The organism is Algoriphagus sp. (genome assembly GCF_046296635.1).
In the GTDB taxonomy this organism is placed as follows: domain Bacteria; phylum Bacteroidota; class Bacteroidia; order Cytophagales; family Cyclobacteriaceae; genus Algoriphagus.
Window position 1 is genome coordinate 1 of record NZ_JBKBKZ010000038.1, and the last position, 46733, is coordinate 46733.

The 46733-nt window shown below is 41.4% G+C and carries 41 protein-coding genes and 1 pseudogene; 27 read left to right on the forward strand and 15 right to left on the reverse strand.

The genetic code is table 11. The features are described 5' to 3' along the window. Positions 1 to 225, forward strand: a pseudogene (locus ACK4HU_RS20475) (hypothetical protein); the annotation flags it as partial. 156 nt (positions 226 to 381) lie between these two features. On the opposite strand, the gene ACK4HU_RS20480 reads toward ACK4HU_RS20475, so the two are convergent. Then, complete coding sequence (locus tag ACK4HU_RS20480; protein ID WP_409809619.1) at positions 382 to 1317, reverse strand: GNAT family N-acetyltransferase; 936 nt, start codon at positions 1315 to 1317, stop codon at positions 382 to 384. 555 nt (positions 1318 to 1872) lie between these two features. Here ACK4HU_RS20480 and ACK4HU_RS20485 point away from each other — a divergent pair. The 13 genes from ACK4HU_RS20485 to ACK4HU_RS20545 all read left to right on the forward strand — a co-directional run bounded on the left by ACK4HU_RS20485 (position 1873) and on the right by ACK4HU_RS20545 (position 20221). After that, positions 1873 to 2697 carry a polysaccharide biosynthesis/export family protein gene (locus ACK4HU_RS20485; RefSeq protein ID WP_409809621.1) on the forward strand — a complete coding sequence of 275 codons (825 nt, stop codon included), beginning with the start codon at positions 1873 to 1875 and terminating at the stop codon, positions 2695 to 2697. 4 nt (positions 2698 to 2701) lie between these two features. Next, positions 2702 to 5164 carry a GumC family protein gene (locus ACK4HU_RS20490; protein ID WP_409809623.1) on the forward strand — a complete coding sequence of 821 codons (2463 nt, stop codon included), beginning with the start codon at positions 2702 to 2704 and terminating at the stop codon, positions 5162 to 5164. Positions 5165 to 5233: 69 nt separating this feature from the next. Continuing rightward, a complete protein-coding gene (kdsB, locus tag ACK4HU_RS20495) occupies positions 5234 to 5959 on the forward strand; it encodes a 3-deoxy-manno-octulosonate cytidylyltransferase (protein ID WP_409809625.1) in 726 nt (241 codons plus the stop codon). 592 nt (positions 5960 to 6551) lie between these two features. Then, positions 6552 to 7322, forward strand: coding sequence for a sensor histidine kinase (locus ACK4HU_RS20500; protein WP_409809627.1), 771 nt, complete (start codon positions 6552 to 6554; stop codon positions 7320 to 7322). Then, the gene (locus ACK4HU_RS20505) at positions 7319 to 8062 is read left to right on the forward strand and encodes a LytR/AlgR family response regulator transcription factor (protein WP_409809629.1); all 744 of its coding nucleotides are present in this window, start codon (positions 7319 to 7321) and stop codon (positions 8060 to 8062) included. Before ACK4HU_RS20500 ends, ACK4HU_RS20505 begins: the two co-directional genes overlap by 4 nt. Positions 8063 to 8604: 542 nt before the next feature. Further along, the gene (locus ACK4HU_RS20510) at positions 8605 to 9369 is read left to right on the forward strand and encodes a hypothetical protein (protein WP_409809631.1); all 765 of its coding nucleotides are present in this window, start codon (positions 8605 to 8607) and stop codon (positions 9367 to 9369) included. Next, on the forward strand, positions 9336 to 10010 hold the full coding sequence (locus tag ACK4HU_RS20515; RefSeq protein ID WP_409809633.1) for a hypothetical protein: 675 nt from the start codon (positions 9336 to 9338) through the stop codon (positions 10008 to 10010). The genes ACK4HU_RS20510 and ACK4HU_RS20515 overlap by 34 nt, the downstream gene beginning before the upstream one ends. Positions 10011 to 10264: 254 nt before the next feature. Continuing rightward, on the forward strand, positions 10265 to 10399 hold the full coding sequence (locus ACK4HU_RS20520; RefSeq protein ID WP_409809635.1) for a hypothetical protein: 135 nt from the start codon (positions 10265 to 10267) through the stop codon (positions 10397 to 10399). Between the two features lie 150 nt (positions 10400 to 10549). After that, complete coding sequence (locus tag ACK4HU_RS20525; RefSeq protein WP_409809637.1) at positions 10550 to 10855, forward strand: hypothetical protein; 306 nt, start codon at positions 10550 to 10552, stop codon at positions 10853 to 10855. Positions 10856 to 11072: 217 nt separating this feature from the next. Beyond that, positions 11073 to 11552: a hypothetical protein gene (locus tag ACK4HU_RS20530; RefSeq protein ID WP_409809639.1), complete on the forward strand. Its 480-nt coding sequence runs from the start codon at positions 11073 to 11075 to the stop codon at positions 11550 to 11552. Between the two features lie 143 nt (positions 11553 to 11695). Further along, a complete protein-coding gene (locus tag ACK4HU_RS20535; protein WP_409809641.1) occupies positions 11696 to 19093 on the forward strand; it encodes an HYR domain-containing protein in 7398 nt (2465 codons plus the stop codon). A gap of 238 nt (positions 19094 to 19331) precedes the next feature. Continuing rightward, a complete protein-coding gene (locus ACK4HU_RS20540) occupies positions 19332 to 19751 on the forward strand; it encodes a VOC family protein (protein ID WP_409809643.1) in 420 nt (139 codons plus the stop codon). A gap of 188 nt (positions 19752 to 19939) precedes the next feature. Beyond that, positions 19940 to 20221, forward strand: coding sequence for a GNAT family N-acetyltransferase (locus ACK4HU_RS20545; RefSeq protein WP_409809645.1), 282 nt, complete (start codon positions 19940 to 19942; stop codon positions 20219 to 20221). A 1-nt stretch (position 20222) separates the two neighbouring features. Here the strand turns inward: ACK4HU_RS20545 and ACK4HU_RS20550 are convergent, their stop codons facing one another. Next, positions 20223 to 20471, reverse strand: coding sequence for a hypothetical protein (locus tag ACK4HU_RS20550; RefSeq protein WP_409809647.1), 249 nt, complete (start codon positions 20469 to 20471; stop codon positions 20223 to 20225). 26 nt (positions 20472 to 20497) lie between these two features. On the opposite strand from ACK4HU_RS20550, the gene ACK4HU_RS20555 reads away from it, so the two are divergent. The 3 genes from ACK4HU_RS20555 (at position 20498) to ACK4HU_RS20565 (ending at position 25000) form a co-directional block, all read left to right on the forward strand. After that, on the forward strand, positions 20498 to 20905 hold the full coding sequence (locus ACK4HU_RS20555; RefSeq protein ID WP_409809649.1) for a GNAT family N-acetyltransferase: 408 nt from the start codon (positions 20498 to 20500) through the stop codon (positions 20903 to 20905). 894 nt (positions 20906 to 21799) lie between these two features. Next, positions 21800 to 23305: a S10 family peptidase gene (locus ACK4HU_RS20560; protein ID WP_409809651.1), complete on the forward strand. Its 1506-nt coding sequence runs from the start codon at positions 21800 to 21802 to the stop codon at positions 23303 to 23305. 582 nt (positions 23306 to 23887) lie between these two features. Continuing rightward, positions 23888 to 25000: a serine hydrolase domain-containing protein gene (locus ACK4HU_RS20565; protein ID WP_409809652.1), complete on the forward strand. Its 1113-nt coding sequence runs from the start codon at positions 23888 to 23890 to the stop codon at positions 24998 to 25000. 190 nt (positions 25001 to 25190) lie between these two features. Here ACK4HU_RS20565 and ACK4HU_RS20570 read toward each other — a convergent pair whose 3' ends face one another. The 3 genes from ACK4HU_RS20570 to groES all read right to left on the reverse strand — a co-directional run bounded on the left by ACK4HU_RS20570 (position 25191) and on the right by groES (position 27697). Further along, the gene (locus ACK4HU_RS20570) at positions 25191 to 25580 is read right to left on the reverse strand and encodes a response regulator (RefSeq protein WP_409809654.1); all 390 of its coding nucleotides are present in this window, start codon (positions 25578 to 25580) and stop codon (positions 25191 to 25193) included. 170 nt (positions 25581 to 25750) lie between these two features. Beyond that, positions 25751 to 27379, reverse strand: a complete 1629-nt coding sequence (gene groL / locus ACK4HU_RS20575; protein WP_409809656.1) for a chaperonin GroEL — start codon at positions 27377 to 27379, stop codon at positions 25751 to 25753. A gap of 39 nt (positions 27380 to 27418) precedes the next feature. Then, complete coding sequence (groES, locus tag ACK4HU_RS20580) at positions 27419 to 27697, reverse strand: co-chaperone GroES (RefSeq protein ID WP_409809658.1); 279 nt, start codon at positions 27695 to 27697, stop codon at positions 27419 to 27421. A gap of 224 nt (positions 27698 to 27921) precedes the next feature. Here groES and ACK4HU_RS20585 point away from each other — a divergent pair, with 224 nt between their 5' ends. Continuing rightward, positions 27922 to 28629 (forward strand): hypothetical protein, encoded by a 708-nt coding sequence (locus ACK4HU_RS20585; protein WP_409809659.1) that lies wholly within the window; start codon positions 27922 to 27924, stop codon positions 28627 to 28629. Between the two features lie 160 nt (positions 28630 to 28789). On the opposite strand, the gene ACK4HU_RS20590 is transcribed toward ACK4HU_RS20585, so the two are convergent. The 7 genes from ACK4HU_RS20590 to miaB form a co-directional block, all read right to left on the reverse strand. Then, on the reverse strand, positions 28790 to 29719 hold the full coding sequence (locus tag ACK4HU_RS20590; protein WP_409809661.1) for a sterol desaturase family protein: 930 nt from the start codon (positions 29717 to 29719) through the stop codon (positions 28790 to 28792). Positions 29720 to 30071: 352 nt separating this feature from the next. Beyond that, a complete protein-coding gene (locus ACK4HU_RS20595; RefSeq protein WP_409809663.1) occupies positions 30072 to 30317 on the reverse strand; it encodes a hypothetical protein in 246 nt (81 codons plus the stop codon). Positions 30318 to 30397: 80 nt separating this feature from the next. Further along, positions 30398 to 30751 (reverse strand): preprotein translocase subunit SecG, encoded by a 354-nt coding sequence (secG, locus tag ACK4HU_RS20600; protein ID WP_409809665.1) that lies wholly within the window; start codon positions 30749 to 30751, stop codon positions 30398 to 30400. Positions 30752 to 30761: 10 nt separating this feature from the next. After that, complete coding sequence (locus tag ACK4HU_RS20605) at positions 30762 to 31508, reverse strand: hypothetical protein (RefSeq protein WP_409809668.1); 747 nt, start codon at positions 31506 to 31508, stop codon at positions 30762 to 30764. 30 nt (positions 31509 to 31538) lie between these two features. Beyond that, positions 31539 to 32075, reverse strand: a complete 537-nt coding sequence (locus ACK4HU_RS20610) for an LptE family protein (RefSeq protein ID WP_409809670.1) — start codon at positions 32073 to 32075, stop codon at positions 31539 to 31541. An 87-nt stretch (positions 32076 to 32162) separates the two neighbouring features. After that, entirely contained in the window at positions 32163 to 33461 is a 1299-nt protein-coding gene (locus tag ACK4HU_RS20615) for a sigma-54 interaction domain-containing protein (protein ID WP_409809672.1), read from the reverse strand. Further along, on the reverse strand, positions 33458 to 34933 hold the full coding sequence (miaB, locus tag ACK4HU_RS20620) for a tRNA (N6-isopentenyl adenosine(37)-C2)-methylthiotransferase MiaB (protein WP_409809674.1): 1476 nt from the start codon (positions 34931 to 34933) through the stop codon (positions 33458 to 33460). Before miaB ends, ACK4HU_RS20615 begins: the two co-directional genes overlap by 4 nt. Positions 34934 to 35156: 223 nt before the next feature. Here miaB and ACK4HU_RS20625 point away from each other — a divergent pair, with 223 nt between their 5' ends. Both ACK4HU_RS20625 and ACK4HU_RS20630 read left to right on the forward strand, forming a co-directional pair. Continuing rightward, on the forward strand, positions 35157 to 35393 hold the full coding sequence (locus ACK4HU_RS20625; RefSeq protein WP_409809676.1) for a hypothetical protein: 237 nt from the start codon (positions 35157 to 35159) through the stop codon (positions 35391 to 35393). Between the two features lie 67 nt (positions 35394 to 35460). Then, positions 35461 to 35721 (forward strand): type II toxin-antitoxin system RelE/ParE family toxin, encoded by a 261-nt coding sequence (locus ACK4HU_RS20630; RefSeq protein ID WP_409809678.1) that lies wholly within the window; start codon positions 35461 to 35463, stop codon positions 35719 to 35721. Here the strand turns inward: ACK4HU_RS20630 and dinB are convergent. The 3 genes from dinB to ACK4HU_RS20645 all read right to left on the reverse strand — a co-directional run bounded on the left by dinB (position 35718) and on the right by ACK4HU_RS20645 (position 38836). Continuing rightward, entirely contained in the window at positions 35718 to 36818 is a 1101-nt protein-coding gene (gene dinB, locus ACK4HU_RS20635) for a DNA polymerase IV (RefSeq protein WP_409809680.1), read from the reverse strand. The genes ACK4HU_RS20630 and dinB overlap by 4 nt on opposite strands. After that, on the reverse strand, positions 36808 to 38052 hold the full coding sequence (locus tag ACK4HU_RS20640) for an anthranilate synthase component I family protein (RefSeq protein ID WP_409809682.1): 1245 nt from the start codon (positions 38050 to 38052) through the stop codon (positions 36808 to 36810). Before ACK4HU_RS20640 ends, dinB begins: the two co-directional genes overlap by 11 nt. 61 nt (positions 38053 to 38113) lie before the next feature. After that, positions 38114 to 38836, reverse strand: a complete 723-nt coding sequence (locus ACK4HU_RS20645) for a YceI family protein (protein ID WP_409809684.1) — start codon at positions 38834 to 38836, stop codon at positions 38114 to 38116. Positions 38837 to 38977: 141 nt separating this feature from the next. Between ACK4HU_RS20645 and ACK4HU_RS20650 the strand changes: the two genes are divergently transcribed. The 7 genes from ACK4HU_RS20650 (at position 38978) to ACK4HU_RS20680 (ending at position 45865) form a co-directional block, all read left to right on the forward strand. After that, positions 38978 to 39511 (forward strand): gamma carbonic anhydrase family protein, encoded by a 534-nt coding sequence (locus ACK4HU_RS20650; RefSeq protein WP_409809686.1) that lies wholly within the window; start codon positions 38978 to 38980, stop codon positions 39509 to 39511. Positions 39512 to 39769: 258 nt separating this feature from the next. Continuing rightward, positions 39770 to 40291 (forward strand): hypothetical protein, encoded by a 522-nt coding sequence (locus tag ACK4HU_RS20655; protein WP_409809688.1) that lies wholly within the window; start codon positions 39770 to 39772, stop codon positions 40289 to 40291. A gap of 674 nt (positions 40292 to 40965) precedes the next feature. Beyond that, the gene (locus ACK4HU_RS20660) at positions 40966 to 41679 is read left to right on the forward strand and encodes an esterase family protein (protein ID WP_409809690.1); all 714 of its coding nucleotides are present in this window, start codon (positions 40966 to 40968) and stop codon (positions 41677 to 41679) included. A gap of 29 nt (positions 41680 to 41708) precedes the next feature. Beyond that, entirely contained in the window at positions 41709 to 42665 is a 957-nt protein-coding gene (locus ACK4HU_RS20665; RefSeq protein ID WP_409809692.1) for a RimK family alpha-L-glutamate ligase, read from the forward strand. Between the two features lie 12 nt (positions 42666 to 42677). Then, positions 42678 to 43796, forward strand: a complete 1119-nt coding sequence (locus ACK4HU_RS20670) for a carboxylate-amine ligase (protein WP_409809694.1) — start codon at positions 42678 to 42680, stop codon at positions 43794 to 43796. A gap of 41 nt (positions 43797 to 43837) precedes the next feature. Further along, on the forward strand, positions 43838 to 44668 hold the full coding sequence (locus tag ACK4HU_RS20675; protein WP_409809696.1) for a type 1 glutamine amidotransferase: 831 nt from the start codon (positions 43838 to 43840) through the stop codon (positions 44666 to 44668). A 6-nt stretch (positions 44669 to 44674) separates the two neighbouring features. After that, a complete protein-coding gene (locus tag ACK4HU_RS20680) occupies positions 44675 to 45865 on the forward strand; it encodes a hypothetical protein (protein WP_409809698.1) in 1191 nt (396 codons plus the stop codon). Positions 45866 to 46733 lie beyond the last annotated feature (868 nt).

Below are 46733 nucleotides of genomic sequence, written 5' to 3' on the forward strand. Positions count from 1 at the left end.
CTCCCAACTTCCTTACTTCCAACCTCCCACCACAACCCTGACAACCATGACAACCATTACAACCCTTCCCGCCACGACAACAACGACAACCATGACAACCATGACAACCTCCCAACTTCCATACTTCCAACCTCCCACCACAACCATGACAACCATTACAACCCTTCCCACCACGACAACCATTACAACAAGGACAACAATGACAACAATGACAACCCTTCCTAACCTCCCAACTTCCCAACCTCCCAACTTCCTTACTTCCAACCTTCCACGACAACCTGACAACCATTACAACCCTTCCCACCACCACAACCACGACAACAACGACAACCTGACAACCATTACAACCCTTCCCACCACGACAACCATGACAACCCTTCCTCAAAACACCTCTAAATCCCCCAAACTCCAAGCCCAAGCCATATTCATCGGGGAAAACTCATCTTGAACTTTTCTGAGTGTGACCAAAGGCCCAATTTTAAGAATAGGAATAGCTCCCATGTCTAAGATTTTTTGGTTAGGAAAGGCCAGGCCTGAAAAGGAAGAAAATCTGGACCCGGAAGATTTTATCCTTTGATTTAAGGAAACCTGCAAGTTTTTTTCGACAGATTTTAAAAGACCCCCAGTCGTGAAAAAATCACAAATCCGAAATTCACGTCCCATCTTTCCTTCTTTGATTCGATAGATCAGGAGGTAGTTGGCTCCATCACTTAAATAGTCATAAGGGAACAGTGGATTGTCCCGATATCTCCAATGGAAGTAACCGGAAACCAATCTTGTTTGGAGAAAATGGCCATTCTGCTCAGAAGATTCGATTTTTTTTATCAACCCTTCGATAAGGGACCAATCCCTGGTGCCTTCCATATCTCTGTTTTGTTCGGGGAAGTGAAAATTCAACTTCAGAGGTAGTTTACCCCATTTTTCCCATCCCATCTTGACGTATCCAGGTGTACTTTTAGAATTGGGGGTATTGAATATCAATTCCACATCATCTTCCTTGATCTCTTCAATTAACGACAGCGTGAGATTTTTAAAAATACCCTTTCCTTGGTATTCCGGATGGGTAGCTGTGTCTACTGCTCTACAGGCTTTGTAAACCAACCCTTTTTCTACAAAATCCCACCGCAAAAATGCTCGAACCCCAATCAGTTTCCCATCTTCCTCAGCAAGTAAAACAGGTGACTTTCCATGGGGATTGTCCAAATGCTTCCATTTCCAAAGTGCTTCAGATTTAGGGATTAAAGATTCTCCCAAGGAGATTTTAAGTAATTCTATGATTTGTGGAATATCGGATTCCGAAGCTTTGCGAATCAACATGAAGCGAATTTACCATAAATCTCATGTTCATTTTCCATTGCGCTGGTATCAACTCTGTTTTTTTAAATCAATATCCAGCACCATCGTTGGTGCTAATTGTCTTTTTTGCACACCAGGTTTCCACCAGGGGTTATTGAAAAGTTCGACACTCCCGAAATCACAGCGCTCATTGGGACTCTCGCTTCAGGGTCATGTTTTCGTCACGACTTGTGAATCAGGATTCCATTTTTAATCGGACGATTAAACAAGCTACCTCTCCTAAAAACGAGAACTTTCGCCAAGCCTATCTCCTTTCTTCCTATTTCGGGACCGGAGGGAGCTTATTTAACATAGTATATCTCGCTACAGCGTATCTTGCTTTAGCCTATTTCGAGAAGCATATTTCGCTTCAGCCTATCTCCTAGAGTATATTTCGCGAAGCGTATCTCGCTTTAGCCTATTTCACGCAGAATATATGGCCTTTGCCTATCCCCCAAAGTATATCTTGTATAACACTTTCTATTGTTGATCATCTAATTTCTATATATTTGATTCACTGTTTTCAAATACTACTGAATGAAGCAATTCTTCTTTTTTGCCGGCCTTATTCTGTTGGCTACTTCTTGTATCAGCAATAAGCGGATCACCTATTTACAAAACCTTTCAGACAGTACAGCCATTGGTTTAGATGAGTTCATACCATTTGCTGATGTGAATTATACCTACATTTTGCAGCCCTTTGATATTGTACAAATAGATTTTGCAAGCGCAGATCCTGAGCTCGTTGAAGGTTTTACCTTTCTCAATTCCCCTCAAAGCATGATAGGCAGAATAGGTGTCGGTGGTGGAGGCGGAGGTGGTAGTGACCCGCTTTACATGACGGGTTACTCGATCGATAAAGATGGATTTGTAGAGGTTCCCAGACTTGGCAAAATCAAAATCGGAGGCTTGTCCGAAGAGGGTGCTAAGCTTGCCGTACAGCAGGAAATAAATAAATTTTTTAAAGAGGAGGTTTACGTAAGGCTGCGAATCGCAGGGATACGTTATACTACTTTAGGGGAATTCAACAGCGTGGGAGTTCAGATTATCTATAAAAACAGGGCCACACTCTTTGATGCTTTGGCCAACTCAGGGGAGACAAGTATTTTGGGTAAAAAGAACAAAATGTTTTTGATTCGTCAATATGATGGAGGTACCAAAATTCATCAAATCAACCTTCATGATCGAGCATTATTAGGGAGTCCATGGTTTTTTATTCAACCCAATGACATTCTTTACCTCGAACCTATGAAAATCAGACAGATCGGTACTGCCGATAATCTTACTGGTTCCTTAGCGTTATTCGCTGGACTGTTGGCATCTACTTTATTAATAATTAATTTAGTGACGAGGAATTTATAAGGAAATGGAGAAGCTAGACCTCAGCCAATTAGACAACGAAGAAAAGGCACTTGAAATCCGCTATGTGATTGCCAAATACATTCGCTATTGGCCTTGGTATGTGCTTTTTACAGTACTTTTTATCACAGGTACATTTTTATTTCACAGGTATACGGTGGATCAATTTCAGGTGACAGGATCGCTTGTTATCAAAAACAGCAGCACCCCGGAATCCAGAATCCTTGATCGTTCTAACATTTTCAATGCCGGTGTGAATCTGGAAAATGATATCCTTCGCCTACGGTCCAAAAACATGGCTCGAATCGCGATGGACAAACTCCATTTTGATGTGGAGTATTTTGCGAAAACCAACATCAAAGACATTGAACTTTACGATCGGTCTCCTGTGAGAATTGATGTGGACTGGAACCATTTACAGGTGACAGATACTCCCGTCGAACTTGAAATCTTATCCGAAACAAATTACAGACTTTTTCCTGCTGAAAAAGGACTGTTAGATTTTAATGCAGCCCAAGCTGCTGGAGATGAGTCTGTGTTCAATAAGACCTATACCTTTGGTCAGGAGATAGAAACTGCTCGCTCCAAGTTTACCGTCTTTTTAGTCAATCCTTCCAGAATTGGCGAAGTCATTATTTTTAGATTGATCAATCCTGCTGTCTTGGAAGAAAATCTTGCGCGGTCTGTACAAGTGGTCATGGAGAATGAATATTCTTCTGTCCTTCGATTAAGTACTACCACCACTGTGGTGGAAAAAGGTCGCGATTACATCAATGCTCTCATGCAATCCTACATCGAGTATGATTTAAATGAAAAAAATAAGATCCAGGAAAATACCATAGACTTCATAGAAAGTCAGCTCGGATTCCTGGAGGATTCATTGAAGGCAAAGGAACGGGAACTTCAACGATTCAAAGTTGATAACAAATTGCTCGATGTATCCGCTGAGTTCTCCAGCATTCTGGCAAAAATGAACTCACTTGATGAACGGAATGCAGAACTGGAATTTCAAATTCAATATTTTGAAGAAATCCGCCAGTACATGGAGCGGAAGAGTAAGGATTTTTCAGATGTAGTCGCTCCCTCCGTCATCGGAGTACCTGATCCATTACTTAATGGCTTAATTCAAACTTTGGTCACGCTCTCCCAAGATCGCAGAAAACTCCTGGCCACTGTCAATGAAAATCACCCTGAAGTCAATAAAATTGATGTGCAAATTGAAAAAATCCAAGATGCACTCTTTGAAAACGTGGTGAATCTGATAGCTAATACGAATAAGCAAAAGAAAAGTATTCAGGCAGAAATCAGAGTTTATGATGCGGAATTTGCCCGACTTCCGGAGTCTGAGTCTAAATACTCCAGTATTTTCAGAGAATTCAAATTACGGGAATCACTCTATACTTACCTTCTTGAAAAAAGAGCGGAGGCAGGAATTGCCCGGGCGGCAAACGTATCCGACAATGCAATTCTTGACCTTGCAAAAAAGGGAACCTTGGTCTTTCCTAAGAAGACTCAAAATTACGGGCTTGCCCTTGCATTGGGATTATTGCTTCCATTTGGTTTCATTGTTGTTAGGGATATGTTTGATGATAGTATCAAGGATCAGAGAGACTTGAAAAAGCACTTCATGATTCCCCAACTCGGAATAGTTGGATATAGTACCAAGGGGACCAATAAAGTGGTGCTGGAACATCCAAAATCTGCTGTTGCAGAATCTTTTCGTTCACTTCGATCAGCGATTACTTATCTGGCTTCAGGCAAAAACACAAAAAAAATCCTGGTAACTTCCTCCGTCTCCGGAGAAGGAAAGACTTTTACTTCTTTGAACTTGGCCTCTGCCATGGCATTGGGTTCCAAAAAAACAGTAGTAGTCGGAGCTGACTTGAGAAGACCAAAACTAGCGACCTATTTCGATCATTCAGAAAAAGTCGGACTTTCCACCTATTTGATCGGCAAAGCGTCAGCTGAAGCCATAATTTTTCCAACCCAACAGGAAAACCTGTTTTTCGTGCCTTCAGGTGTAATTCCTCCAAACCCTGCTGAATTGCTTCAAACTCCGAGGTTAATTGAATTTTTGAGCTTTCTGGACGAGCGATTTGATGTGATCATTTTTGATACTCCACCCATGGGTCTCGTTTCTGAAACCATTGATCTCATGCGGCTTTTTGACATCAATCTTTATGTAGTTCGGCAAAACTACACGGTGAAAGATCACTTGGTTATGATCAATGACTTGTTCAACAACAAGCAAGTTAAAAATGTCTATGGGGTCTTTAATGGTATACTCAACTCGGGATACCATTATGAGGGATATAATTACGGTTATGGAAATACCTATCTGTATTCTCAGAATAATAAGTACATGTACAATTATTATGGAGATGACTTGGAAACCAAGAAAAAGAAGATCAAACAGCCAAGGAAATTTGACTTAATCAAAGTGGTCAAAAAGGCCTTTAGAATTAGATAGAATTTGTTTTTGATTAGGAAAATCTAATCCAATTTTTAAAATATATATTGGCAATCTCCAAACCTCAGAATGAAAACAGCTGCCCTTATTCCCGCACGATATGCATCCACTCGCCTGCCGGCAAAATTGGTACAGGATCTTGGAGGAATATCCGTAATCCAACGAACTTATGTCAGCACACTAGCAACAGGTGTTTTTGACGAAGTATGGGTGGTAACTGATCATAAGGAAATTGAGCAGCAGATTGTCGACCTGGGAGGCAATGTTTTCTTCAGTAAAAAATACCACGAAAGCGGATCCGACCGAATCGCTGAGGCGTTGGAGTTGGTGGATGCCGATCTCATTGTCAATGTTCAGGGTGACGAACCATTTCAGGATCCAAAATCATTGAAGGATCTGGTGGCTGTCTTTGAAAGGCCAAAAGTGAAAATGGCTTCACTTATGTGCCGAATTCCCGAAGATGAGGCCTACAATCCAAATGCCGTAAAGGTCGTTTTGGATGCAGAAATGAATGCGATTTATTTCTCCCGTTCCCCAATTCCATTCAACCGCGAGCGGAATGATGATATTTTCTATTGGAAACATATCGGGATTTATGCTTACACCCGCGAACTCTTAAAAGAATTCACCACTTGGCCCAAAGGCCGACTGGAGCAGATTGAAATGTTGGAGCAGCTACGGTTGATAGAAAAAGGCGTAAAAATCCGGATGGTAGAAACCGCCCATCAAGCCATTGCTATCGATACCAAAGAGGACCTGGATCGGGCAAGGAATTTTTTGAAAAGCATTCTTTGAGAAGATAGATACAAGATACAAGACGCAAGACGCTAGACTTTTCCCATTACTTCATCATTCAACATTCGATGTTCATTATTAAAAAATTGGAGAATCATTTTTCTCATTATTCATCACTGCCTATTCTCCCCCTAAAGGGGGGGCGGGGGGTACAAAAAGATACAAGACACAAGAAGTTAGACATAATATACAAGACGATTTTCCTAATTACTTCATCATTCAACACCTGTCCGCCGCAGGAGGATTCATCATTCGATGTTCATTATTAAAAGGTCAAAATCACTTTACTAATTAATCGATGCTCTAGATGCAAGAGGGGAGACCGAAGACCGAAGATGCAGAAATTTCCAGCCTTCCCACTTCTCAACCATTACAACCCGATAACCATGACAACCCTTAAAACATCGGACATCAGACATCCAGCATCCTACATTTTTTTTTCACATTTTTCCTTTAACTGTTTCATTTGATATTAGAAAAACAATATCTTAAAGTAATAATTGACCACCTCCTTTAGATCTTTTTTCATACCCATGCGGCTCATTATCTGGTTAGTAGTATCGTGTAATCCTGTGATTTCTTAGCGAGATCTATGGAAGCTAACGCCCCTGATCTTAATCTGGCTATCCTTGTTGGATTACTTCCGGTCATTCTTGCATTTTCCTTTATCATTTTTGTGATTTATCGCTCACGTAGAGAGTCTGATTTCCGGAGAAGAGAGACCGAACTCAAACTCAGCAAAGCGGAAGGAGAATTGAAAGCGCTTCGAGCCCAGATCAATCCGCATTTCATTTTCAATTGCCTCAATTCCATTCACCACTTTATACAAGCGCAAGAACCCAAGCAAGCATCCGAATATCTGATCAAATTTTCACAGTTGATCCGATATGTGCTGGAGAGCTCCGCTAAAAATTGGGTGAGCCTCGAAGAAGAACTTGAAGCGAATAAAATTTACCTGGACTTGGAAAATCTCAGAAGACAAGAGGATTTTTCATTCATTTTCCAAATTGAAGATGGTATTTCCCCAGGCAATTACTTCATTCCTCCCATGTTGATTCAGCCATTTCTGGAAAACGCAGTTTGGCATGGAGTAAATGCAAATGGAATAATCCAATTGCATATATCTAAAAACGGCTCCAATCATCTTCATTTTTTGATTTCTGATAATGGCATTGAGAAATCTGAAAAATCCGAAATCGACCTTTCCCGAATGGTGAAGAAGAGCAGTATGGGGCTGCAACTTATGGAAGAAAAATTCAAGAACCTCAACGAACTGCGTGGCACCCAAGCCTCATTTGATATCAACCCTCAAGCAGGAGTAGGAACCCAAGTCAGACTGATTATACCTTTTGAAGAAGAATGAAGAAGAAATATAGCGTATTAATAGTCGAGGACGAACCACACGCACAGGAGAACTTGAAGCGCTTGGTTGCTCATGAAGGTGATTTGGAATTGGTAGGAACGGCTGCCACAGTGGAAGAGGCTGATGCGCTATCCAAAAGCCTCAACCCCGACTTGGTCTTCTGTGATGTGATGCTGCCACCTCAGACCTCATTTGACTGGTTGATGAAACTGGAAACCATTCCGTTCGAGCTCATATTCACGACCTCTTATGAAGAGTTTGCGGTGAAGGCATTTCGGCTGTCTGCAATTGACTACCTGATCAAACCCATATCCACCTCGGACTTTGAAGAAGCCTTGGAGCGATTCAGAGAGAAAAAGGGAAACTCCAAGGCACAAGTAAATCAATTATTGAAAAACCTGAATCTTCCGGCGGAGCATGCGAAAATCGCCTTGCCAACCTTGACCGGATACCTTTTCGTGGAGGTCAAGGATGTTATTCGCTGTGAATCTGATAATACCTATACTACCTTTTTCACGACAGATAAAAAGAAAATCCTGGTTTCCCGCACCCTCAAAGATGTGGAGCAAATGCTGGAAGATTACCGATTCTTCCGGGTTCACAATTCCCACCTGATCAATCTCGACTATGTAAACGAATACTTCAAAGGAGAAGGAGGACAGGTGAAAATGTCCGACGGTGCTGTGGTCGATGTATCGAGGAGGCGGAAGGAGGAGTTTTTGAATTTGCTGAGGAAATGACCGATGTCGGATGACGGATGACCGATGCGTCATCGCGAGGGTAGGAACGATCCGAAGCGATCTCAATTACTAAAATTGAAAGATTGGAAGATTGAAAAATTGTAAAAAAAGTAAGTGCCAAAATCGATTCATACGGAACCGAAATCAAAGTCTTTCCTACCAAAATCTGGTTTTAGCTAAGTAAAACTAGTCGAGATCTTGATCTTTATTCAAGTTTTTAGGTAAAAGCAAATGAACAGGGGTGATCATTTGGCTAGGCCAAACCGACGAACCAACCGGAAAAGACTTTTGATCAGGGGTGATTAAGCAAAATATTCGGTAGGTATTTTTTGCGTCATTGTTTCTGGAAGACAGAAGACATAAGACATAAGCCATAAGACGGTCTGAGCTTGCCAAATGAATTCAAGCTTGAATGTTGGATTTCGGAATTGAGGCAACTCCTCCTTAACCAAGAAAATAAATGGGAACGATTAGCCAATCAAAGGGGGTAGGGGGATTTGAATTCGAACAATTATATTTTAAATATTTAATTCAAAAAGTATATGGATTTTAATGAAAAGTTTATTGAACCTATCGGGTATTCACAAGCCGCTGAATATCTCTTGGAGTTTGTTAATTGTAGCGTTTTTGTTCAAATGGATGGGCATATTTCCGGGGTTTTTAGAGCCAAGCAACTGCAAGAGTGGGTAGGTAAAGAAGATGTGAATGGAATCCTTTTTTGGTTTTGTAATTCTAGTTCCTCCCAAAAACCAATTTTAGCGATCCAAAAAATAAAAGAAGAATACCAGAATAATTCTGCTTGGCTTACCGGGTTAATGCCTAATCGTCCTCCAGTTCATGGTAGAGGTCTGCGCATTGTTAAAGATTTAATCAGAAAAAATTATAGCAGCGAATCTTCAAAAGCGGATATCCTTAATGATATTGAAAATGAACCTCCGATAAATCCACAAAATTTTGATTATCGTGATTCTCGAAATGTTAATGAAATGAGGAACCGTTTTCGCTCAAATTTTTCAAGTCACGTCGATTATCCATTTGCTTATTTTTCAACTAAATATGGAAAAGGAAGTCCCTATTTTAGGCAGTTCTTTGATCAGGGAGATATTTCCCATATTCGATATTATTTAGGATATTCCAACGATGACTTCTTTAGTGGGCAGCGAATCAGGATAATACTGGCACCTTGTAAAGCGGATGGGTCAAATTTGAAAAAAGAAGATTGCCTAGTAGAGCATATAGAAAAATTTAATGACGTAATGCTCCTCCAATACTCTTGGCCACCAAAACCCACCGGTACCGACGAGTGACACCTGCGCAACTCCAGACCATTTCTTCACTGGCGATTTGGATACCGATACTATTTGCGGTATTCAAGCTAAAAACAGGCGATACTAAGTTTCGCCTGTTCATTATTTTTTTAGTTTTTGGGGCTTTGGTGGATAGTTTTGGGATGATCATCTATTATTTTTTATCAAATGAATTGTTTGATTATCACGAAGTTTTTCAGATTCTATACCTTTGGTATGAATGTTTGTTCTTTGTTTGGCTTTGCTTTTTCTTTTTGAATTTCCAGCAAAAGATCGTGTGGAGAAATATCCTTTTAATTTGTTTTTCGGGGCTGTTTATTACGGAGTTTATTTTGAGAATTGTGATTTCCAGTCCAAACGATACGTACTCTTCATTTATCTACTCGTTTTTTCTCGTGACATCCTCTTTTCTTTCCGCCTTTGCCTTGCTACGAATCGCCGAGAATACGGGAGAGATTTTGAGATATTCCTGGTTTTGGATTCTTTCGGGGATATTCATTTACTGTTTCAGTTCATTCTTTGTAGACATGCTCAGCTACACCGCAATCGGAAGAGGAATTTGGTCCATCCGTGTCCTCGCCAATATCATCCAATATGGCTTTTTTGTGGTGGGACTTTTGAAAATGAACAAGGCTCAATGAGCAATGAGCAATTACCAATGGACAATTTCCAATGTTCAAAATGTAGGATACTTGAAAATTGGTCATTGAGTTTGAAAATTGGTCCTTGAATAGGTTACTTGAAAATTGGTCATTGAGTTTGATTATTGAGTTTGAACATTGATCATTGACAAGAGAGATTTCGCCGGATTCTAGATGAGATTGACCGGAAACTATTTTTAGATGGTTAAGAGACGGTTTTTCTATTATTTTCCATCAGTTTTAAATCAAAGGCTATGGAAAGATTTTTCGATTCGCGTCTTCATTTAACCCTAAAACATCAGTTTGCCAGTGAAGGAAAAATGGTCTCTGCTTGGGATACCTTGACTTATCAGGATTTTACTCGTGAAATTTCAGGGGGCACAGAATAGATTGAAAAGAATTTGGTTCAATACTAACAAATTCATTAACAATTAAATAGAAAAAATAGTGGAGCCAAAAACCTCCTTTATTTTTCTGAAACTTAAATTTACAAATTAAGAAATAAATAAAATTTTTACTAATTTATAAATTTCAACCTAATGCAAAAGATCAAAAATTTCGTCGAATTTCAAAAAGAGCTTTCATCCAACGCTCATTTACAACAAGAGTTTAAAGATGATCCTGTTAAGGCTATTCAACAATTTAAACTATCCCTGCCTGATAACTGGGTATATAGAGTTGTTGTTGGTTCTTTAGGCTTAGCAATCTTGACAGTTATTGCTGGAGTTATTCTCTTGTCATTTTCTGGGAAAACTATTGACGCAACAATTTTAACATTATTCACTGCAATAGCATCAGGTTCTGTTGGAGCACTTGCAGGATTGTTATCGCCGGCTCACAAATAGGGCAGTTGCTGGTTTATAATTAATATTAAATAGCAATTTTATTTATAATTCCTAAAATAATGATAACAGTTAGAGATTTTATAATTTACGGAAATTTATCTTTAGAAAGAAGACTTGGGTGAATATCTAGTGAATTTTGAAGTTAAATATTAGAAAAAATTTTAATTTAAATATCTAATTTAAACATTAATGTTAAACAAAAATAAATCTAAACATTATGACTAAAATATTATTTAGTTCTGAAATTGATGTAAATAACAATTGGTTGTTTTATATCGAAAATGAGGCAAAATCATTGGCGCAAAGAGATGATTTTGCTATAATAAACTATTTTGACAGGGAAATTTTTAATCCAGAAATGGAGGAGTATTTATCTTCTAATGATTTACCTCATGGCTTAGATGAGTTTGAAGATGGAGAAGTACTGAGTTTAAACCTGATAGAGGGAATGAAACTTAATTTGATTCCTGAGTGGTTAAAGACTCGTTTTAGAAAATTAAAGGCTATGTTAAAAAAAATCTTTTGTCAGGTTGTTCACGGGATTGGGGAGTTTGATACTAAAGCAATTATTTCTGCAGTACTTATCGCCATTATACCAGCTTTTGCAACAGGTTTACCCGCTGCAGTTTTGCCGATAGTTATTGGGTTAGTTGCCTACCTTTTAAAGTTCGGTATTGAAAAAACCTGTCCTGTTTAATCCGACCATTTTCTCCCTCAAACCCACCGAATTCTAATTCCCTCTCTTTTAATAAAATAAGTGCCTGCATCTTTATCATGCAGGCACTTTTTTGATTTTCACACACAGGTTCCTGCTTTTTAATCAGAAAACTGCACGGAACCATGAAACAAATCTTACTTCTTCTGACAGGACTGCTTTTAAGCATTTCATCCCTTCAAGCCCAAAATCCTGGTGAACTTGATCTTTCTTTTAATTCGGAAGGATTAAATTTTGGTGATGGGGCAAACAATACAGTTTGGAGCATAGTACCACAACCTGATGACAAAATATTGATTGGGGGACAATTTACCATTTACAATGGAATCAGCAGAAATCGAATTGCACGATTAAATGCGGATGGAAGCTTGGATACCTCCTTTAATCCAGGAAATGGAGCAGATAATGAGATAAGGAGTGTTGTGCTTCAGCCTGATGGAAAAATCTTGATTGGAGGATTTTTTACTAATTATAATGGGATAAATAGAAATCGAATTGCCCGTTTAAATTCAGATGGTAGTTTGGATCCCTCCTTTGATCCAGGCACAGGTGCAAATAACGCGATTTATAGCATGGTTCTTCAATCTGACGGCAAAGTTTTGATTGGAGGTTACTTTACAAACTACAATGGTTCAAGCATAAATCGAATTGCTCGGCTAAATGCGGACGGAAGTTTAGATACCACATTTAGTCCAGGCGCAGGAGCAAGCGGTGCGGTTTTTAAAGTGGTTCTACAACCTGATGGCAAGATTTTGATTGGGGGAGATTTTATAAGTTTTAACGGGACCATCAGAAATTATATTGCTAGATTAAATTCCGGTGGAAGTTTGGATACCTCATTTAGTCCAGTCTCAGGGGCAAATTCGCCTGTCTGGATTTTGGTTTCTCAAGAAGATGGCAAGATTATGATTGGGGGAGATTTTACAAGTTTTAACGGGAACATCAGAAATTACCTTGCTCGGATAAATTCCGACGGAAGTTTGGATGCTAGCTTTAATCCAGGCACTGGTGCAAACAGTACAGTTTTTAGCATGGTCCTTCAGCCCGATGGCAAGATTCTCATTGGAGGAAATTTTACCACTTTCAACGGGACCATCAGAAATCGAATTGCTCAAATCAATCCTGACGGAAGCTTGGATACCACTTTTAATCCGGGCTCAGGGCCAAACAATTCAGTTTGGAGCATGATCCTGCAACCTAATGGTAAGATTTTGATTTGGGGATTTTTTACCAAATACAATGTGGCCACCAGAAATTATTTTGCCCGAATCAATGCAGAGGGGAGTTTGGATGGCTCCTTTAATCCAGAAACAGGTGCAAACAATTTTGTTTACACACTGGAAACTCAGAATGACGGGAAGATTTTAATAGGAGGAGAATTTACCAATTACAACGGAGTGTTAAGAAACTACCTCGCTCGATTAAATTCTGATGGTGGAATTGATTTTTCTTTTAATCTTGGTTCGGGCCTAAATGGGAGGGTTCGAGCTGCCGCTTTTCAACCAGACGGTAAGATTTTAATAGCGGGATTATTTACTACGTACGGAGGTATTTCCAGAAATTTTATTGCACGACTCAATTCAGATGGGAGTCTAGATCCCACTTTTGATCCGGGTTCTGGGGCGAACAATGAGATTTTAACCTTATCAATACAGTCAGATGGAAAGATTTTGATAGGGGGGGTATTCTCTTTTTATAATGGTGTTTCTAGAAACCGAATTGCTCGCCTTAATTCAAATGGAAGTTTAGATTCCTCTTTTAATCCTGGGACTGGAGCAAACAGTTCTGTTTTTACTTTGGCCACTCTGGATGATGGTAAGATTTTGATTGGGGGATTATTTACTTCTTTCAATGGTGTTTCTAAAAATTATATTACTCGTTTGAATTCAAACGGAAGCATTGACACATCTTTTACAATCGGTACCGGAGCAACCGGTTCAGTTCATAAACTTGCGATTCAATTAGACGGCAAAATTTTGATTGGGGGAGATTTTGGAGGCTTTAATGGTGTAGTCAGAACTCGAATTGCGCGTCTTAATTCAGACGGGAGCTTGGACACCTTTTTTAATCCGGGAATTGGAGCAAACTCTTCAGTTACTTCATTAGTCTATCAGCCTGACGGTAAGATTTTGATTGGTGGAGGATTTACCAGCTACAATGGGACCAGCAGAATTCGAATTGCCCGATTAAATACAGACGGAACATTGGATACTTCCTTTAATCCGGGTACAGGGGCAAACAATACAGTCCGGAGCATTGTTCTTCAGCCCGATGGTAAGATTTTGATTGGAGGATTTTTTACAGGGTATAATAATATCAGCCGAGTAAGAATCGCCAGAATTTATGGTGGAGGGGAAGAAGTAGATGAAGAAGCACCTGTTCCTGATATTGAAAACCTCGAACCCCAAAACGCACAATGTCAAGTTAACTTCGAGGACTTAACCAATCCTACTGCTACTGACCTTGAAGACGGAATCATTCAGGGAACAACCGACCAAAGTATCTTCCCAATTACCTCTCAAGGCACAACGGTCATTACCTGGACTTATACCGATGAGGCAGGGAATACCAGTTCTCAGGAGCAAACGGTTATCGTTGAGGACACGACTAAGCCAGTTCCGACCTTGGCTGAGTTGCCAGTGATCAGTGGTCAGTGTTCAGCGGATGTTACCGCGCCGACTGCAACTGATAATTGTGCAGGAACGATCACAGGAACAACCGAAGACCCGCTGACTTACAGCGAACAAGGAACTTACACTATCACTTGGACCTACGATGATGGCAATGGAAACATCTCGACTCAGGAGCAGACGGTCATCGTTGAGGACACGACCAAGCCGGTTCCGACCTTGGCTGAGTTGCCAGTAATCAGTGGTCAGTGTTCAGCAGAAGTTACCGCGCCGACTGCAACTGATAACTGTGCAGGAACGATCACAGGAACAACCGAAGATGCACTGACCTACAGCGAACAAGGAACTTACACCATCACTTGGACCTACGACGATGGTAATGGAAACACCGCCACTCAGACGCAAACAGTAATTGTTGCCAATACGACCAAGCCGGTTCCGACATTGTATGAGTTGCCGGTGATCAGTGGTCAGTGTTCAGCGGATGTTACCGCGCCGACTGCAACTGATAATTGTGCAGGAACGATCACAGGAACAACCGAAGACCCGCTGACTTACAGCGAACAAGGAACTTACACCATCACTTGGACCTACGATGACGGCAATGGAAACACTGCGACTCAGGAGCAAACTGTAATTGTGGATGATACGACTGCTCCGGTTCCGACCTTGGCTGAGTTGCCAGTGATCAGTGGTCAGTGTTCATCTGAAGTTACCGCGCCGACTGCAAGTGATAACTGTGCAGGAACGATCACAGGAACAACCGAAGACCCGCTGAATTACAGCGAACAAGGAACTTATACCATCACTTGGACCTACGATGACGGCAATGGAAACAGCACCACTCAGGAGCAAACGGTAATCGTTGAAGACACGACTAAGCCGGTTCCGACCTTGGCTGAGTTGCCGGTGATCAGTGGTCAGTGTTCAGCAGAAGTTACCGCGCCGACTGCAACTGATAACTGTGCAGGAACGATAACAGGTACTACAAATGATCCGCTGACATACAGCGTGCAAGGAACCTATACGATTACTTGGACTTATGCCGATGGAAATGGAAATACCGCCACTCAGACGCAAACAGTAATTGTTGCCAATACGACCAAGCCGGTTCCGACATTGTATGAGTTGCCAGTGATCAGTGGTCAGTGTTCAGCGACGGTTTCAACTGTTCCAACTTCCGCTGACAATTGCCAGGGAACTATAACAGGAACAACTTATGATCCGCTAACTTATTATGAGCAAGGAACTTACACCATCACTTGGACTTACGATGATGGAAATGGAAACACCGCCACTCAGGAGCAGACTGTCATCGTTGAGGACACGAATAAGCCAGTTCCGACCTTGGCTGAGTTGCCAGTGATCAGTGGTCAGTGTTCAGCGGATGTTACCGCACCCAATGCAACCGATAACTGCGCAGGAACCATCACAGGAACAACCGAAGATCCGCTGACATACAGCGTGCAAGGAACCTATACCATAAACTGGACCTACGATGATGGCAATGGAAACACCGCCACTCAGGAGCAAACGGTTATCGTTGAGGACACGACCAAGCCAGTTCCGGACTTGGCTGTGTTGCCAGTGATCAGTGGTCAGTGTTTAGCAGAAGTTACCGCACCGACTGCAACTGATAATTGTGCGGGAACGATCACAGGAACAACTTATGATCCGCTAACTTATAATGAGCAAGGAACTTACACCATCACTTGGACCTACGACGATGGTAATGGAAACACCGCCACTCAGGAGCAGACGGTCATCGTTGAGGACACGAATAAGCCAGTTCCGACCTTGGCTGAGTTGCCAGTGATCAGTGGTCAGTGTTCAGCAGAAGTTATTGCGCCGACTGCAACTGACAATTGCCAGGGAACTATAACAGGAACAACTTATGATCCGCTAACTTATTATGAGCAAGGAACTTACACCATCACTTGGACCTACGATGATGGCAATGGAAACACTGCGACTCAGGAGCAAACTGTAATCGTGGATGATACCACTGCTCCGGTTCCAGTCGTTGCCCAGTTACCAGTGATCAGTGGTCAGTGTTCAGTTACAGTCACAGCGCCTTCGGCTAACGATGCCTGCGAAGGAACTATAACAGGAACAACCACCGATCCAACAAGCTTTACCGAGCAAGGAACTTACACCATCACCTGGACCTACGATGATGGCAATGGAAATACCACGACTCAGGAGCAAACTGTCATCGTTGTAGACACGACCAAGCCAGTTCCTACCTTGGCTGAGTTGCCAGTGATCAGTGGTCAGTGTTCAGCAGAAGTTACCGCGCCGACTGCAAGTGATAACTGTGCAGGAACGATCACAGGAACAACCGAAGACCCGCTGACTTACAGCGAGCAAGGAACTTACACCATCACTTGGACTTACGATGATGGCAATGGAAACACCGCCACTCAGGAGCAAACGGTCATCGTTAAAGACACGACCAAGCCAGTTCCTACCTTGGCTGAGTTGCCAGTGATCAGTGGTCAGTGTTCAGCGGAAGTTACCGCGCCGACTGCAAGTGATAATTGTGCAGGAACGATCACAGGAACAACCGAAGATCCGCTGACTTACAACGTGCAAGGAACTTACACCATCACTTGGACCTACGATGATGGAAATGGAAACATCACGACTCAGGAGCAAACTGTGATTGTGGATGATACCACTGCACCTGTTCCAAATGTGGAATCATTGCCTACACTAATCGGTAATTGCCTACTTGAAATAAGGAATTATCCGACAGCTACTGATAATTGTAGTGGGATTATTACTGCTGAACCTAATGGGTCGGTTCTTTTTACGGCTGCTGGCGAGTATACAATTACTTGGACATATGATGACCGAAAGGGAAATGTCAGTCAACAGACGCAGTTGGTTATTATGGAAACAGATACTCAGCCATTCTGGATTACAGAACCCGGAGCTTTGGACCAAACGCTCAATTGTCCAACTCAACAGGAAATTCAGAATTCCTTCTATGCAGCGGGACCTCAACCTGGATCATTGTGCTACCCAGTTTACATTCAACCGGCAGGACCTGCCGTATTTCAGCCGACCGGTACCGATGGAAGTGGGGTTTATTTGTTCACTTGGTATTATCGTACTCCACCAGGTATTAGGATTGATTATACTGTGAGGATTACAGTAAACTATGGAGGATCGCCTTCCCCTGTGGTGTCCGAACTTCCAACGCTCACAGGACAATGTAGTGTCGAAGTGACTGATGTTCCCCAGGCAACAAGTTGCGGAGGGGTTGAACTTATTGGTACAACTGCGGATCCGCTGGTTTATAGTGAGCAGGGAACTCATTCCATCACTTGGACCTACACCGATGCGGATGGCAACTCCAGTACTCAGTTGCAAACGGTAATCGTTGAGGACACGACTGCTCCTCAGATACAGGCCCCGGCAAATGTTACGGTAACTTTGAACTCCGGTGAAAATGTTGCAACTGGCGTACAGTTGGGAAGTCCAATTGCCTCAGATAATTGTGGTGAGGTTATGATCACAAACAATGCTTCTTTGACTTTCCCTGTGGGAATGACTGAGGTGACTTGGACAGCTAAAGATGCAAAAGGAAATGAATCCACTTCCATTCAAACTGTACTGGTAAGTGCACCAGTCTGCGGAATTCAGTTGAATGCGCAACCTTCAGTTACTTTAAAATTGGGTAAAAAGAATGAAGCAAATCTTAAGGTAAACGATGTGAATTTAGGCTCCTCTAGTACCTGTGGTGATGTAACCTTATCCTTAAGCCAAACCAACTTTAATTGCTTAGACGTAGGAGTTAAAGAGGTTCTGTTTACTGTTACAGATGTGAATGGAAATGTTTCCTCAGCAATAGTTTTAGTCACTGTTTTTGAAGATAAAGCACCAAAATTTGAAGGGCTTCCTAAAACCATTTCCTTATCGCTAAATGAAGGTGTTACCTATTCAATCCCCGACTTTAGTGGCTTTGCAACTGATAACTGCGGAATAACTTCTTACACCCAGTCACCTGCGGCAGGTACGATAAATTCTACAGCAGGCAAATTTGACGTGGTGGTTACAGCCTCTGATGCAAGTGGAAATTCAGTGACTGCAACGGTGAAAATAGAGCGTACGGTACCGAAAGGAAAAGGAGGGAAGGGCAAGCGATTGATTCCAGGTGAGTCATTGGTGATTTCAGTACCTTGGAATACATCCTTTAAAGATGTAGTCTCAGATATTGAGACTGAGGATGGAGTGGACATTGACTGGATAGCTGGGGATTACGAACCACTCACACCCGGATCATATCAGATTAGAGCTTCGGTAACGCCACAAATTCAAGTGAGGTATGGAGAAGCGCCGGTGTTGACAGTAATTGTGGAGAACAAACCTCAATCTTTGGATATTTCCCTTAGCAATAAAAAGTTGTACAAAGACTTAAAGTCAGGAAAAGTTATTGGAATACTCGGCACCATTGATCCTATCGACGATATCCATACTTATAGCATGGCAGAGCATCCTGACATGGAAATTCTGGAGAACAAACTGATCTGGAAGGGAACGAATACTCCAGCCGCACAGATGACCGTTACTGTTTTCAGCACGGATCGTGCAGGGCAGTCGATTAGTAAGGAAATCCAGCTTTCAAGAGAAATTGGGCCTAATCAATTCATCTTGTATCCAAATCCAGCTCAGAACGAAACCAATATAATGGTCGATCTGGACGAGAGAGCTGCAGTTGAAATCAGAGTGTTTGATGCTGTGGGTAGATTGGTTATTCAGGACAGTATCTACCGTGAGAAAACCTTCATCCAAACTCTAAACTTGAATGGTTTGGCTCCGGGCATGTATATGGTTCAGGTGAAGATCGGATACATTATTATGACCGAGCGTTTGATTAAAAGGTAAAAGCTATAATTAAAAGATTTCTAAAATCAATTAGAGGCTGTCTCAGAAGTACCGAATGTCACATTGGTAGCAGCTTGCCCGCCGTGGCGGGAAGTCGAAATGTAGTCCAATTCCCTAGGAATGGCCTTCGACTCCGCTCAGGCTGACACTGGAACCCTTTTTGAGACGGCCTCTATTTTTTTGACTTTTAAACTCCATTACAAAATTGCATTTGTAGCTTGGTAAAAATTAAAAAACCATGAAAAAACGTGTCACCGGAATCGGAGGAATATTTTTCAAAGTCAAAGATCCAAATGCTACCAAGTCCTGGTATCAAAAACACTTGGGTTTGAATACCGATAACTATGGGACAGCTTTCGAATGGCGAAGCAGTGATAACCCTGATCAAAAAGGATTCTCCCAATGGTCACCAATGAAAGATGATACCACCTATTTCAAGCCTTCCGAAAAGGACTTTATGATTAACTACCGGGTGGAAAACTTGGTAGAATTGGTAGCCAATCTTAAATCCGAAGGAGTTACAATTCTAGACGAAATCGAAACTTTAGAATACGGAAAGTTTGTGCACATCCTGGATCCTGATGGTCACAGCGTCGAACTATGGGAACCGAATGATGAGGAGTATGATCGCTTGGTGGAGGGAAGGACGATTAGTTGAGAAATTTAGTATTAAGTATCAAGACGCAAGTATCTAGATTTAGAAAAAAACAAGAGCCAAAAGCTTTGGGAACCTAGGCTTGCGATATTTTAATTTAGAACTCCTGAATCTTAAACAATTCAGCAATTAGTCAATTCATCGATTCAACAATTACGCAATTAACAATTTATCCTTATCTACTTATCCATATGGACATCCAACATCAATTTGACGGCCGAAAAGGCTCGTTTTTTATAGAGGAAAATGAAAAACGTCTGGCCGAAATGGTCTATGTAATGGCAGGCCCGCAAAAAATGATCATTGAACATACTGAAGTTGATGAAAGCTTTAAAGGTCAGGGAAAAGGCGCGAAATTGTTGGAAGCTTTGGTTGCATTTGTCCGAAAAGAAGAAATCAAGGTCATCCCGCTTTGCCCTTTTGCAAAAGCCACTTTTAAAAAGAGAGTGGATTTGCAGGATGTCTTGAATTAATTCAAATGAAGAAATAAGTAAGGATTAAGGCTGTCGTTATTACAATTAGCAAAACCAATTTCCTGTTTTTTTCCAAGGCTGACTTTCGGGAAATTCGGTGATTGATTCCTTCAGAAATAGCCTTTGAATCGACATTTTCCAAATTCCTGCTAGATTTGATGTAGCTGGATCTTGGCCGGATTTTTCCTAACTCATGATTATCCTTGAAGGACTGACTGGAATCTCTGCTGAATCCTGCTCCGCCTGTCATAGTTTCTAGTTTATTCTTTCAAAATAATGATTTCGTTCCAAGTTGAAAAGAATCTAAGCCTTGAAGAATATATTTTTATTCTTACTGACTCTGGCTTAGGAAAACGTCGACCTATGCATGATCCCGATCATCTGAACAGAATGATCCAAGGTTCAAACCTCCTTATCACAGCCCGAGAGGATGGTCAATTGATCGGATTTCTGAGAGGGCTTTCAGATTTCTGCTACCGCTGCTTTATTGCTGATTTGGCTGTGGCTAAAAATTATCAAGGAAAAGGAATAGGCAGAGAAATTCTAAAATTTACCCGAAGTCTCGCTCCTGAGGCTCGATTGATACTTTTTGCCGCAGAAGATGCAGAGCCTTTCTATCAAAAACTAGGTTTCAAACCCCATGAGCACTGTTATCAATTGAAACCCGAAGAACCACTCCTGTAAGTATGAAGTCTAAATTCAGAAGTCTGAAAAAGCCGAAATCTACAAGCTTTCTGAATTTACAATTCAGACTTTTTAACCCTCCTCGGCATCAACATCCTTTTCCACACTATTCCTGCGCCGAGCTCAATGGCCTTTCTTCTTTTTTTACAAGGGCTCCGCTTCGCTCACCCTAGGCTTTTTCAAGTCAGGCCTTCAGCCTTCTTTGCTCTGTTAAGACAAAATGCCCATTGCTATTCCAGCTTTCCAATTTTCAAAGCTGCCACCTGATCCAGATAGCTCCAAAAATCCAATCGCCCACATATACTTGTCCGGCGGAAAACACCACCGATTGGAAGTAAAGACTGGGTCCCGAAGGTTTTTGCCTGCCCGCCGGGGCGGGGTTACTTTTTGCCTCACAAAAAGTGACGAAGGAAAGAAAAAGAAAAGAACTCAAAATTCTGCAAACAAGGTTTGAATTTTTGGATATTCCCCCTAAGCAATCCACGAATTAACCAATAATAATTAACTTACTTTCCTCAATTACCATTCCTTTCCTCATGAAATCGAGCCTGCCTTAGGCAGACAGGCAGGACCCAAAGCGACACACAGGGGGAAAATTATAATCCATGCGAAGATTCCACCTGCCTGCCGGCAGGCAGGTGTGGCCTATAAAAATCAAATTATAAACACATGAAAAATACCGACAATCAAGGCAATAATAACCCTTAACTGATCACCAACAATGCCCCTTCTCCCCCTTGAGGGGGCCGGGGGGTACACCTATGACAACCATGACAACACTTTGAACCATGACAACTCGACAACAATGACAACAATGACAACCATTACAACCATTACAACCCTTCAAACACTGACAACCATGATAACCCTTTCAATCACCAAAACCCAACCCTCATGAAACCCCGAATTTTACTCATTTTTCTTTTTCTAAGTAACATTTCCATCGCCCAGGAAAAAAAGGAAGTCACTGCTCCGCAGCCAATTGCTCAGGTTTTTGAATCGAAGCAATCGGTGACTATCGATGGCAAAACGATCAACCTGAATGCTAAAGCAGGTACCATGGAGCTACGAGACGAAAACAATAAGCCCATAGCACTATTTGGTTTCACCGCGTATTTCAAGGAAAATCCGGAGAAAAATCGTCCGATCATTTTTTCCTACAATGGAGGTCCGGGATCATCTTCCTATTGGCTTCACATGGGAATCATGGGCCCAAAGCGGATCGTCGTGGATGATCCCAATTACAATCAGGCGGCACCCTATGAAGTAGTCAATAATGAATTCTCCATTTTGGATGTGGCTGATGTCGTGATGATGGATCCGGTTGGGACAGGATTAAGCGTGCCAATTGGGGAGGCTACCGGTAAGGATTTTTGGGGAGTAGATCAGGATATTCGGAGCGTAAGTCTGTTTATCATGCAGTTTTTGAAAGCCCATAACCGATTGAATTCGCCTAAATACATTCTTGGTGAAAGCTATGGGACTTTTCGGAATGCAGGTGTGATGAGCTATTTGCTCAATAAAGGCTATGCGCTAAATGGAGTCATTAATGTGTCCTCTGTTTTTGATCTTCGAACACTTTTTTTCGCTCCCAACGAGGATATTTCATACATCGCCTATCTGCCAACCATGGCAGCTACAAGTTGGTATCATAATAAAGTATCCAATAAAGGATCAGACTTGCCTGCTTTCGTTCAGCAAGTGAGGGAATTTACAGAAAACGAATACGCTCCGGCACTTTTCAAAGGCAATCGAATCACCGATAATGAGAAAGCAGCTGTCGCTGAAAAGCTTCAGAATTTCACGGGGATTTCCTCGGAGATTTGGAAAAGAGCTAATCTAAAAATCAATGCCGGAGAATATTTTCAGGAATTACTTCGAAGTACCGGGGAGACAGTAGGCCGTCTTGACAGCAGATATAAAGGAATCAATATTGACCCAATGTCTATGGATGCATTTACCGATCCTCAGAGCGATGCTATTTCTCCTGCCTACACGATGGCGTTTTTGGATTATTTCCATGGAAGTTTGGGCGTAAGCAAAGATCTGCTCTATGCTACCTCGGCTTACTCGAAAGAAGGGTTTAAGTGGGATTGGAAACATCAAGGGAATAGTTTCTGGGGTGCTGATGCAGCTGTGACCACTTTGCCGGATATGGCCGATGCTTTGAGTAAGGATCCTAATGTCAAAGTGTTGATGATGAATGGTTATTACGATTTGGCCACGGTTTTTTATGCCGTAGAGCATTCGGTATCGCATCTCGATTTGCCAAAATCTGCAACTGATCGAATCATCATGACCTACTATGAAGCTGGACATATGATGTATACTGATTTGCCTTCGGCAAAACTTTTCCGGGAAGATTTAAAGAAGTTTATTGAAGATACCCTTAGAAAATAAAATATGAACCACAGCATCTTATCCAATTCCTGGAGCAGTACTTTTCAAATCTTCAATGGGTGCTGTGTGTTTTTTCAGCCTCGGTGAGTGTCTCTCACTCACCAAAAGGATCCATCCTCTAAGGTGATTTGAATGAAAATTTAATTGCTTTTTGTGTATTGAAACTTGTAAATGTCTAAATGTGATAATTTTATTTTGGATTAAATGCTGTGAGTGACACTCACAGCGGCAAAGGTTTATAAGAGTGTTTGCTGTCATAAAGAAGGTCTCCAGTTCACGAAAAATATGCTATGATTAATCGCATGAATATTAATTCATATTATTGTTGATTCTGGAAAGTTTAAGCTCAGGCTATTCATAATAAACTATATGATTATCCTTGATTCCGAAAACAACGACAACTCGACAACCATGACAACCCTTTAATTCATGACAACAACGACAACTCGACAACAATTACAACCCTTTCAAATTATAACCCTTCAAACAACTACAAACACAACAACCCTATACTGATTCCCCATTCTCCCCCTAAAAGGGGCCGGGGGGCACAACCCTTCCAACAACGACAACTCGACAACAATGACAACCATCTCCAAGACCCATACTTTTCAATTCTTGATTGGATGCTGTGCATTCCTCGTTTTTTCGTGCGTCGAAGCCCAAAAACCTAAGCCAGTTCCCGTTCCGGATTTATATTATCCTCCGAATGAATCTACTGTTTGGGATGAGATTCCGCTTGCTGAATTGGGTTGGAATCAGACAGCCCTTGCAGAAATGCTAGCGTGGCTGCCAACTCAGGATACTCGGGCTTTTATCATATTGAAAGATGGGAAAATTGTGGTGGAGGAATATTGGGGCAGTAAACTCACAGGAGTGGGAGGGATGGATCAAAATTCCCTTTGGTATTGGGCCTCGGCGGGTAAAACCCTTACAGCTGCTTTGGTAGGTATCGCGCAACAGGAGAAGTTACTTAGCACGAATGACCGAACTCAAAAATTCCTTGGTCAAGGCTGGACTTCGATGCCAAATAATCAGGAAAGAAATATTCGACTAATTCATCAGCTTACTTTTACCACCGGATTGGATGACAAAGTGGCGAATCTCGATGATCCATCTCCGGCGAATCTAAAATATTTGGCCAAGCCCGGTGCTCGTTGGAGCTATCACAATGCCCCTTATACTTTACTCGAAAAGGTAGTGGAAAATGCGAGTGGAAAGAATTATCAGACTTATTTTAAAGAAAAGCTTGGTGATAAAATTGGAATGAAGGGCTTCTGGCAGAAAACAGGTTTCAATAATGTGTTTTACTCAGATGCGCGGTCCTTCGCTCGATTTGGATTGCTCCTGTTGGCTAAAGGACATTGGAATGGGAATACGATTTGGTCAGGAGATTTCTTCGATAAAATGTCTCAAAGCTCTCAAAACCTCAATCTGAGTTATGGCTACTTGACCTGGTTGAATGGAAAGTCATCTTATATGGTTCCGGGTTCTCAGATAGTCATTCCGGGTTCATTAATTCCAAAAGCCCCAACAGATATGTATCAGGCAATCGGGAAAAACGGTCAATTCATGATGGTCGTGCCCTCACAAAATTTGGTAATTGTCCGAATGGGTAGTTCTGGTGGCGATTCCCCAGTTCCTTATGTTTTAATGCGTGAAATTTGGGAAAGATTTGTGAAGGTTTTGCCTTGATTTTTCTTTTATATGTAGATCTGCTTTTTGCCAGTAGATGGAAGCAACATAAAGAGATAATTCAAAATTTAGATTCAGACCTTCTTCGCCTGCGCGCCGTGGCGTGGTCTCCAGTCTTCGGTCTCCCAAACGATTTCCAAGATATTATTTGTTAGTTGCCAGAATAGTGTAAATCCCAAAAATCAATTCCTCAACTTTCATACTTCCCCATCTGCGTACTGATTTTTTCCAAAGAAAGAGGTTTCTCCAAAAATCCTGAAACTCTCGGGTATTCCATAGCTTTTTGCCTATCCTGAAAATCTATCGAACTTGAAAGGATGACGATTTTGTCCTCTCTGTCGGAATATAATTGATTGTATGCATCCAGAAACTCCCATCCATTTAAAACCGGCATATTGATATCAAGAAAAATAAGAAGTGTATCTCTCTCTTTAAGTAAGTTGATTTGTTCTAAGGCTTCTTGCGCACTAATAAATTCAATTATTCGGTCACAAATACCTGTTTTACCTAAAAGTCTCCTGTTTATAAGGTTGTTTATAGGGTCATCATCTACCAAAAAAATTACATCAAAGCTGATCATTAAAATTTCAAGTCAGGGGTAGGGGTGTGTCAGACACCAAAATACAATTAATACTTTTTCCTAAAAAAGGAATTTGTAGCTTTTTATTTTATTTTCTGATAGAAGCCCTAGAATCAAGTAAATAAAAAAGGAGGCCCAATGGACCTCCTTCCAAATTTTAAAGAAATGGATTACATCATTCCGCCCATTCCGCCGCCACCCATTGGAGGCATAGCAGGAGCATCTTCCTTCACATCAGCTACAACACACTCGGTGGTAAGTAGCAATGCTGCAATTGAAGCTGCATTCTCAAGAGCCAAACGGGTCACTTTGGTAGGGTCGATTACACCAGCTTTAAACAGGTCTTCATAAACGTCTGTTCTTGCGTTGTAACCGTAGTTTCCTTTATTATCTCTGATCTTGTTGATCACTACAGAAGGCTCACCACCAGCATTTGAAACGATCGTTCTCAAAGGAGATTCAATCGCCAAACGGATGATATTGATTCCTGTATCTTCATCTTCATTAAGACCTTTAAGGTTGGCAAGTGCATCAGCAGCTCTTACAAGCGCCACACCACCACCTACTACTACACCTTCTTGTACAGCAGCTCTAGTTGCGTGCAATGCATCGTCAACTCGGTCTTTCTTCTCTTTCATCTCTACTTCAGTAGCCGCACCGATGTAAAGAATAGCTACACCACCTGAAAGTTTTGCAAGTCTTTCCTGAAGTTTCTCCTTGTCGTAGTCAGAAGTTGTTTTTTCAACCTGAGCTTTGATTTCAGCAATTCTGCCTTTGATCGCAGCAGGGTCACCAGCACCATTTACGATGGTTGTGTTGTCCTTATCGATATTGATTTTCTCAGCTCTTCCTAGCATGTCAGGGGTTGCATTCTCCAATTTGAAACCTCTCTCTTCAGAGATCACAGTTCCGCCAGTCAAAATCGCGATGTCTTCTAACATTGCCTTTCTTCTGTCACCGAAACCTGGAGCTTTCACAGCAGCAACTTTCAAAGCGCCTCTGATTTTGTTTACTACCAAAGTAGCCAATGCTTCTCCATCCACGTCTTCAGAGATGATCAACAAAGGCTTGCCAGACTGTGCTACTGGCTCAAGAACCGGAAGCAATTCCTTCATAGAAGAGATCTTCTTGTCGTAGATCAAAATGAAAGGCTGATCCAATTCTGCTTCCATTTTCTCTGTGTTGGTCACAAAGTATGGAGAAAGGTAACCTCTGTCAAACTGCATACCTTCTACAGTTTTCACGTCAGTCTCAGTTCCTTTAGCTTCCTCAACAGTGATCACACCATCTTTGCCTACTTTGTCCATTGCGTCAGAAATCATTTTACCGATTTCTTCGTCATTGTTGGCAGATACAGTAGCTACCTGAGCGATCTCTTTAGAAGTAGAGATTGGCTTGGAGTTTTCTTTAAGTCTTTTTACCACAGCAGAAACCGCCTTGTCGATTCCTCTTTTGAGGTCCATTGGGTTTGCACCTGCTGCTACGTTTTTAATTCCTACGTTGAAGATAGACTGAGCCAAAACAGTAGCAGTAGTTGTTCCGTCACCTGCATTGTCAGCAGTCTTAGAAGCTACTTCTTTCACAAGCTGAGCGCCCATGTTTTCAATTGGCTCTGACAATTCGATTTCCTTTGCCACGGATACACCATCTTTGGTGATCATCGGAGCGCCGAATTTCTTGTCAATAATTACATTTCGACCTTTTGGTCCCAAAGTTACTTTTACTGCGTCTGCCAATGCATCTACGCCTTTTTTCAGACGATCTCTCGCGTCTGTATCGAAAAACAGTTGTTTAGCCATATTATTAATATTTTCTGGTTATTGATTCAGGTTGATTGATTAAAGGATAGCGAAAATGTCAGACTCTCTCATGATGAGAAAATCTTTGCCTTCTACGCTGAGCTCAGTACCGGAATATTTTCCGTACAAAACAGTATCTCCCACTTTTACAGTCAAGGGCTCATCTTTTTTTCCGTTGCCTACTGCGATAACAGTTCCTTTTTGAGGCTTTTCTTTAGCAGTGTCCGGGATATAAAGTCCCGAAGCAGTTTTCTCTTCAGCTGCAGCCGGTTGTACCAAAACTCGGTCTGCAAGAGGTTTGATGTTCACGTTTGACATAATATTAAATTGTTTAAGGTTAGATTTTACATTAAAATGCTACATCCCTAGTAGCACTTCCTGTGCCAAGGGCTATTGTGCCACAAAGGCTGACAAATCGGCTGAGAAAGTCCGATTCTCTGGCTGAAGTGCTGTACTTTTTTGTCAAAATAGACTGTCAATTTTTCTTTCGCCCGTGTAAAAAATGTCAGAATTCACTATTTTAATCCAAACCATTTACAACTATGCGAACTTTACCAAAAAACTGGATTACTGAAGGTCTCATCGATTTCGAGTATAAAAAATATCAGCTGCTGGCCTACCTGCAGGAAGCAGATCGGGAATTTCAAGCCGTCAAACTTTATCCCATGCTTTCGGATCTTATCGATCATCATCGAGTTCTGCATGAATTAAACTCGGGCAAAACTGAACTGAGTAAGTTGTTTCCCAAAGCATTGAATGGCATCGATCTCAAAAGTGCCCAACTTCATTATGAACCAAAACTCGAGGATGGTGAAGTGATGAAGGAAATCACGCAAATCACCGAGTTTGCCCTACCCCGCATCACTCGACAGATTGAGGAGGGCAAATCCATTTACAATTTCGTGGAAGAGCAGGTGGAATTTGAACCGGTCGGGATTCTACCAATTTACAATAGAGAAGGTTTTGTACTCATGACGCGAGAGCTAAGTTCCGATGTTCATGCCTTCCGCTACAAGTCTAATATTTTGCAAATGGCAGGGGAAAAATTCCGAAGTATTACCTTTTGGTTTTTAGGAATATTTCAGAAAAACCTCGTCAATACGTTGGAAAAGCTCAAAATGCAATTGATCCGAGAAGTTAAAGAACTCCCCAATCCAGCTACATGGAGAATTCATAGCGCTCACACGGTCCCAATTGAAGAGACTTTGATTCCACTAAGTAAAAGGCTTTTGCTGAGGTCTGTTTCTTGATTTCTACGCTTCCGGTTGTGCTGCTTCTCCTGAAGCAGCACTGAGTTTTTGATCAATATCCTGCTACTGAAGAAGCAGGTTGTTTATTTACATACTCGACTCTTGCTACTTGTCCCTGCTCTTGATACTATCGTCTTGATACTTGATACTTTTTTCCAACCTACTTCTCCATCACTTCTTCCAAAACAGGACTCCTTGAAACTGTTTTTTGTCTTTTGGACTCCTCTCGATTTTTAATGACTTCATCCCCGGGTTTGCCGAAAACTATTTTCCAGCCTTCTTTGAAACTTTCCGCTTTCCGTAAATCAGAAAAAATATCCGACCATTCGTGAAAATTCAGATAGATCGGATTGTAGGAATTTACAGGCTTGGTGATCCCATAATTTGGCCGTTCCGCTTCTGGCATGAAGGTGCCAAACATTCGATCCCAAATGATAAAGGTCGAGCCATAATTTTTGTCCAAATAATGAGCATCACTGCCATGATGAACACGATGGTGGGAAGGAGTGGTGAAAAAATACTCGATCGCTGGGTGCAGTTTGGTGATGTATTCGGTATGAATCCAAAATTGATACAGCACCGCTATTTGGTGACAAATGAAGAAGACAAACGGGTCGAAACCCATGAGCATCACTGGGACAAAGAAGACTATTTTGATATGCTGTGTCCAGCCAAGTCTGAACGACACGGACAGGTTGTACAACTTGCTGTTATGATGAGTGATATGGGTTGCCCACCAAAAACGATTCTCATGCGAAACTCGATGGGCCCAATAACGAGCAAAGTCAATTGCTACAAAACAAAAAACGAAAGACCACCAAGTAGGAGGAATTTGAAAAGGAGAAATGTTATAACATAAAACTGCCAGACCAAAAATTGCCAACTTGATTACTGCACTGATTCCGGCATTTGTTAGGCCAATGAATGAGGCTGCAAGAAAGTCTTTGGTGTCATAGGAGGACCGTTTTTTATAGATACTAATTCCCCATTCTACAAAAACCAGCAAAAACATGACAGGTGTGGCCCAAAGAATAATATTTGGCCAATTTTCAAGCTGAAGATCCTCCAGCCTTATAGGCTTTTCAAGCATAAATTTTTGATTTAAAATGCGGTTCTAATTTTTTTCTTAAAAAAAGACTATAGTAAAAGGGCAGGGTGATCAGCTTGTAATTCCTTTAGGGTTGAAAGAAATCGGGTTTTGATAATCAAAGAATTTGAAGGCAGAGGGTGAAGGTCCTTCGGTAGAAAATGATGGCCTAAATTTAAGAATTTGCCACTTTACGTTTAACGGTCTTTTTGGAGATAAGGACAAAATAGTTGCTAAAAAAATCTTCACCTCCTGAGTGTCTGCCTTTTGCAGCAAGGTCTCTACCTTCCGCCTAAGTGAGCTTTACTCACAACGGCGAAAAACACCCACAAACGCAAGAAATTCCTTTCCATAATTAGGAATGCTCCTTTAGCTCATTCCTCAAAGAATCCAGTTGTGCTGCTTCTCCTGAAGTAGCACTGAGTTTTTGAACAATATTCTGCTGCTGGAGAAGCAGGATAACAAAAGATCTCCACCCGCTGAATAGTTCAGTTGAAAGTGTCACATGGCGAAGAAAGTCTGTCGACTTAATGTCTTGTTTCTTGCATCTAGTTCTTGGTTGTGCTGCTTCTCCTGAAGCAGCACTGAATATTTTGGTCAAAATCCTGCTTTTGGAAAAGCAGGATAACAAAAAAAGTCTGACCCTTCAGCCAGACTTTGTAATTTCTTGTAGTATAAGACTTAGTTCCCAGTGGTGTCTCCTTCAACAGGAGTCTCAGCAGGGAGGATGCTTTCAGTTTGACCAAATGCAGGTGCTACAACTTGCTGCTTAGCACTTTCGATATTTGGTGAAGAGAATTGGTTTGGCGAACTCGTAGTATAAAAAGCAGATGTGGCCAAAGACAAAACCAAAATAGAAATTGCCAAAACCCAAGTAGCTTTTTCTAAAACATTACCTGTACGGGTCACACCCATAATCTGTGAGGCACTGCCTCCGAATGCTGCACCAGCCCCACCTTTTGAATTTTGTCCAAGGATCACAAGGATCAATAATACAGCAAGGATAAGGATGATTGTAATTAATACGGTAAACATATGATTGGAATTATTCTTTCAGTTTTTCAATTAAGTCCGCAAAGTAAGTCCTTTTCTCGGGAAACTTCAAAGCTAGCTTCTCATATATTTCCTTTGCCATGGTCTTTTTGCCCTGTTGAGCCAAAATCTTTGCAAAAGATTCCGAAAGCAGATTTTCGTTCAACTTCGTACTCGAGTCAGCCAAATTCTCCGTGTTTTGATTTGCCTCGATTTCTTTGATCGTTGCCAATTTAAACTCCTTCTTGCTGAAAGCCTTGATCATATCGATTTGTTCCTGCTTCTTGGAGTCAACGATCACGCGCTTTTCTTTTCGCTTTATCGTCTCGATAAGATCATCTTTTGGAGGTTTACGCCTTGTAGGAGCAGCTTTTTCAGGTTTAGGCAATTCCTCTTCAGCTTGTTGTCCTTTCAATTGAAGTCCTAAGTACCTCAGAGAGGCAGTCCGTTTTGCAGGATCTTTGTCGTTTTCCTGATCTTCTGGAAGGAAGTCATCTTTGGCATGAGAAGGGTGAAGGTCTTCAGGAATTGGCTTCTCAATCAGTTTTTTCAACCAAATTCGATCAGGACTTGTGATGGCGGCAAGAGCCAAGTGTTGACTTTTAGCGCCCTCGCTTTTCACATATTCATACCTCGCAGTCAGGACATGCGGTATCTGGAAGTAGGGGAAATTTTCCTGTACTTTTTTCAGCTGTAGAAAATCAGACTTTTCCAGATGATCAGCCTTATGGATTAACTCGAGGAATTGCGATGCGTTCACTTTCTGGGATTTGGATGGAAGATAGTAAATTTACCAGTTGGCAACTGTCGCAGTGAAGATATCCTGAATAATTGCTTCGAAAATTTCTTCAACCAACTGACTTTCTATATCCAGAAAGGTCTGAGTTCTGGGATCGTAATCTTTGAAGAAGGTAAAGGGCTGTTTCTTATTGTCTTCTTCATTATTCAAATTAATGTAGTCGACTTCTACTACAATTGTCAAGCGCATCTGTCCGGCGCGGTCAGGAGTATTGCCATCTCCACTTGAAACGGCGGCCTGAGGAGTTAACGTATATCTAGTGATCGCTCCCGAAAACTGCAAGTCACCATTAGACCTCACCAGCTCGAGTTTGGTGTTTCTTTGGTAAAACTCTTTCAGGGATTCAGTAAATAACTGCTCCATGTTGGCAGGGCCTCCGCCTGAATCATTGAAGAAATTCTCAACTGTAAACGATTTGATTTCATCGTAATTAATCCTACCTGGATTAAATCCATAGCTGATTTTACAACCTGAAAATCCCAGTAGAGGCAAAATGTATAACAGAACCTTCCAACTACTCAATTTCATGTGTTTATAATTTGATTTTCAAAGGCCACACCTGCCTGCCGGCAGGCAGGTGGAATCTCGCATGGTTTATAATCATCCCTCTGTGTGTTACTTTGGGTCATGCTCGATTTCATACTGCTTGATTTTACGGTAAAGGGTGCGCTCTGAAATTCCCAAATCACTTGCTGCGTATTTTCGCTTGTTATTGTGTTTACGCAGCGCTCGGAGGATCATTTCCTTTTCTTTTTTCTCCAGTGAAAGCGAGTTATCGTCTTCCTCATGGATGATGTCTTCGATAACGTCATCCTCGTAATCCTCATTGTTCATCCCTGCGTTTTTCTGGGACTCCAAAACTAATGGTACCTTGTAAGAAGGATTATTTTCTGCTGCCTCATTTTGAGAGTAGCCTGAATCCAAATCTTCAAAAAGTCCCTGATGCTTTTGCATGAGATTGGAATTGATTCCACCGTTTTGGTAAGATTCCAATACGAGCTTTTTTAGATCGTTCATGTCCTTTTTCATGTCAAAAAGCACTTTGTACAAAATATCCCGCTCTGAGAAATCGGTATGATCACCGGATGAGGAATGTCCCAAAGCCATCGGAAGGCGAGAAGCATCCGCAGGGAGATATTTTGAAAGTGTCTGTGCATTGACTTCCCGAGTCTCTTCCAGCAAAGAAATCTGTTCGGCAATATTTTTCAACTGTCGGATGTTTCCAGGAAAAGCATACCTCATCAATAAGGCTTGAGCTTCCGGATTAAGTGAAATCGGGCGTACATGATATTTTTCAGAAAAGTCCCCGGTGAATTTTCGGAACAAAAGCACCATGTCCTCCCCTCGCTCCCGCAAAGGGGGAACGTAAATCGGAACTGTATTTAATCTATAATAAAGGTCTTCACGGAATCGTCCTTTTTCAACAGCCTTGAGCAAATTGACATTTGTCGCGGTGATGACTCGAACATTTGTTCGAAGTACTTTGGACGAACCCACTTTTATGAATTCTCCATTTTCCAGGACACGAAGTAATCTGGCTTGAGTTCCGAGTGGTAACTCTCCAATCTCATCCAAGAAAATTGAACCTCCATCCGTGACTTCGAAGTATCCTTTTCGAGCCTCATGGGCACCGGTAAATGAGCCTTTCTCATGTCCAAACAGTTCTGAATCAATCGTGCCCTCTGGAATTGCGCCACAGTTGATGGCTATGAATTTCCCATGCTTTCTGAGCGAAAGTGAATGGATGATTTTTGAGAAACTTTCCTTTCCGCTACCGCTTTCTCCCGTGATCAGTACCGTCATATCGGTGGGAGAGGCCTGCATCGCGACTTGGATCGCATGATTCAGCAATGGACTATTGCCGATGATCCCAAACCGCTGCTTGACGGTTTGAATTTCTTGTGGTGTAATCATGCCAAGACAGGATTTACTTCCAACACCTCACCGAATAAAGTTGCCTGAGAAACTTCTGAGATTCTCACACGCACATAATCGCCCTTCTTTGCCTGATCTGCGGGGATGATCACCACTTTATTGGCGGAGTTTCTTCCCTTCAGTTGCAGATCAGATTTCTTAGCAAATCCTTCAATGAGGATCAGTTGCTCTTGATGGAGATCCAGTCTATTTCGCTCAAATGAAAGTTCTGCTTGTTTGGAGATAATCTCAGCTAGTCTTCTTTTCTTAATTTCTAATGGAATATCATCCGCATATTTCTTTGCTGCCAAAGTGCCTGGTCGCTCGGAATAAAAGAACATGTAGGAAAAATCGTACTTCACAATGTCCATCAAAGTCAAGGTGTCCTGATGCTCTTCTTCCGTTTCAGTGCAGAATCCGGTGATCATATCGGAAGAAATTCCGCATTCTTCACCAAGGATAGCACGAATAGCCTGAACTCGATTGAGATACCATTCCCGATCATAGGTTCTGTTCATCAGGTCAAGAACGCGACTGTTTCCGCTTTGGACGGGAAGGTGAATGTAATTGCAGATGTTGTCATACTTCTTGATCGTATGCAAAACTTCGTCTGTGATGTCTTTTGGATGCGAAGTCGAAAACCGAACTCTTAGATAAGGACTGATTTGGGCGACCATTTCCAGCAGGTTTGCAAAATTGACTACGGAAGTCACTTCTTCCTCTTTTTTGTTCAATCTGGCTTTGTTGTTTTCTTCCGGAGACCACTTGTAGCTGTCCACGTTTTGGCCTAGAAGCGTCACTTCCTTATAGCCTTTTTCGAAAAGATCTTTGGCTTCAGCAAGGATGGAATGTGGATCTCGGCTTCGCTCTCTGCCTCGGGTAAATGGCACCACGCAGAAGGAGCACATATTGTCGCAACCCCGCATGATGGAAATGAATGCTGTGACGCCATTGGAATTCAAACGAACTGGAGCGATGTCAGCGTAGGTTTCTTCTCTTGAAAGAAATGTGTTAACCCCTTTTTCACCATCCTCTGCGGCAGAAATTAGGTTTGGCAAGTCACGATAGGCGTCAGGGCCTACAACCACATCGACGATTTTTTCTTCCGTAAGCAGATTTTCCTTCAATCGCTCTGCCATGCAACCCAAGACCCCAATGGTCAACTCAGGCTTATTTCGCTTGGCTTTTTGGAATTGACTTAGACGTTTTCTTACCGTCAGTTCTGCTTTTTCACGGATCGAACAAGTATTTAAAAAGATCACATCAGCCTGTTCAAAATCCGAAGTGGTGTCGTAGCCGTTTTCTTTCATTATCGAAGCGACAATTTCAGAATCAGAGAAATTCATCTGACAGCCATAGCTTTCGATGTAGAGTTTTTTGGTTTTGCCGGTATTTTCATCCGCAGTGGTTTTGAAGTCGCAGGCTTGTGCTTCTTCTGCAGAAATAATGTCAATATCTTTAATCAGATCCATGAATGGAATTTTCTTGTCAAATGAAATGGTGTTCAAGTTTGATGAATAGCAAACCCGAAAAAACATAATGAGTTGCGAAATTACGAAAATGCGGACAAAATGGCAGTTTGGTTAAGTAATTTTATTATCTGTAGAAATGTTTTAAAAACTAGCCTTAAAATTCTGCAGCTTATATAGAGACCTTCCGTATGAATCATATTAAATTAGACCAAAGTCATTTAAAATGGAAACTACCGAGCTAAGAGAAGAACTTCATAACCTAATTGATAAAGGAGAGGCTGATTTGCTTAAGATACTTTTAGAGGTAGCAAAAAAACTTTCATCTGGTGATTATTCCCAACCAGGAAATCCCATGGTACGGGAAGACTTGATTGCTCGAGTACAGCTAGCAAAAGCTAGAATTGATTCAGGTAATTTTTTAACAATGGAGGATTTGGAGGAAGAAATTAAAAAATGGTAGACACTAAAAGGAAAATTATTTGGGACTTAAAAGCTGTTGACTCTCTCAAATCGATTTTTTTTTTTATTTGAAATTTAAAGCGTCTTTGAAAGTTGCTAATCAGGTGCGAGATAAAATTTTAAAGGAGGTCAAGTCACTTTCATCACTCCCTAAGAAACACCCTATAGAGCCATATTTATCAGATTTGAGTGGAGATTTCAGATTCAAATTGGTCTGGAATTATAAAATTATTTTTGAAGTTCTCCCTGACCGGATATTGATATTGGATATTTTTCACACAAGCAGAAATCCAGTTAAAATTTCGTCAAAGGATTCTTTTTCTGACTAAATTTCAAAAGGTATCTTCAACTGTTCCCCAAAATGAACTTGCTCTTCGGTGATATTTAAGTTAGAAATCCCCAAACCTAGAAGTCGGACAGGCTGCAAAATGTCTTCTTGATGCATTAATTCGAGAACAATTTTCCAAAAGGTTTCTTCATCTGGATATTGCTCTAAGGTTCTGCTGCGGGTCTGAAGTGTGAAATCGGAATGTTTGATTTTCAAAGTAATTGTTCGCCCTTTAATTCCATTCCGTTCGATTCGTTTGATGACTTCCTCAAAGACAGGTCGAAGGTTTTCTTCCAATTCCTGAATCGTGATTAGATCTTTTTCGAAGGTGTTTTCAGCACTCAGTGACTTTCTGACTCGATGCGGTTGGACTTCTGAAAGATGAATTCCACGGACGATGTTGAAATAATGAAGGCCTGATTTGCCAAACTTCTTGCTGAGAAATTGAAGTGAATACTCCTTAAGGTCTTTGCCATTGTGAATGCCGAGACTCTGCATTTTTTCTGCAGTCACTTTTCCGATCCCAAAGAATTTCCCGATCGGAAGTTTTTCCAAAAATGCCTCAGCTTCTTCCGGTAAGATCACAGCTTGTCCATTTGGTTTGTTGAGATCAGACGCGATTTTCGCCAGAAACTTATTGTAGCTCACTCCGGCAGAGGCATTGAGGCCAGTTCTTTCCTTGATCTTGGCCCGGATCTGCTTTGCAATCAGAATTGCTGATTTGAGTCCTACTTTATTTTCTGTGACATCCAAAAAGGCTTCATCCAAAGAAAGGGGCTCGACCAAGTCGGTGTATTCCTGAAAAATTTCCCGAATCTGAAGCGATATCTCTTTGTATCGATCAAATCGTGGTCTAGCAAAAATCAGATGTGGACACTTTTTAGCAGCCAAAGCAGAAGACATTGCGGAGAAGATCCCGAATTTCCGAGCTTCATAACTCGCTGCAGCTACTACACCACGCGCTTCATTTCCTCCAACTACCAAGGGTTTGCCTCGCCATTCCGGGTGATCCAACTGCTCGACAGACGCATAAAAAGCATCCATATCTACATGGATGATTTTGCGGATGGGAGGGAGGTTTTCTTGATTAGTTTCCACGAAGCAACTCAAAAAGGGCTTGGGCTTTCAGCTCGCACTCATCATATTCCAGTTCAGCCGAAGCATCGATGGTGATCGCACTACCCACCCCAAAATAGAGCTTTTTTGCTTTCAAATCAGCAATAATAGACCGAATGACTACCGAAAAGTCAAAGTCACCGCTTTCATCGATCCATCCAAAAGCTCCGGAAAACCAATCTCTTTTGAAACTCTCTTCCCTGTCGATAATTTTCATTGTGCTGATCTTTGGTGCTCCGGTCATACTTCCCATCGGGAAGGTAGCCCGGATGATTTCTTCAAATGAAGCATCGTCGCTGACTTCAGAACTCACTGTGCTGATCATCTGCAAAACCCTGGGAAATGGATAAATCCCGAACAGCTCGTCAACTCGAACTGACCCAGTTTTGGATACTCTCGCCAAGTCATTTCGCATGAGGTCGGTGATCATCAGATTTTCGGCACGTTCCTTTTCACTGGAAATCAACTTTTCCCGATTTTTAGCATCTTCCTCAGGAGTAGCACCTCTTCGAATCGTTCCTTTAATTGGCTGAGCGATGAGTTTTGAGCCAGTTTTTTTCAAAAACCGCTCCGGAGAAGCCGAGACCAACCATTTGTCTTTTGCTTTGAAGAGTGATGCAAAAGGCATTTTGGAGAGTTCATTCAATCTGAAAAACGCCGCAATTGGATCCCAAGAATGAAAAGTCCCGGAATAAACCTGACAGAAATTTGCCTCATAGGTATTACCTTCCAGGATTTCGTTTTGAATTGTCTTAACACTTTCGAGGTATTGATCTCGTGTGATTTGAGGGTATACTGAGCACTTCACAGACGGATTTTCAGGAATAATTTGAGCTTCGATTTCTATGAAAAATTTCTCAGAAAGCTTTTTTGAAGAATGAATTCTAGTTGAATCCAACTTGAAAATCATTTCAGGTTCAAAAAAGCAAAGTTCAGGAAGAGCGAAAAACTCGGAATTGACGCTGCTTAATTTTTCAATCTGATTCTTGAAGTCATAGCCAATGATCCCAACTTTGAATCCTTCTTTGGACCAGATTTCCTTTTCAGATAGCTCCTTATTGCCTCCGAAGAAATATGAATCAAATGGGCCTTCAGGATATTGATGATCGTTTCCTAAGGTAAAGGCGAAGAATGAGAAGTTTTTATCCGCCCAATAGGCCAATTTTTCTTTCCAAAATGGAAATGTTAAGGGATAGGAAAAAGGATATTTGATCATGTGGGTACAAAAAAAAGAGGAATTCCGTGGAATCCCTCTTTTATCATTGGGTAGTTGGTATTTACTGAGCAGTCACGTCCAATACAAGGGAAACAGTATTATAGATGAACTGATCTTTTGCTTTGTCAGCTGCAGTAGCTTCGTCACCGTAAGAAAGGCCCCAAGCTGTTCTGTCTATGTTGAAACCAGCTTTTGCTTTCACAGCTCCGTCTGAAATAGTAACTGCGGCAGGGAACTTAATGTTTTTTGTAGTACCTCTCATGGTCAAATTTCCGCTGATCCAATGAGTTGGTGCTTCAGGAGATAGATCACTAGCAGAATTTGGAGTGTTTGCTGACTTAAATTCTTCCTTATCAGCGACCTCATCATTAGCAGTAAATGGCTCAGTACTTGTGATTTCGAAAGTTGCAGTAGGGTGATTCGCAGCGTCAAAGAAGTCGGCAGATTGCAAGTGACCGTAAAGTTTTCCATGATTCTCAGAACCTGCTTCCAAGTCTTCGATGGTCAAGCTTGGAATGTCAAAAGTAAATGACCCCCCAGTTATTGTTCCGTCTGCGACTACAAGTTCTCCAGCTGTTGCAGGGATTTGACCGAAATGTTGTCCAGTTGGCTTGTACCCTCTCCAAGCAATTGAAGTCGCATCTGTCTTTAAAGAAAGAGTCTTACCTGTTGCTTCTGATACTTCCTGTGCGTCTGTTGTTTCTACTGTTCCGCTTGGCGCGCCGCAAGCAAATGCTAACATTGATGCTGCTACGAAGAGCCCGATTTGTTTGGTTAATTTCATTGTGCTTTTTTTGGATTGGTTTCCCGATTTTAAATGTATATACATGTAAACCACATGTATTTAAAAAAGTTCAAACAGGAATGAAAAAAATTTAAAATGGGGAGTTTTTTGAATATTGAAATTTAAAAAAAAATAGAAATAATGGCGCTAATTATGGAAGTAAGGGGCAAAAGCCCTGAGTTTGGGGAGGATTGTTGGCTTGCACCCAATGCCACGGTAGTAGGAGATGTGGTGATGGGGAAAAACTGCACGGTTTGGTTTAATGCGGTAATTCGTGGAGATGTCCATGAAATCCGGATTGGGGATGATACTAATATTCAGGATGGAGCGATTATTCATTGTACCTATCAAAAAGCGCCAACTCATATCGGAAATCAGGTTTCAATCGCACATAATGCATGCGTACACGGGTGTACAATTCATGATCGAGTCCTTATCGGCATGGGAGCTATAGTAATGGATGGGGCAGTGGTTCATTCAGGAGCAGTGGTGGCGGCAGGTGCGGTAGTATTGGCAAACACGATTGTTGAGGCTAATTCAATTTATGCCGGAATGCCTGCCAAAAAAGTAAAAGATACCGGACCTGAAATGGAAGCTGTGATTTTAAGGACCGCCAAAAATTACCCGATGTATGCGGATTGGTTCAAAGAAAGTGAAAACTCCTTTAAGTTATAGAAATCATATTTCACTTGGAATTGCTTTATGGCATAGGTAGGACTGAGGCAGCTAGGAGTTAGAATTGAAACGAATTTAAGCCAAAGGTAGTAGAGCCTGCCTTAGGCAAATTGGCTAAACTCGGGTGTCATATACGGGGATTTTCCAATCGGAGGCAGATAGGGCCTTAAGAATTAAATTATAAACATATAAAATAGTTTGTATTTCTATAGTTTTTTTCCCTACTTAAAAGCTTTAACCCAGCTTAATCATTCGCTCATGCAGTCCCTCTTTCTATTTCTTAGCAAGTGGAGAAATCTTCTATTGTTGTTTTGCCTATTCCTCCTGGCTAATTTTCTTTTGAGCATTTACATGCCTAAGGAACACGCCCTAGACTTGAAGTTTGCCTACTCTGTGGATGAGGCGTATGATGCACTCAACCAATTATCAAGTGAGGAGCAAGGAAGATACAAAAATGGAATATTGGCCATTGATATGCCTTACTTGTTGGTTTATGGTCTGTTGTTTTCCGGTATTTTATTGAAGATATGGAAAAGAGAATGGCCCGTGTTGATACCTGTCACAATCATGGTCATGGATTTTTTCGAAAATCTCATGGTGATTCTAATCTTAAACCAATTACCAAATCAAAGCACAACTCTTGCTTCATTAGCCTCTATTTTTTCAACTGGCAAGTGGACTACAATTGGCATTTTAGCTGGAGCTATCATTTTTGGATTGGTTCGCATGCTTTTTCTTCGGATTTTTTCAAATTCTATTACTGAAGAGATTAAAATTTAATATGGATATACACAATTCTGCCAGTAGCCAAATTCTATTTAGTTTCACCTCGACTTCCCACCACGGCGGGCAAGCTGCTCGGTGTCCGTTAGTTTTGTTTTCATGGGAGGGGAGGAATATGCGGCTGCGCCGCGTATTCCTCCCCTCCCCTAAACAACCAGAATCCGGAGGCCGAGGAGCTTGCCCGCCGCAGAGAGAAGTCGAGGCCATTTTGATTTACTGGCAAAGAAGCGGATATACAGAAAATTTAAAATGAACACCTACAATAAGACCAGTGTTTAAATTTCTTTATGATTACACCTCGGCTGATTTGATCAGCTCAACAGCGGTAGCTCCATGCCAGTAAGCCTTTTAGATTTAAAAATCCGGTGGCTGACAGCTTGCCCATACTGGAGGAAGTCAAAGTCAATTTCTCAAAAAACGATAGTGGAATGAGAACGAATAATCATAAAAATTAACCATTCCTTCAAAAAGCCTTTTGCCAGGACTTTTTTTTTTCAATGAATTTTGATTAGTATTTGGAACTAGTAGAAAAGCCTGTTTTATCTGACAAAAATTATTTATGAAATCAAGCATGACGAGAACGTCACACACTGGGATGATTATCCACCATGCGAAGATTCCACCTGCCTGCCGGCAGGCAGGTGTGACCGTCAAAATCAAATTATAAACACATGAAAGAAGAATATTTTAAATGGCATTCCCCGAATCTCAATCGGGAAGTTCAAATGTTGGTTTTTGGTCATGCAGGCTATCCAGTGGTAGTTTATCCTACCTCCATGGGTTCTTTCCACGAAAACAGAGACATGGGACTGATCGGATCAGCCCAATGGTTTATTGATCAGGGATTGATTCAGATCTATTGTCCGGAGAGTAATGATTCCCAAAGCTTTTATGATAAAGGTATCCATCCACACCAACGGATTCAGAATCATGTGGCCTTTGACAAAATGGTGTGTCATGAAATTGTCGAACGCATTCGGTTAAATACTTCTTCTTCCAAGGTCGCTGTTGCAGGATGTAGTTTCGGTGGATATCATGCTGCCAATTTTGCTTTTCGGCATCCGGGATATGTCAGCCATATGTTTAGTATGAGTGGTGCTTTTGATATTCGAAATTTTATGGACGGATATCAGCATGATGACATCTTTTACAATAGTCCGCTCGAATATCTTCCTGGTTTAAATGATCGGGAGCTTTGGAATATGGGCATCATCTTAGGAACCTCCAATTGGGATATATGCTATGATGGGAATATCAAACTCCATGATGTATTGCAAAAGCGGGGCATCCCACATTGGTTTGATGTCCGACACGAAAAGCAACACGATTGGCCGGTTTGGAAGGAAATGTTCCCACATTACTTATCTACCATTAAATTCAATTAAAGAATATCAATAATTAAGACCATAGAATTATGAAGAAAATAGGGATACTTTTCGGTATGGAGGATACATTTCCTCATGCTTTTATAGAGCGAGTAAATCAAATAGCCCCAAAGGGCATTACAGCTGAAGCAGTTCAAATTGACAAGGTAATCCAAAATCAATTGACAGAATATGCAGTCATAATTGATCGGATTTCTCAAGACGTACCCTTCTACAGGGCGTATTTGAAAAATGCAGCACTTACGGGTACTGCCGTGATCAACAATCCATTTTGGTGGAGCGCAGATGATAAATTCTTCAACAATTGTCTTGCGGATCAACTCGGGGTACCGCTTCCTAAAACAGTACTTCTTCCATCAGCTAAGCATCCGGATGACACCACTGCCAAGTCTTTTCGAAATCTTGTCGCTCCTTTGGATTGGGAAGGGATATTCAATTACACGGGATTTCCTGCTTACATGAAGCCGTATGCGGGAGGTGGCTGGAAACACGTCTATCGATTGGAAAATAAAGAAGAGTTTTTCCAAAAGCATCCCGAAACAGGGCAATTGGTCATGCTACTTCAGGAAGAAATACTTTTTGATGATTACTTCAGAGTGTATTGCCTAGGAGGCAAAGCAGTAAGAATCATGGAGTATGAACCTCGAAATCCGCATCATTTGCGTTATGTCGTGGACAAAGCACCTGCTTCCAAAAAATTACTAAGCACAATAAAGGACTACACCATCAAGCTTTGCGAAGGCTTGGGATATGATTTCAATACGGTGGAGTTTGCAGTGCGAGACGGAATTCCATATGCCATTGATTTTGGAAACCCGGCACCTGATGCCGACATCAATTCTGTTGGACAGGCAAACTTTGATTGGGTCGTGGAGGAAGCAGCCAAGATGGCTATCGCTTATGCCAAGATTCAAAAACCCGGCAAGATGAATCTTACCTGGGGTACATTTATGAAAGATTCGGTCAATATGGCCAAGAGATTTTAATCCAAAAAGGGTATGACAAACGTGTTGAAAAAGCTTCCACAATTTACCTTGGGAGTGGAGGAGGAATATATGATCATTGATCCTGTCACCCGGGATCTTCGCTCTCACATGTCGAAAATCGTGGAGGGCGGCAAAATCACATTGAAGGAACAAGTCAAGGCAGAAATGCACCAGTCTGTAGTGGAAGTGGGGACCAATGTCTGTCAAAATGTGGCTGAAGCACGAAGGGAGGTTTCCTTTCTTCGAAACAAAATTGCGGAACTTGCCGCTGGACAAGGATTAGTGGTAGGTGCCTCAAGTACCCACCCTTTTGCCAAGTGGCAGAATCAGGAAATCACCGATGATCCTCGTTATCATGATATCGTCAACGAGTTAAAAGACATTGCCCGATCCAATTTGATTTTTGGTATGCATGTCCATGTGGGAATAGAAAATAGGGAAACAGCTCTCCAGTTGATGAATCAGGCTTGCTATTTCTTGCCACATATTTATGCTTTGACCACCAACTCTCCATTTTGGGAAGGAAGAAATACCGGATTCAAAGCATTTAGGGCTAAAATTTTTGCAAAATTCCCAAGAACTGGCCTTCCGGAATATTTCGATTCAGTTCAGTCATACGATAATTACTTGGAGACATTGGTGAAGACTAATTGTATTGACAATCCAAAGAAAATCTGGTGGGATTTGAGAATGCATCCATTTTTCAGCACCATTGAATTCAGGATTTGCGACATGTGTCTTACCGTGGATGAGACGATCTGCATCGTGGCATTGATTCAGGCGGTAGTTGCTAAACTTTACAAGCTTCTCATGAGCAACACCAGTTTCAACATCTATCGGATTGCATTAATTAGAGAGAATAAATTCCGAGCTGCCAGAAATGGAGTTGATGGTTTTTTGATTGATTTTGGTCGAAAAATAGAAGTTCCTACCAAAGAGTTGATCATGGAATTGCTTGACTTTGTGGAAGATGTCGTGGATGAATTAGGTAGCCGTGAGGAGATTAATTACGTACACAAAATATTGGAAAGAGGCACAGGGGCGGATCAGCAACTTGCTGTTTTTGAAAAAACCGGCAGTCTTGAGGCAGTAGTGGACTTTGTTACCGAAAAGTTTACAGAGGGGATTTGAGCGATTGACTACCTTTGTGTCAATGATTAGTAATTAGTATCGTGGGAAAGAAAAAATTAAATCTGGCAATTTTGGATATGTATGATGGCGAACCCAATCAGGGAATGCGTTGCATACATGATATTCTTTCAAGGTTTTCAGAGGTTATCAGTTACCGAGAATTTGATGTTAGAGGGAAGGCAGAGATTCCTGATATTCAAAATTTTGATCTTTTCATCTCGACAGGTGGACCTGGTAATCCCTGCGAAGGAGATGGCAATTGGGATATGTTGTACAATGAATTTCTAGATCAGATTATGATTTGGAATATGAATCATTCCCAGAAAAAATATCTTTTGCTGATATGCCATTCATTCCAAATGGCTTGTAAATATTTTGGTTTGGCACAAATCACCAAGCGAAAATCTACTTCTTTTGGAGTGATGACAATTCATAAAACCCCTGAAGGTATGCAGGATCCATTGTTTATGAACCTTGCAAACCCATTTTGGGCTGTAGATAGTAGGGATTATCAAGTGCTCCAGCCAGATAAAAGAAAGTTCAAATCTTTAGGGGCAAAAATTATTGCGCTGGAAAAAATTCGTAACCATGTGGAATATGAGCGGGCAATTATGGCGGTCCGTTTTTCTGAAGAAATCGTGGGGACACAGTTCCATCCAGAAGCAGACGCGGTGAGCTTTTTAGAGCATTTGAAAAAGCCTATGGTTCGTGAAAAAATCATTGAACTCAAAGGAAAAGCAAAGTTTCGAACCATGCTCGAAGATCTCGTGGATGAAAATAAGATTTATAAGACCAATGAGACCTTGATTCCTAATTTTATCAGACAGGCTATTGGCAAACTTAAATTGGCTAATGCACCTTCCTTTACTTAGTTTTTCATGATAGAATCCTTCAGAACTCGATTTAATGCGGCTTTTACCAATGAGAAGTATCAGGCATTTTTGGAAGATATAGCTTCAGATTTTGATTACAAGCCCACTTTTCGAATTGCTGAAACTCCATTTTTTATTCCAAAAAGTCTAAGCAGGCAGATTATTGAGGCAAGCCTTCAGGTAATTGATTTTATCAAACGGCCTGACTTCAAAGCCCTGACTCAACGGTCCATTGAACTGAATAAGGCAGTTCCTTCCGAAGATGCCCATACACAGTTTTTAGCCATTGATTTCGGGATTTGTGAAGAGAATGGAATGATTACTCCAAAGTTGATTGAAGTGCAGGGATTCCCCTCCATTTTCAATTTTCAATTTAATCTTTACCGGAAAATTCTAAAGTATTATCCATTTCTAAGTGAACTTTCGCCCTATCCCGAAGGTGTCGATGAATCAGTTTATCTTGAGTTATTGAGGTCCGTGGTTTTGGGTGAATTTACAAATCAGGAAGTTGTATTGCTGGAGATCGAACCTGAAAAGCAAAACACTAAAATTGATTTTCACTACGCAAAACAAGATTTGGGGATTCCTATTGTTTGCGTCACGGAAGTAATCAAAGAAGGAAAGCAGCTGTATTATACCAATTCTTCAGGTAAAAAAAATCGGATTAGGAGGATATATAATCGGGTGATTTTTGATGAACTCAACCTCAGAAAGGACCTGAAGATGGACTTCAGCTTCGAAGAAGAATTGGATGTGGAATGGGCCGGTCATCCTAATTGGTACACCCGCATATCAAAATTCATTTTGCCTTACTTGCAAGGGCCCTATTTCATCGAAACCAAACTTGTAAGTGACTTGGTGTCGATTCCTGAAGACTTGGAAAACTATGTCCTGAAACCTCTTTTTTCGTTTTCTGGAGCTGGAGTTATTTTCCATGTAAAAAAAGAAGATGTGGAGGCCGTCACGGAAAAGGATCTTTTCATTTTGCAGAAAAAAGTCCACTATGCACCAGTAGTCCAGTCTCCGGATGGCAAAGTGAAAGTCGAGGTGCGAGTGCTTTGTCTTTGGCCGGAGAAAGACGAAAGTCCTACCATCGTAGGAAATCTCGTCAGGCTAAGCCGAGGAGAAATGATCGGTGTGAAATTCAACAAGGATAGGGACTGGGTCGGTGGAACGTTAGGATTATTGGAAAAGTAAACGATTGACTTTTCACAACCGCTGATTTTTTTTGATCGCAAAGGTCACTGAGAAAGTGGTTAAAGGGTTTTTATCTTAAAAAGGACCGCTATGCTTTCAATTATTCTCTGTCCTTTTTCAAGTTCACAGAGAAAAGCTAAAGCTTTTTCGAGGCTAACCTTTGAGGTTTTTTCCAAGCTCGAAGGTTTTCTTTTTTAACCGCGAAGACCGCCAAGTGACGCAAAGATTTTTACCACCAAGGTCTCTTAGGAAGGGGTTGAAAGTGCTGAAGGCACGAACCGTAAAAGCCCGGTATGCAATGCCGGGGAAAATAGGGTATTCCAATTTGAGTGCTGAAGGCACGATCTGTTTTTTTAACCGCGAAGACCGCCAAGGAACGCAAAGTTTTTTACCACTAAGGTCACTGAGAAAGGGGTTGATGAGTTTTGATCTTATGCAGAACCGCAAAGCTTTCAATTATTCTCTGGCCTTTTTCAAGTTCACAGAGAAAAAAAGCTAAAGCTTTTTACCGGCTAACCTTTGTTTTTTTTCTACCGCGAAGACCGCAAAGTGACGCAAAGTTTTTTACCACCAAGGTCTCTTAGGAAGGGGTTGAAAGTGCTGAAGGCAGGAACCGTAAAAGCCCGGTATGCAATGCCGGGGAAAATAGGGTATTATTATTTGAGTTCTGAAGGCACGATCTGTTTTTTAACCGCCAAGTGACGCAAAGATTTTTACCACCAAGATCACTGAGAAAGGGGTTGATGAATTTTGATCTTATGCAGAACCGCAAAGCTTTCAAGCATTTTCTAGCCTTTTTCAAGTTCACAGAGAAAAAAAGCTAAAGCTTTTTACCGGCTAACCTTTGTTTTTTTTCTACCGCGAAGAC

What these genes read in the sequence shown, in the direction of transcription:
- ACK4HU_RS20480 (WP_409809619.1), bottom strand. Translation starts at nt 1,317, where the DNA reads ATGTTGATTCGCAAAGCTTCGGAATCCGATATTCCACAAATCATAGAA.
- ACK4HU_RS20485 (WP_409809621.1), top strand. Translation starts at nt 1,873, where the DNA reads ATGAAGCAATTCTTCTTTTTTGCCGGCCTTATTCTGTTGGCTACTTCT.
- ACK4HU_RS20490 (WP_409809623.1), top strand. Translation starts at nt 2,702, where the DNA reads ATGGAGAAGCTAGACCTCAGCCAATTAGACAACGAAGAAAAGGCACTT.
- kdsB (WP_409809625.1), top strand. Translation starts at nt 5,234, where the DNA reads ATGAAAACAGCTGCCCTTATTCCCGCACGATATGCATCCACTCGCCTG.
- ACK4HU_RS20500 (WP_409809627.1), top strand. Translation starts at nt 6,552, where the DNA reads ATGGAAGCTAACGCCCCTGATCTTAATCTGGCTATCCTTGTTGGATTA.
- ACK4HU_RS20505 (WP_409809629.1), top strand. Translation starts at nt 7,319, where the DNA reads ATGAAGAAGAAATATAGCGTATTAATAGTCGAGGACGAACCACACGCA.
- ACK4HU_RS20510 (WP_409809631.1), top strand. Translation starts at nt 8,605, where the DNA reads ATGGATTTTAATGAAAAGTTTATTGAACCTATCGGGTATTCACAAGCC.
- ACK4HU_RS20520 (WP_409809635.1), top strand. Translation starts at nt 10,265, where the DNA reads ATGGAAAGATTTTTCGATTCGCGTCTTCATTTAACCCTAAAACATCAG.
- ACK4HU_RS20525 (WP_409809637.1), top strand. Translation starts at nt 10,550, where the DNA reads ATGCAAAAGATCAAAAATTTCGTCGAATTTCAAAAAGAGCTTTCATCC.
- ACK4HU_RS20530 (WP_409809639.1), top strand. Translation starts at nt 11,073, where the DNA reads ATGACTAAAATATTATTTAGTTCTGAAATTGATGTAAATAACAATTGG.
- ACK4HU_RS20535 (WP_409809641.1), top strand. Translation starts at nt 11,696, where the DNA reads ATGAAACAAATCTTACTTCTTCTGACAGGACTGCTTTTAAGCATTTCA.
- ACK4HU_RS20540 (WP_409809643.1), top strand. Translation starts at nt 19,332, where the DNA reads ATGAAAAAACGTGTCACCGGAATCGGAGGAATATTTTTCAAAGTCAAA.
- ACK4HU_RS20545 (WP_409809645.1), top strand. Translation starts at nt 19,940, where the DNA reads ATGGACATCCAACATCAATTTGACGGCCGAAAAGGCTCGTTTTTTATA.
- ACK4HU_RS20550 (WP_409809647.1), bottom strand. Translation starts at nt 20,471, where the DNA reads ATGACAGGCGGAGCAGGATTCAGCAGAGATTCCAGTCAGTCCTTCAAG.
- ACK4HU_RS20555 (WP_409809649.1), top strand. Translation starts at nt 20,498, where the DNA reads ATGATTTCGTTCCAAGTTGAAAAGAATCTAAGCCTTGAAGAATATATT.
- ACK4HU_RS20560 (WP_409809651.1), top strand. Translation starts at nt 21,800, where the DNA reads ATGAAACCCCGAATTTTACTCATTTTTCTTTTTCTAAGTAACATTTCC.
- ACK4HU_RS20565 (WP_409809652.1), top strand. Translation starts at nt 23,888, where the DNA reads ATGACAACCATCTCCAAGACCCATACTTTTCAATTCTTGATTGGATGC.
- ACK4HU_RS20570 (WP_409809654.1), bottom strand. Translation starts at nt 25,580, where the DNA reads ATGATCAGCTTTGATGTAATTTTTTTGGTAGATGATGACCCTATAAAC.
- groL (WP_409809656.1), bottom strand. Translation starts at nt 27,379, where the DNA reads ATGGCTAAACAACTGTTTTTCGATACAGACGCGAGAGATCGTCTGAAA.
- groES (WP_409809658.1), bottom strand. Translation starts at nt 27,697, where the DNA reads ATGTCAAACGTGAACATCAAACCTCTTGCAGACCGAGTTTTGGTACAA.
- ACK4HU_RS20585 (WP_409809659.1), top strand. Translation starts at nt 27,922, where the DNA reads ATGCGAACTTTACCAAAAAACTGGATTACTGAAGGTCTCATCGATTTC.
- ACK4HU_RS20590 (WP_409809661.1), bottom strand. Translation starts at nt 29,719, where the DNA reads ATGCTTGAAAAGCCTATAAGGCTGGAGGATCTTCAGCTTGAAAATTGG.
- secG (WP_409809665.1), bottom strand. Translation starts at nt 30,751, where the DNA reads ATGTTTACCGTATTAATTACAATCATCCTTATCCTTGCTGTATTATTG.
- ACK4HU_RS20610 (WP_409809670.1), bottom strand. Translation starts at nt 32,075, where the DNA reads ATGAAATTGAGTAGTTGGAAGGTTCTGTTATACATTTTGCCTCTACTG.
- ACK4HU_RS20615 (WP_409809672.1), bottom strand. Translation starts at nt 33,461, where the DNA reads ATGATTACACCACAAGAAATTCAAACCGTCAAGCAGCGGTTTGGGATC.
- miaB (WP_409809674.1), bottom strand. Translation starts at nt 34,933, where the DNA reads ATGGATCTGATTAAAGATATTGACATTATTTCTGCAGAAGAAGCACAA.
- ACK4HU_RS20625 (WP_409809676.1), top strand. Translation starts at nt 35,157, where the DNA reads ATGGAAACTACCGAGCTAAGAGAAGAACTTCATAACCTAATTGATAAA.
- ACK4HU_RS20640 (WP_409809682.1), bottom strand. Translation starts at nt 38,052, where the DNA reads ATGATCAAATATCCTTTTTCCTATCCCTTAACATTTCCATTTTGGAAA.
- ACK4HU_RS20645 (WP_409809684.1), bottom strand. Translation starts at nt 38,836, where the DNA reads ATGAAATTAACCAAACAAATCGGGCTCTTCGTAGCAGCATCAATGTTA.
- ACK4HU_RS20650 (WP_409809686.1), top strand. Translation starts at nt 38,978, where the DNA reads ATGGCGCTAATTATGGAAGTAAGGGGCAAAAGCCCTGAGTTTGGGGAG.
- ACK4HU_RS20655 (WP_409809688.1), top strand. Translation starts at nt 39,770, where the DNA reads ATGCAGTCCCTCTTTCTATTTCTTAGCAAGTGGAGAAATCTTCTATTG.
- ACK4HU_RS20660 (WP_409809690.1), top strand. Translation starts at nt 40,966, where the DNA reads ATGAAAGAAGAATATTTTAAATGGCATTCCCCGAATCTCAATCGGGAA.
- ACK4HU_RS20665 (WP_409809692.1), top strand. Translation starts at nt 41,709, where the DNA reads ATGAAGAAAATAGGGATACTTTTCGGTATGGAGGATACATTTCCTCAT.
- ACK4HU_RS20670 (WP_409809694.1), top strand. Translation starts at nt 42,678, where the DNA reads ATGACAAACGTGTTGAAAAAGCTTCCACAATTTACCTTGGGAGTGGAG.
- ACK4HU_RS20680 (WP_409809698.1), top strand. Translation starts at nt 44,675, where the DNA reads ATGATAGAATCCTTCAGAACTCGATTTAATGCGGCTTTTACCAATGAG.